At 60.8% G+C, this 55,801-nt stretch carries 55 protein-coding genes and 1 tRNA gene (1 of these 56 cut by a window edge); 36 read left to right on the top strand and 20 right to left on the bottom strand.

The features are described from left to right. From HMPREF3056_RS05095 to HMPREF3056_RS05070, 6 genes are all read left to right on the top strand, one after another. Positions 1–154 carry the end of a TadA family conjugal transfer-associated ATPase gene (locus tag HMPREF3056_RS05095; protein WP_070754282.1) on the top strand. The gene continues 983 nt to the left of window position 1, outside the view, so the window shows 154 of its 1,137 coding nt (coding positions 984–1,137); its start codon lies beyond the left edge, outside the window; the stop codon is at positions 152–154. Continuing rightward, the gene (locus tag HMPREF3056_RS05090; RefSeq protein WP_070754281.1) at positions 151–900 is read left to right on the top strand and encodes a type II secretion system F family protein; all 750 of its coding nucleotides are present in this window, start codon (positions 151–153) and stop codon (positions 898–900) included. Before HMPREF3056_RS05095 ends, HMPREF3056_RS05090 begins: the two co-directional genes overlap by 4 nt. Beyond that, the gene (locus HMPREF3056_RS05085; RefSeq protein WP_070754280.1) at positions 900–1,457 is read left to right on the top strand and encodes a type II secretion system F family protein; all 558 of its coding nucleotides are present in this window, start codon (positions 900–902) and stop codon (positions 1,455–1,457) included. Before HMPREF3056_RS05090 ends, HMPREF3056_RS05085 begins: the two co-directional genes overlap by 1 nt. A 90-nt stretch (positions 1,458–1,547) precedes the next feature. Beyond that, positions 1,548–1,736 carry a DUF4244 domain-containing protein gene (locus HMPREF3056_RS05080; protein ID WP_010189925.1) on the top strand — a complete coding sequence of 63 codons (189 nt, stop codon included), beginning with the start codon at positions 1,548–1,550 and terminating at the stop codon, positions 1,734–1,736. Further along, the gene (locus tag HMPREF3056_RS05075; protein ID WP_070547194.1) at positions 1,736–2,059 is read left to right on the top strand and encodes a hypothetical protein; all 324 of its coding nucleotides are present in this window, start codon (positions 1,736–1,738) and stop codon (positions 2,057–2,059) included. Before HMPREF3056_RS05080 ends, HMPREF3056_RS05075 begins: the two co-directional genes overlap by 1 nt. Next, positions 2,056–2,400, top strand: a complete 345-nt coding sequence (locus tag HMPREF3056_RS05070) for an Rv3654c family TadE-like protein (RefSeq protein ID WP_070547195.1) — start codon at positions 2,056–2,058, stop codon at positions 2,398–2,400. The genes HMPREF3056_RS05075 and HMPREF3056_RS05070 overlap by 4 nt, the downstream gene beginning before the upstream one ends. Here the strand turns inward: HMPREF3056_RS05070 and HMPREF3056_RS05065 are convergent. Then, a complete protein-coding gene (locus tag HMPREF3056_RS05065) occupies positions 2,397–4,769 on the bottom strand; it encodes a DEAD/DEAH box helicase (protein ID WP_070754279.1) in 2,373 nt (790 codons plus the stop codon). The two genes, HMPREF3056_RS05070 and HMPREF3056_RS05065, sit on opposite strands and share 4 nt — an antisense overlap. Positions 4,770–4,860: 91 nt before the next feature. On the opposite strand from HMPREF3056_RS05065, the gene HMPREF3056_RS05060 reads away from it, so the two are divergent. Continuing rightward, a complete protein-coding gene (locus HMPREF3056_RS05060; RefSeq protein ID WP_010189920.1) occupies positions 4,861–5,064 on the top strand; it encodes a cold-shock protein in 204 nt (67 codons plus the stop codon). Here the strand turns inward: HMPREF3056_RS05060 and HMPREF3056_RS05055 are convergent. After that, the gene (locus HMPREF3056_RS05055) at positions 5,061–5,654 is read right to left on the bottom strand and encodes a DedA family protein (RefSeq protein WP_371441524.1); all 594 of its coding nucleotides are present in this window, start codon (positions 5,652–5,654) and stop codon (positions 5,061–5,063) included. The genes HMPREF3056_RS05060 and HMPREF3056_RS05055 overlap by 4 nt on opposite strands. A gap of 201 nt (positions 5,655–5,855) precedes the next feature. On the opposite strand from HMPREF3056_RS05055, the gene topA reads away from it, so the two are divergent. Beyond that, positions 5,856–8,786 carry a type I DNA topoisomerase gene (gene topA, locus HMPREF3056_RS05050; RefSeq protein WP_070754277.1) on the top strand — a complete coding sequence of 977 codons (2,931 nt, stop codon included), beginning with the start codon at positions 5,856–5,858 and terminating at the stop codon, positions 8,784–8,786. 544 nt (positions 8,787–9,330) lie between these two features. Here topA and HMPREF3056_RS05045 read toward each other — a convergent pair. Continuing rightward, complete coding sequence (locus HMPREF3056_RS05045; protein WP_083317781.1) at positions 9,331–10,704, bottom strand: DUF418 domain-containing protein; 1,374 nt, start codon at positions 10,702–10,704, stop codon at positions 9,331–9,333. Positions 10,705–10,737: 33 nt separating this feature from the next. After that, complete coding sequence (locus tag HMPREF3056_RS05040; protein ID WP_070547199.1) at positions 10,738–12,270, bottom strand: adenylate/guanylate cyclase domain-containing protein; 1,533 nt, start codon at positions 12,268–12,270, stop codon at positions 10,738–10,740. Between HMPREF3056_RS05040 and HMPREF3056_RS05035 the strand changes: the two genes are divergently transcribed. Further along, complete coding sequence (locus HMPREF3056_RS05035) at positions 12,269–13,516, top strand: DNA polymerase III subunit delta' (RefSeq protein WP_083317780.1); 1,248 nt, start codon at positions 12,269–12,271, stop codon at positions 13,514–13,516. The genes HMPREF3056_RS05040 and HMPREF3056_RS05035 overlap by 2 nt on opposite strands. Positions 13,517–13,619: 103 nt before the next feature. After that, a tRNA-Thr gene (locus HMPREF3056_RS05030) sits at positions 13,620–13,692 on the top strand. Between the two features lie 102 nt (positions 13,693–13,794). Here the strand turns inward: HMPREF3056_RS05030 and HMPREF3056_RS05025 are convergent. Beyond that, positions 13,795–14,940 carry a site-specific integrase gene (locus HMPREF3056_RS05025; protein ID WP_070754274.1) on the bottom strand — a complete coding sequence of 382 codons (1,146 nt, stop codon included), beginning with the start codon at positions 14,938–14,940 and terminating at the stop codon, positions 13,795–13,797. Continuing rightward, a complete protein-coding gene (locus HMPREF3056_RS05020; RefSeq protein WP_070754273.1) occupies positions 14,918–15,640 on the bottom strand; it encodes a hypothetical protein in 723 nt (240 codons plus the stop codon). Before HMPREF3056_RS05020 ends, HMPREF3056_RS05025 begins: the two co-directional genes overlap by 23 nt. Before the next feature lie 111 nt (positions 15,641–15,751). Between HMPREF3056_RS05020 and HMPREF3056_RS05015 the strand changes: the two genes are divergently transcribed. From HMPREF3056_RS05015 to HMPREF3056_RS04945, 14 genes are all read left to right on the top strand, one after another. Next, on the top strand, positions 15,752–15,955 hold the full coding sequence (locus HMPREF3056_RS05015) for a helix-turn-helix transcriptional regulator (RefSeq protein WP_070754272.1): 204 nt from the start codon (positions 15,752–15,754) through the stop codon (positions 15,953–15,955). After that, entirely contained in the window at positions 15,952–16,287 is a 336-nt protein-coding gene (locus HMPREF3056_RS05010) for a hypothetical protein (RefSeq protein ID WP_070754271.1), read from the top strand. Before HMPREF3056_RS05015 ends, HMPREF3056_RS05010 begins: the two co-directional genes overlap by 4 nt. A gap of 12 nt (positions 16,288–16,299) precedes the next feature. Continuing rightward, on the top strand, positions 16,300–16,668 hold the full coding sequence (locus tag HMPREF3056_RS05005) for a hypothetical protein (protein ID WP_070754270.1): 369 nt from the start codon (positions 16,300–16,302) through the stop codon (positions 16,666–16,668). 14 nt (positions 16,669–16,682) lie between these two features. Then, a complete protein-coding gene (locus tag HMPREF3056_RS05000; RefSeq protein ID WP_070754269.1) occupies positions 16,683–17,231 on the top strand; it encodes a hypothetical protein in 549 nt (182 codons plus the stop codon). Then, positions 17,231–17,590, top strand: a complete 360-nt coding sequence (locus HMPREF3056_RS04995) for a hypothetical protein (protein WP_070754268.1) — start codon at positions 17,231–17,233, stop codon at positions 17,588–17,590. Before HMPREF3056_RS05000 ends, HMPREF3056_RS04995 begins: the two co-directional genes overlap by 1 nt. 151 nt (positions 17,591–17,741) lie before the next feature. Beyond that, positions 17,742–18,011: a hypothetical protein gene (locus HMPREF3056_RS04990; protein ID WP_168167369.1), complete on the top strand. Its 270-nt coding sequence runs from the start codon at positions 17,742–17,744 to the stop codon at positions 18,009–18,011. Between the two features lie 157 nt (positions 18,012–18,168). Next, positions 18,169–20,229: an AAA family ATPase gene (locus HMPREF3056_RS04980; RefSeq protein WP_141759842.1), complete on the top strand. Its 2,061-nt coding sequence runs from the start codon at positions 18,169–18,171 to the stop codon at positions 20,227–20,229. Between the two features lie 86 nt (positions 20,230–20,315). Continuing rightward, complete coding sequence (locus HMPREF3056_RS13870; protein ID WP_256381179.1) at positions 20,316–20,450, top strand: hypothetical protein; 135 nt, start codon at positions 20,316–20,318, stop codon at positions 20,448–20,450. Beyond that, the gene (locus tag HMPREF3056_RS04970) at positions 20,447–20,815 is read left to right on the top strand and encodes a helix-turn-helix domain-containing protein (protein WP_070754263.1); all 369 of its coding nucleotides are present in this window, start codon (positions 20,447–20,449) and stop codon (positions 20,813–20,815) included. The genes HMPREF3056_RS13870 and HMPREF3056_RS04970 overlap by 4 nt, the downstream gene beginning before the upstream one ends. Positions 20,816–20,852: 37 nt before the next feature. Beyond that, on the top strand, positions 20,853–21,086 hold the full coding sequence (locus tag HMPREF3056_RS04965) for a hypothetical protein (protein ID WP_070754262.1): 234 nt from the start codon (positions 20,853–20,855) through the stop codon (positions 21,084–21,086). After that, the gene (locus tag HMPREF3056_RS04960) at positions 21,087–21,980 is read left to right on the top strand and encodes a major capsid protein (RefSeq protein ID WP_070754261.1); all 894 of its coding nucleotides are present in this window, start codon (positions 21,087–21,089) and stop codon (positions 21,978–21,980) included. It abuts the gene before it with no gap. Between the two features lie 9 nt (positions 21,981–21,989). Beyond that, positions 21,990–22,370 (top strand): capsid cement protein, encoded by a 381-nt coding sequence (locus HMPREF3056_RS04955; protein WP_083317777.1) that lies wholly within the window; start codon positions 21,990–21,992, stop codon positions 22,368–22,370. Between the two features lie 21 nt (positions 22,371–22,391). Continuing rightward, positions 22,392–23,522 carry a head maturation protease, ClpP-related gene (locus HMPREF3056_RS04950; protein ID WP_070754260.1) on the top strand — a complete coding sequence of 377 codons (1,131 nt, stop codon included), beginning with the start codon at positions 22,392–22,394 and terminating at the stop codon, positions 23,520–23,522. A 515-nt stretch (positions 23,523–24,037) separates the two neighbouring features. Further along, complete coding sequence (locus HMPREF3056_RS04945; RefSeq protein ID WP_034969882.1) at positions 24,038–24,553, top strand: ClbS/DfsB family four-helix bundle protein; 516 nt, start codon at positions 24,038–24,040, stop codon at positions 24,551–24,553. Here the strand turns inward: HMPREF3056_RS04945 and HMPREF3056_RS13720 are convergent. The 4 genes from HMPREF3056_RS13720 to HMPREF3056_RS04925 all read right to left on the bottom strand — a co-directional run bounded on the left by HMPREF3056_RS13720 (position 24,522) and on the right by HMPREF3056_RS04925 (position 27,673). Beyond that, positions 24,522–24,929, bottom strand: coding sequence for a hypothetical protein (locus HMPREF3056_RS13720; RefSeq protein ID WP_049157908.1), 408 nt, complete (start codon positions 24,927–24,929; stop codon positions 24,522–24,524). The genes HMPREF3056_RS04945 and HMPREF3056_RS13720 overlap by 32 nt on opposite strands. Before the next feature lie 36 nt (positions 24,930–24,965). After that, positions 24,966–25,673, bottom strand: coding sequence for a recombinase family protein (locus tag HMPREF3056_RS13715; protein WP_246822468.1), 708 nt, complete (start codon positions 25,671–25,673; stop codon positions 24,966–24,968). A gap of 38 nt (positions 25,674–25,711) precedes the next feature. After that, a complete protein-coding gene (locus HMPREF3056_RS04930) occupies positions 25,712–26,269 on the bottom strand; it encodes a DUF4442 domain-containing protein (protein ID WP_232751635.1) in 558 nt (185 codons plus the stop codon). A 165-nt stretch (positions 26,270–26,434) separates the two neighbouring features. Continuing rightward, positions 26,435–27,673, bottom strand: a complete 1,239-nt coding sequence (locus tag HMPREF3056_RS04925) for an MFS transporter (RefSeq protein WP_070754256.1) — start codon at positions 27,671–27,673, stop codon at positions 26,435–26,437. A gap of 246 nt (positions 27,674–27,919) precedes the next feature. On the opposite strand from HMPREF3056_RS04925, the gene HMPREF3056_RS04920 reads away from it, so the two are divergent. The 4 genes from HMPREF3056_RS04920 to nagE all read left to right on the top strand — a co-directional run bounded on the left by HMPREF3056_RS04920 (position 27,920) and on the right by nagE (position 33,123). Beyond that, positions 27,920–28,798 carry an alpha/beta hydrolase family protein gene (locus tag HMPREF3056_RS04920; RefSeq protein WP_070754254.1) on the top strand — a complete coding sequence of 293 codons (879 nt, stop codon included), beginning with the start codon at positions 27,920–27,922 and terminating at the stop codon, positions 28,796–28,798. A gap of 176 nt (positions 28,799–28,974) precedes the next feature. After that, positions 28,975–30,135, top strand: a complete 1,161-nt coding sequence (locus HMPREF3056_RS04915) for an N-acetylglucosamine-6-phosphate deacetylase (protein WP_070754252.1) — start codon at positions 28,975–28,977, stop codon at positions 30,133–30,135. A 42-nt stretch (positions 30,136–30,177) separates the two neighbouring features. Beyond that, a complete protein-coding gene (nagB, locus tag HMPREF3056_RS04910) occupies positions 30,178–30,957 on the top strand; it encodes a glucosamine-6-phosphate deaminase (RefSeq protein WP_070546701.1) in 780 nt (259 codons plus the stop codon). A 42-nt stretch (positions 30,958–30,999) separates the two neighbouring features. Then, positions 31,000–33,123 (top strand): N-acetylglucosamine-specific PTS transporter subunit IIBC, encoded by a 2,124-nt coding sequence (gene nagE, locus HMPREF3056_RS04905; protein ID WP_070546703.1) that lies wholly within the window; start codon positions 31,000–31,002, stop codon positions 33,121–33,123. Positions 33,124–33,301: 178 nt separating this feature from the next. On the opposite strand, the gene HMPREF3056_RS04900 is transcribed toward nagE, so the two are convergent. Next, complete coding sequence (locus HMPREF3056_RS04900; RefSeq protein WP_070754249.1) at positions 33,302–34,975, bottom strand: acyl-CoA synthetase; 1,674 nt, start codon at positions 34,973–34,975, stop codon at positions 33,302–33,304. 174 nt (positions 34,976–35,149) lie between these two features. On the opposite strand from HMPREF3056_RS04900, the gene HMPREF3056_RS04895 reads away from it, so the two are divergent. The 3 genes from HMPREF3056_RS04895 to HMPREF3056_RS04885 all read left to right on the top strand — a co-directional run bounded on the left by HMPREF3056_RS04895 (position 35,150) and on the right by HMPREF3056_RS04885 (position 37,819). Beyond that, complete coding sequence (locus tag HMPREF3056_RS04895; protein ID WP_070754247.1) at positions 35,150–35,965, top strand: GDSL-type esterase/lipase family protein; 816 nt, start codon at positions 35,150–35,152, stop codon at positions 35,963–35,965. 66 nt (positions 35,966–36,031) lie between these two features. Beyond that, positions 36,032–37,183, top strand: a complete 1,152-nt coding sequence (locus HMPREF3056_RS04890; RefSeq protein ID WP_070754245.1) for an S-(hydroxymethyl)mycothiol dehydrogenase — start codon at positions 36,032–36,034, stop codon at positions 37,181–37,183. Beyond that, positions 37,184–37,819, top strand: a complete 636-nt coding sequence (locus HMPREF3056_RS04885; protein WP_070511279.1) for an MBL fold metallo-hydrolase — start codon at positions 37,184–37,186, stop codon at positions 37,817–37,819. Here the strand turns inward: HMPREF3056_RS04885 and HMPREF3056_RS04880 are convergent. The 8 genes from HMPREF3056_RS04880 to HMPREF3056_RS04845 all read right to left on the bottom strand — a co-directional run bounded on the left by HMPREF3056_RS04880 (position 37,816) and on the right by HMPREF3056_RS04845 (position 47,074). Then, complete coding sequence (locus tag HMPREF3056_RS04880; protein ID WP_070754243.1) at positions 37,816–38,610, bottom strand: cytochrome c biogenesis CcdA family protein; 795 nt, start codon at positions 38,608–38,610, stop codon at positions 37,816–37,818. The genes HMPREF3056_RS04885 and HMPREF3056_RS04880 overlap by 4 nt on opposite strands. A gap of 81 nt (positions 38,611–38,691) precedes the next feature. Continuing rightward, complete coding sequence (locus tag HMPREF3056_RS04875) at positions 38,692–39,561, bottom strand: DsbA family protein (protein WP_141759841.1); 870 nt, start codon at positions 39,559–39,561, stop codon at positions 38,692–38,694. 149 nt (positions 39,562–39,710) lie between these two features. Continuing rightward, positions 39,711–40,577, bottom strand: coding sequence for a glucose-1-phosphate thymidylyltransferase RfbA (gene rfbA / locus HMPREF3056_RS04870; protein ID WP_049157609.1), 867 nt, complete (start codon positions 40,575–40,577; stop codon positions 39,711–39,713). A 117-nt stretch (positions 40,578–40,694) separates the two neighbouring features. Next, complete coding sequence (locus tag HMPREF3056_RS04865) at positions 40,695–42,059, bottom strand: sugar nucleotide-binding protein (protein ID WP_070754241.1); 1,365 nt, start codon at positions 42,057–42,059, stop codon at positions 40,695–40,697. A gap of 6 nt (positions 42,060–42,065) precedes the next feature. Continuing rightward, on the bottom strand, positions 42,066–43,061 hold the full coding sequence (gene rfbB, locus HMPREF3056_RS04860) for a dTDP-glucose 4,6-dehydratase (protein WP_210384403.1): 996 nt from the start codon (positions 43,059–43,061) through the stop codon (positions 42,066–42,068). 20 nt (positions 43,062–43,081) lie between these two features. After that, a complete protein-coding gene (locus HMPREF3056_RS04855; RefSeq protein ID WP_049157605.1) occupies positions 43,082–44,440 on the bottom strand; it encodes a M1 family metallopeptidase in 1,359 nt (452 codons plus the stop codon). Positions 44,441–44,534: 94 nt separating this feature from the next. Beyond that, positions 44,535–45,614, bottom strand: a complete 1,080-nt coding sequence (locus HMPREF3056_RS04850; RefSeq protein ID WP_070754239.1) for an alpha/beta hydrolase — start codon at positions 45,612–45,614, stop codon at positions 44,535–44,537. 38 nt (positions 45,615–45,652) lie between these two features. After that, positions 45,653–47,074 (bottom strand): alpha/beta hydrolase, encoded by a 1,422-nt coding sequence (locus tag HMPREF3056_RS04845; protein WP_070754237.1) that lies wholly within the window; start codon positions 47,072–47,074, stop codon positions 45,653–45,655. Positions 47,075–47,749: 675 nt separating this feature from the next. Between HMPREF3056_RS04845 and lpdA the strand changes: the two genes are divergently transcribed. Beyond that, on the top strand, positions 47,750–49,162 hold the full coding sequence (gene lpdA / locus HMPREF3056_RS04840; RefSeq protein ID WP_070754235.1) for a dihydrolipoyl dehydrogenase: 1,413 nt from the start codon (positions 47,750–47,752) through the stop codon (positions 49,160–49,162). A 498-nt stretch (positions 49,163–49,660) separates the two neighbouring features. Here the strand turns inward: lpdA and ramB are convergent, their stop codons facing one another. Then, complete coding sequence (gene ramB, locus HMPREF3056_RS04835) at positions 49,661–51,067, bottom strand: acetate metabolism transcriptional regulator RamB (RefSeq protein ID WP_070754233.1); 1,407 nt, start codon at positions 51,065–51,067, stop codon at positions 49,661–49,663. 401 nt (positions 51,068–51,468) lie between these two features. Between ramB and HMPREF3056_RS04830 the strand changes: the two genes are divergently transcribed. Genes HMPREF3056_RS04830 through HMPREF3056_RS04815 form a run of 4 tightly spaced genes read left to right on the top strand, consistent with a single transcriptional unit; the run spans position 51,469 to position 55,429 of the window. Beyond that, positions 51,469–52,224: a succinate dehydrogenase cytochrome b subunit gene (locus HMPREF3056_RS04830; RefSeq protein ID WP_046647845.1), complete on the top strand. Its 756-nt coding sequence runs from the start codon at positions 51,469–51,471 to the stop codon at positions 52,222–52,224. A gap of 15 nt (positions 52,225–52,239) precedes the next feature. After that, entirely contained in the window at positions 52,240–54,261 is a 2,022-nt protein-coding gene (locus HMPREF3056_RS04825; protein WP_046647844.1) for a fumarate reductase/succinate dehydrogenase flavoprotein subunit, read from the top strand. Beyond that, positions 54,261–55,010: a succinate dehydrogenase/fumarate reductase iron-sulfur subunit gene (locus HMPREF3056_RS04820; protein ID WP_046647843.1), complete on the top strand. Its 750-nt coding sequence runs from the start codon at positions 54,261–54,263 to the stop codon at positions 55,008–55,010. The genes HMPREF3056_RS04825 and HMPREF3056_RS04820 overlap by 1 nt, the downstream gene beginning before the upstream one ends. Positions 55,011–55,057: 47 nt before the next feature. After that, on the top strand, positions 55,058–55,429 hold the full coding sequence (locus HMPREF3056_RS04815; RefSeq protein WP_070754231.1) for a hypothetical protein: 372 nt from the start codon (positions 55,058–55,060) through the stop codon (positions 55,427–55,429). The last annotated feature ends 372 nt before the right edge of the window (positions 55,430–55,801 follow it).

Raw genomic sequence — 55,801 nt, 5'->3', positions numbered from 1 at the left:
CCTCGGGATGGAACGCACGCCACAGGGGCGGCGTCTCGCGCACCTCGGCGTGTTGGAGGGAAACCCGGTTATACCTCAGCTGGTGTGGACGGCCGAAGAGGGTCCGCTTCCCGGGTTTGCGCAGCTGTGCTCGCGGCTGGGGGTGGAACCATGATGTGGCTGTTCCTTGCAGCGGCGTGTTTGTTCTCGCAGCCTGCTTCGGTGGCGCGGTTGGAATCGCCGAAGTCGCGTTCGCTGGCGCCTGCGGCGGTGTTTCTCGGGGTCGGGTGCTGTGTCTTCTTCGGCAGGCCCACTGTTGTGGTGGCGGTGGGCTGCATTGTGGCTTGTGCGCTGTGGTTTGCCAATGATCTGGCAGCAGCCCGGCGCGAGCGTCATGGCGCGGAGGCGCTCGCTTCCTACTTTGGTTCGGTTGCCGCTGAGCTAAGAGCAGGATCGACAACGGCGGGGGCGTTGCGTCGGGGTGCAGATGCCCTTCCTGACTCCACTCCGGAGAGTCTCCGCGACGCGTTGAGCACAGCTGCGGGTATCGCGGCGCAAGGAGGGGCGCCCGCGGTGGCCCTCACGGCACCGGAGGTTGCGCGCTATGCAGCGCTGCTCACATTGTCCGGACGTCATGGCGTGGCGCTGGCGAGTCTCATTGAGCAGGCTCAAAGCCAGCTGGATACCGCGCGCCGCCATGCCGGTGAGACCGCCGCCTCCTTGCAGGGGCCGCAGGCCACCGCGGTCATCCTGGCGTGCCTGCCACTGGCGGGCATCCTTATGGGCGGGGCGATGGGCGCGGATTCTCTAGGGTTCTTGTTGGGCGGTGGCTTAGGGGGCGTGCTTCTCGACGTCGGCGTGGCTCTCGTCTGCGCCGGATTCACCTGGTCGCGCCTCATTCTGCGGAAGGCGGCGCAGTGATGGTCTTGACCTATATCTCCGCTGCATTAATGGCCGCGGCACTCGCTGTTACTGCTGCCGCACCGTCCGGGCGGATCGCGCAGTCGGGCTCGCGCACACCGCGCCCGAAGACGCCGCGCGATGGTCCAGCGGCGGACTACAGTGCGCTTGATGCTGCCAGCGACCTGGAGCTCTTCGCCGAGTGCCTAGAGGCCGGTCTCTCCACGCGCAGTGCCGTGCTAGCTGTCGCTGAAGCCTCGCCGCGGTGGTCAGAGGCAGCGGCGCTTATCGGGGTGGGGGTTCCCATGGGTACCGCGTGGTCGGCGTTGGCCAGCCAGCCGTATTTGGAAGAGCTGGTGCGGCTTACGCAGCTGTCCGGCGAATCGGGCGCAGCCATGGCAACTGGGTGCCACCGGTTGGTGGCGCAGCTGCGTGCCGAAGCTTCGGCACAAGCTACCGCGCGGGCGGAGCGCGCTGGTGTGTTCATCGCAGCGCCGCTGGCAGTGTGCTTCCTTCCCGCTTTCCTGGTCCTTGGGTTGATACCTGTTCTCATCAGCTTGGGCCAGCAACTCTTCTAAGTCAGCACATACAACCAACCGTTCAACTAACCACTCACCAACTCAGCACACGCAACCTACACAAACACAGGAAAGAAAGATAGGTTAACCATGCAGAAAAAGGTAAACTACCAGTCACTATTAGCTAATGATGATGGGATGTCCACGATTGAATATGCTATGGGTTCGCTCGCGGCCGCAGCGCTTGCCGCGGTTCTCTATGCCGTGGTCAATGGCGGCGAAGTTACCAGCGCCATTACGTCCATCATCACCGACGCCCTGTCTAACACCCCAGGCTAATGCGCGCGCTTGATGACGCCGGCTCCGTCACCATCGAGGCGGCTCTGTCGCTGTCCGCGCTCGTCATCGTCGCCGCGGGAATCGTGGGTGGCATCGCCACGTTGTCGGCCCACCTCGCTGCCGTTGACGCCGCGGGCGCTGCAGCTCGCTCCGCCGCCATCGGCGTGGACTTTCAGCGCGATGGAGTGACGGTGACCGTGAGCGAAGGCTCTGGGCTTATAACCGCTGAGGCCGCCGTGCCGGCACCGCTGGGGACCATGCACGCGCAGGCGGTGTTTCCCGCGGAGATGGCAGCCGGTGGGGCCGCAGGGGCGCAGCCATGAGTCGTCATCAGCGCAGCTGGGGAAGGATCCCGGCGGGCGAGGAGGGCTATGCCACTGTCGTCACCGCCGGGATCATCGCCGCAGTGGCTTCTCTGTTGCTGGCGGTTGCGGCGGTTGCTTCGCTCGTTGTGGCACGGCACGAAGCGCAGGTGGCGGCGGATCTGGCCGCGGTGGCCGGCGCGTGGGAGGTGGCCAAGGGCAGGGACGCCTGCACGAAGGCTGAGGAGATTGCCGCGCTCAACGGCGCGGAACTCGGCTCCTGCGTCATCGATGGGAGCGACGTTGAGGTGACCGCCCAGATGCGCGGGCGCAGCGCCATCGCCCGCGCCGGTCCGGTCTAAGAGGTCATGGTTACCAGCGCGCCGAGCAGTGCCACAGCGCCTGCCTTGTCCAGAGGGTTGTTGCCGTTGCCGCACTTGGGGGACTGCACGCACGACGGGCAGCCGGACTCGCAGGGGCAGGAGCGCACGGCCTCGAAGGTGGCCTTGATCCACTCGGGGAAGCGGCGGAAGCCTTCCTCGGCGAAGCCGGCACCGCCGGGGTGGCCGTCGTAGACGAAGACCGTGGGCAAGCCCGTATCGGCGTGCTGCGCGGTGGACACGCCGCCAATATCCCAGCGGTCGCAGGTGGCAATGAGCGGCAGCAGCCCAATGGCGGCGTGTTCGGCCGCATGGAGGGTGCCCGGGGTGCGCCCGGCGGTGACTCCCATCGCTGCGAGTGCCAGCGGATCGATGGTGTAGGCCACCGCCCGGGTCACCAGGCGCTGCTCCGGCAGGTCAAGGGGGATATCCTCGCCCACGGAGCCATCTGGAAGCCGCACCTGGTAGCCGGTGACCTTATCGGTGACTTCGACCTCCAGGCTGGCCACCCACAGGCCGGGGGCGTAGTTCACCAGGTCATCGGCCTCGCGCAAAATGCGGATATCCGTCGTGGACTTCGGCTGCGTGGTGTAGTCCGGCGTCTTCGGTACGGCGAGGGCCACTCCCGGTTCAGCGGGAGTGGCACCACCAGCGCCGCCCAGGTGCAGTTCCTCGATGACGAAGCTTTCACCGCGGTGCAGGTACACCGCGCCGGGATGCACCTGGCTGACCGCGCGGGCTGCATCGATGGTGCCCAGCAGGCGGCCATCGGAGGAATCCACAATCATGACCTCCTCGCCCGAGCCACCGCGCAGCGAGACGGCCGTGTGCGCGGTCTCCGGGGTGAGCTCGCTGGATCCGGCAGGCAGGGGAGCGGCGAACCAGCCCTGCAGGCGCCGGCGGAGCAAGCCCTGCTGGGCTAGGTCATGGACCACGGCTTCGGCGTGGAAGGCGGACACGTCGGCGTCGCTGAGCGGCTTTTCTACCGCCGCGCAGTACACGTGCCCGCCCAGGATATAAGGGTTAGCGGGGTTGAACACGCTGGCCTCCACCGGCCGGCCTAAAAGCGCTTCCGGGTGGTGAACCAGGTAGGTGTCCATCGGTTCATCGCGGGCCACCAACACCACCAGCGAGCCCTGGCCACGGCGGCCCGCGCGCCCGGCCTGCTGCCAGAAGCTAGCAACCGTACCCGGGAACCCAGCAGTGACCACGGCATCCAACCCGCCGACGTCGATGCCCAGCTCCAAAGCCGAGGTGGTGGCCACGCCGAGCAGGGAGCCATCATCCAGCGCCTGCTCCAGCGCGCGGCGGTCCTCGGCCAGATACCCCGCGCGGTAGGCGGCAATCCGGCGCGCGAAATCCGGCCGGCCCAGCCTCCCGGAGAGCTCCTCCGCTGCCCGCAGCGCGGTGGTCTCTGCCGCACGCCGCGAGCGCACAAAGGTCAACGTCCGGGCGCCCTGCGCCACCAGCGCGGCCATCATCCAGGCCGCTTCCGTCGTGGCGGCGCGGCGCACAGGAGCGCCGTTTTGGCCTTCGATGCCTTCCATGAAGCCCGGCTCCCACAGCGCGACCGTCCGCGCACCCGTCGGCGCGCCATCCTCGGTTACAGGGAGAAACTCGCGCCCCGTCAGCCGTGCAGCATGCCGGGCGGGATCTCGCATGGTCGCCGAAGCCGCAATCACCACCGGCCGCGAGCCATAGTGCGCGCACAGCCGCAGCAAACGCCGCACCACGAGCGCCACGTTCGCCCCGAAAACCCCGCGGTAGGCGTGCGCCTCATCAATCACGATGAACTTCAAGTGCCGCAGCACCCGCGCCCACCGCTGGTGTGCGCCCAGCAGAGAAGAATGAATCATGTCCGGGTTGGAAAAGATGAACCGCGCCTGATCGCGGATGCCGGCGCGCGCTTCGGTGGGGGTATCACCGTCGTAGGGGGCGGGGTGGACGTCGTGAAGCGCGGCGATATTCTGCGTGAGCTCGAGCACCGTGCGCAGCTGGTCCGAACCCAGCGCCTTCGTTGGCGTGATGTAGAGCGCGCACGCGGTCGGGTCCTGCGCCAGGTGGGACAGGATGGGCAAACGGTAGCCCAGGGACTTTCCGGAACTCGTGCCGGTGGAGACCACCACATCGCGCCCCTCCCACGCGGCCTGTGCCACGGCGACCTGGTGGGCATAGAGCTTGGCGACGCCTTGCTCCTCCCACGCCGACCGCAACTCCGGCAGCACCCACTCTGGCCACTCGGCATAGCTCGCTGGCTGGGCGGGCAGGGTAGTGGAGTGTGTTAGCTCGGACTCGGGGAAACGCTCAACAAGGTGCTCGACGAGCTCCTCACCTAGAGGGTTCTCACTCACGCTTGCCTCCACTAATCTGCTGCAGGTGTCCAAACGTGGCACACTAGTGCACTAGTTTGCATTACTTTATTTCCGCAAAGGACAACTCATCATGGCATACGGTACCGTCAAGTTCTTCAACGCCGAAAAAGGCTACGGCTTCATTGAGCAGGAGGACGGCTCCGGCGACATCTTCGTGCACTACACCGAAATCCAAGGAACCGGCTTCCGTACCCTCGAAGACAATCAGCGCGTCTCCTTTGAGATTGGGGAAGACGCTAAAGGCCAGCAGGCCACCAACGTCGAGGTGGTCTAGGGGGATTCGGCGTAGCCGCGCCGGGTATCCCACCATTCCAGCAGCTTATTCTGGCCTTTCTGCAGGCCGAAGCCGATGATGACGGCGGCGATGATGGAAATGAGCATGGCTATCGCGGGTGAGCCGGAGAAGGCCACGCCGCCGAGATAACCAATGGCTAGAGCCTGTGCCACCCACAGCAGGACGCCGATGGTGTCGAAGAAGAAAAACAGTACCCACGGGTAGCGCATGGAGCCCAGCAGAATCGTCATGAAGAGCCGGGCTGAGGGGATGAAACGCGCAATGATGATGGCTGCGCCGCCACTGCGTCGAATGTTGCGCTTGACCCACGTCAAGGCGTCATAAGCCTTCGTGCCCTTTTGGGCTCTATTAATAAGGGCAATGAGCCGGGTTCCTAGGAGGAAGCACAAGTTATCCCCCAAAATGGCGGCAACCATGGCGACGAAAAACATGGTGGGAAGGTGGGGAAAACCTTGGGAACCAGACCAGGCGCCCACCATGTTGAGGGGAACCTCTGAAGGCAAAACGGGGAAGAAGCAGTCGAGGAGAATCAGCGAGCCCACCAGCGGATAAATCCACTGTGTGGCCATGATGACCTCGAACCATGCAGTAATAGACGCAATCACGCTGTCTCCCGGTTGTGTACTGTGAGGCGAATCCTCGGACGGCCAGTATAGACCCCCTGTTGTGTGGACGTGTACTGGCCTGAATAACTAGAGTGAACCTCTATCTGTGTACTCTAGGGGCAATTGCCCAGCAGAGGACTAGCCATCGGAAGGGATGAAGTCGAAGTGGCAGAAGCTACCGGCCCGGGGAAGACCCTGGTCATCGTCGAGTCAGCAACCAAGGCGAAGAAGATTCAGCCTTACCTCGGCGATAAGTACATTGTTGAGGCCTCCGTCGGCCACATCCGGGACCTTCCCCGCGGCGCTGCCGACGTCCCCGCCAAATATAAGAAGGAATCCTGGGCGCGCCTCGGTGTGAACCCGGAGGATAACTTCACCCCGCTCTACGTCATCAGCCAGGACAAGAAGAAGAAGGTCGCTGACCTCAAGGCCAAGCTGAAGCAGTGCGATCAGCTCTACCTCGCAACAGACCCCGACCGCGAGGGCGAGGCCATTGCCTGGCACCTGCTGGAAGTACTCAAGCCCAAGGTGCCGGTGCGCCGCATGGTCTTCAACGAGATCACCAAGTCCGCCATCCTGGAGGCCGCGGAAAACACCCGTGAGCTCGATGAAAACCTCATCGACGCCCAGGAAACCCGCCGCATTCTCGACCGCCTCTACGGCTACGAGGTCTCCCCGGTGCTGTGGAAGAAGGTTATGCCGCGCCTGTCGGCTGGCCGCGTGCAGTCCGTGGCCACCCGCGTCATCGTCGAGCGCGAGCGCGAGCGCATGGCGTTCATCCCCGCCGAGTACTGGGATCTCACGGCAACGCTGACGTCCACGCCGGATTTCGACGCACGCCTGAGCGCCCTCGACGGCAAACGCGTGGCCGCGGGCCGCGACTTCAACGATAGGGGTCAGCTGAAGAGCGACGAGGTGGTCGTCGTCAAGCAGGCCCAGGCGGAGCAGCTGGCCAGCGCGCTGGAAGGCTCCACCATGACGGTGGCTAGCGTCGAGCACAAGCCCTATTCGCGCAAGCCTTCCGCGCCGTTTATGACGTCGACTCTGCAGCAGGAGGCCGGCCGGCGCCTGCACTACACCTCGGAGCGCACGATGCGCATTGCGCAGCGCCTCTACGAGAACGGCCACATTACCTATATGCGTACCGACTCGACCTCCCTGTCCAAGCAGGGCCTGGACGCGGCACGTGAGGCGGCGACGTCCATTTTCGGCGCCGAGTTTGTGGCCGACGGGCCGCGCACTTACGACCGTAAGGTGAAGAACTCCCAGGAGGCCCACGAGGCCATCCGCCCCGCGGGTGAGCGTTTTGCCACCCCGGGCCAGCTGGCCGGGCAGCTCGACGCCGAGGAGTACAAGCTCTACGAGCTGATTTGGAAGCGCACCGTCGCCTCCCAGATGGCCGATGCCAAGGGAACGTCGATGAAGGTGACCGCGGCGGTCAACGCCGGCGGCCACGACGCCGACTTCTCCGCCACTGGCCGCACGATTACCTTCCCGGGCTTCCTCAAGGCCTACGAGGACGTGGCGGCGAAGGGTTCGAAGGAAGAGTCGCGCTTGCCGCACCTCAACGAGGGCGACACGCTGAAGACCGCTGCGGTGACTGCCGACGGCCACTCCACCAACCCGCCGGCGCGCTACACCGAGGCCAGCTTGGTCAAGAAGATGGAAGACCTGGGCATTGGGCGCCCGTCGACGTACGCCTCCATCATCAAGACCATCCAGGACCGAGGCTACGTGCTCTCCCGCGGCAACGCGCTGGTGCCCTCGTGGGTTGCCTTCGCGGTGGTGGGCCTGCTGGAGAATAACTTCACCGAGCTGGTGGACTATGACTTCACCTCCTCCATGGAGGATGAGCTCGATGCCATTGCGGCCGGCTCGGAGAATGGCACGGATTGGCTGAATAACTTCTACTTCGGCAACACCGAGGCTGGTGAGCGCAAAGCAGCGTCGATCGCCCGCCACGGCGGCCTGAAGTCCCTGGTGGACATCAACCTGGAGGCTATCGATGCCCGCCAGGTCAACTCGCTGCGTCTCTACACCGACGCGGAAGGCCGCGATGTCTTCGTGCGCGTGGGCCGCTACGGTCCGTATATCGAGCGCGCCGTGGGCACCAACGAGGACGGCACGGTGGAGTACCAGCGCGCTAACCTCTCGGAGACGGTCACCCCGGATGAGCTCAACGAGGCCCTCGCAGAGAAGCTCTTTGCCACCCCGCAGGGCGGGCGTGAGCTGGGCCAGAACCCGGAGAATGGCCGCACCATCGTGGCCAAGGAAGGCCGCTTCGGTCCGTACGTGACCGAGCAGGTGCGTGACGATGAGCGCGAGAAGGCCGAGGCCGAGGCCGAGGAGATCGTTAAGGAAGAGCGCGCTGCGGAGGACGCCCAGCGCGCGGCCGAGGGCAAGCGCGCCAAGAACTGGGAGACCAAGACCGCGGCGAAACAGAAGGAAAAGCGCATTGCTGAGTACGTTGAGGAGAAGCTGAAGCCGGGCACGGCCTCGCTCTTTGCCTCGATGGAGCCGGCCAGCGTCACCTTGGAGGAAGCACTTCAGCTGCTGAGCCTGCCGCGTGAGGTGGGTGTGGACCCCTCGGACGGCGAGGTCATCACCGCGCAGAACGGCCGCTATGGCCCGTACCTGAAGAAGGGCAAGGATTCGCGTTCCTTGGCCAAGGAGGAGCAGATCTTCTCCATCACCCTGGACGAGGCGCGCCGCATCTACGCGGAGCCGAAGCACCGTGGCCGTGCTGCCGCGCAGCCGCCGATTAAGCAGCTGGGCGATAACGATGTTTCCGGCAAGCCGATGACGGTTAAGGACGGCCGCTTTGGCCCGTACGTCACCGACGGCACGACGAATGCCTCGCTGCGCCGTGGTGACGATCCGGAGCAGCTTACCGACGCCCGCGCGAACGAGCTCCTCTCCGAGCGCCGCGCCAAGGATGCCGCGAACGGTGGTGCGAAGAAGTCGACGAAGAAGAGCACCAAGAAGTCGACTAAGAAATCGACCAAGAAGGCTACGAAAAAGTCGACCAAGAAGGCCACGAAGAAGCCTTCGCCCGGCACGAAGAACGTGGTCAAGGCCGGATCGCGCAGGAAGTAGCAGGACATGAAGACCAGCTTCGCGCGTGACATGGTGGCCCGCACTCAGGAGGGCACCGAGGCTCTCCTGCGCGCGGTGGGTCCGGCTTTTGCTGGCCGCGATCACTTCACCCTCGGCGCGCTCGCCGCGGGGGAGACTGCAGTCTGGTCACGCCTGTTTAACTGGCGCACGCTCGGCACGGTGACGACGGCCGCTGTACCAGTGCTGCTGGCCCTGCGCCCGGACTGCGCACCGGAGACCCGCGTGGGGCTCATCGCCGCGTCCCTAGGCCAAGCCGCCAAGCGCGGTGAGCCAACAACGTTCGGGGTAACCTGCGTGAGCGTGCAATACGCTTCCTTCGCATGGGCGCTGCGCGGCGCGCGCAATGATGCGGTGGGCTGGGGCCTGCGCGCCGGGGCGTGGGCCGCGGGTATTGCGCTCTCCCGCACCCGGGGCGAGCGCCTCGCTACGGCCGTCGCCGGAATCCCGGCGGCTGCACTCTCCGCGCTAGCCGGTGATGAGAAGCTCCGCGCCAACCAGGCCACGCAGGGCCTGAGCCACGGCGCTAACCTGCTTCTGGCCTCTGAGGCGCTGACGGTCCTGAACCCGGTTGAGCAGCGCCAGGATGCGGGCCTGCGTGGCCGAGCCCTGGATGCGGCGCAGTCGGCGGCGCAGACGGTAGGCCTGGTGCTGCTGGTGGATGGGCTGGCGCGGAAGGGCCGCGGTTAGACGCCGCACCTAATTCTGGGCGCATCGTCTTGCCATAGGACAAGCGGCGGTGCACCCACTCGAAGGGGCCGGGCTTGCCTGCGGCCTCCAGCGCGCAGACGATGAACAGCGTGGCCAGCCACACGCCGGCGGCCAGCGCTGCCTGGCCTGCGGCGCTGAGCTCCGGTCCAATGTTGAGGGTGAAGGGGTAGACCAGCGCCAGGAAGAACACGGACTGCAGCACGTAGCCGGTCATGGAACGCTTGCCCAGTGCGATGAGCGGCCACAGGAACCACGGGCGCGCGCCGCGGCGCTGCAGGGGTTCTAGGGCAAGTGTCGCCGCCGCCACGATGCCCGGCCCGGTGAGCATACCGATGCAGCTATTCGCTGCGTTGAGGGGATCCGCTAGTGCTGGATCCAGTACCCCAATCGTCGACAAGCCCCAGGGCAGCCCGAGGAAAAGGATGATGGCTAAGGCCACCAGGGTCCATGCCCACAGCTCGCGCCGATGACCCCCGGCTAAGGTTCCGCGGCGCGCCCACACGAAGCCCACGAGCATCACCGGCAGGACCATGGCGCCGGTTAGGGGAATGGACATCAGTTGGGCGCCGGCCATGATGGCCTGCTCACCCAGCAGCTCCCAGTAGGACTCGGCGGCAGTAAAGCCGCTGAAATCGAATTCTGAGGTATCGATGAACGCGGCCCCAATGCCCATTCCGATGCCCGACACAACCAGTAGCGCACAGAGCCCATAGGCCACGCGCATGAGGAGCTTGTCGGTGAAAGAAAGTAGCAGCGCGATGAGCATGCCCATCGCGCCATAGAGGATCATGATGTCGCCGGAAAAGAGAAAGAGGCAGTGCAAGACACCGAACAGGGCGAGAAAGCCATAGCGTTTTGCCAGCACGGCCTGCGCGCGACGAAGCGGGAAACCTCGCCGCCACAAGCTCATCGCAATAAGCCCCACGCCAAAACCGAGAAGCGTGGAGAACATCGGCAGGCCGCGCACGTGGATGAACATGGCGGAAAAGACCACGTAGATTTTGTCCGCGAGCGTTTCCACGCCGCCGAAATAAGCATCGGGGCCATCGCCGTCGTTCATAATCCACGCGGTGCAGACGTTTGCCAGCGCAATGCCCAGCAGGGCCATGCCGCGGGCGACGTCGGGGACGAGGAGGCGAGGACTCGAATTCTGACGTGGCGGATGGGGCTGATGTGGCTGTTGGAGCATGGCCCCGAAGCTACCAGAATCACAAAGACTTATTTATCCGAGGGCACGCTCCGCCAAGGTCGGGCGAATCGGGCGTGCCAGCTGCGTCATGCGGCGGCGCCCGCGCAGCTCAATAGACTTCATGAGCGTCCAGCGCGCTTGCTCGGCCTCGTTAGCGCCGCGCAGCGTGGCGGAGTTCGTGAGCACCTGGCCCGGGGTGTCCTTGGCCAGCTCAGTAAGACGTGCGGCCTCATTGACGGCGTCACCAATGACGGTGTACTCAAAGCGATCCGCACCACCAATGTGGCCGGCCACCACGTGGCCCGCGGCCACGCCGATGCCTGCCTGCAGCCGCAGCCCGCGCAGTTCCTGGCGCAGCTCGCGAGCGGCCTGCAGGGCCATGGAATTGGCGTCGTAGACCGTCAGCGGGGCACCGAAGACAGCCAGGGCGGCGTCACCCTGGAACTTGTTGATGATGCCCTTGTTGCGGTGCACCACCTCAACGACGTGCTCGAAGAACTTGTTGAGCTCCTCCACGACCTCCTCCGGGGTGTGGTTGACGGCGAAGGTGGTGGAGCCGATGACGTCGATAAACAGCACTGCCACCTTGCGGTCCTCACCGCCCAGCTCCGGGCGCTCCTCCAAGGCGCGCTGTGCCACCTCAGTGCCGACATAGCGGCCGAAGATATCGCGCACGCGCTGGCGCTCACGCAGGCCGCGCATCATCTCGTTGAAGCCGGCCTGGAGAACGCCGAGCTCGGAGCCGTCGTAGATGTCCACCTGGACGTCACTCTCGCCGCGGCGCACGCGGTTGATGGCGTCCTGCAGCTCCAGGATCGGATCCACCACGCTCATCATGGCGAACATGGTGCCGATAAGCCCCGTGCCCAGCGCCGTGATGCTCAGTGCGATGATGGCGGGGATGATATCGGCGGTATCGGCGGTGAACATCCCCATCTTCTGGCCCAGGTGCACCAAGATGATGCCGATGAGCGGGATGCCGGAGGTCATGAGCCACGTGGAAAGCAGCCGGTACTTAATCGGCGGCTCCAGGGTGGAATCCTCGAAGCGGCGTGCCACGGCCTCCGCCGCCACGGGGCGCACGAGGCGCTCCGCCTGCAGGTAGGTCAAGAGCACGATGAGGCCGCCGGCCAAAGTCGCAGAAACGCCCACGACGATGGCCAGCCGCGCCGAGTGCTGGCCCGCAAGTATCACCGCCAAAAGGATGCCCACCAGCCAGACACCCGCGGCCACCCCGGCTTGGTAGAGCGGGATGCGCAGGACCAAGTTGCGCACCATATTGGGATCGTGGTCATCGGGACTGCGCTGCCAGTCCAACACCGGCCGGAACAGCCGCAGGGTCACCGCGATGCCGATGATGACCGCGAAGGTCACGAATAACGTGCCATAGGTCCACAGGTGGGGTGTGTGGGCGATGAAGTCGGAGATCTCCGGCATGGGGAGAAAGAAGACCACGAAGGTCATGATCGCAATGGCACCGATGATGTTGGAGCCAAGGACGAGCGCGGCGTACATCGGCCATTGAGTACCCCATAACCAGCGGGCGCCACGCATCAGTCTATTCATGGTTACTCACTTTAGTTATCCCAGTAGGCTAGGGCGAGTGAATACATCAAGCGTTGCAGAAAGGCTTGCCGACGCCCCCTCCGTCGCCCACACCATCCTCAGTGCTGCCCGCGCGGCGCGGGGTGAGGGCGACCCGCGGGCGATGAGCCACTCCTGGCTGTTTACCGGGCCTCCCGGTGCTGGCCGTTCGCTGGCCGCGCAATGCTTCGCCGCAGCACTCATGTGCACGTCCGCCGACGAGAACGGCAACCCCGGCTGCGGGCGCTGCCCTTCCTGTCAGAGCGTCTTGGCCAAGCAGGAGCATACCGACTTGGTCTACGTGGATCCGCAGGAGCAATTCATCACCGTGGGCGAGGCTCGCGAGGTCATCGGGCGCGCGGCCAGCCTGCCGAGCGTGGCGCCGTGGCGCGTGGTCATCTTCAACAAGGCCGACCGCCTGCGCAACGAGGCCGCCAACGCGTTGCTCAAAACCGTGGAGGAGCCCCCGGAGCGCACCGTCATCATCATGGTGGCGCCCTCGGAGGACCCGGAGGACTTCTCGGTCACGCTGCGCTCGCGCTGCCGGCACCTGTATATCCCGGCGCCGAGTGTGGAGGGCGTCGTCAAGCAGCTCGTCGCCGAAGGTGCTACCGAGGATGACGCGCGCCTGGCCGCCGTGACCACCCTGCGCCACGTGGGCCGTGCGCGGCACCTGGTCAACGACCCCGCCGCGCAGAAGCGCCGCGCCATGGCCATCAACCTGGCCGAGGATGTCTTCCACGGCTCCCAGGCCTTTCAGTCCGTCACAGCGCTGCTGAAGTTTATTGAGAAGGAAGCCAAGGATTCCCACGCGGCGGCGGAGGAGGCGGAGCGCTCCAAGATTGAGCAATCCTTCGGCGTCGGCGCCAAGGGCAAGGGCGTGACGAAGGCGCAGCGCGACGCCCGCAGTGCCCTGAAGGATATGGAAGAGCTCCACAAGAAGCGCGCTAAACGACGCATCTCCGACGGCCTCGACATCGCCCTCGTGGATCTCGCCGGCATCTACCGCGATGCGCTCATGCTGAAAGTCGGCGCTGAGGTGGAGATGACCCACCCGGACTTCGCGGGCCTGGCGGGCGAACTTGCCCAGCGCGTCAGTGAAGACGGTCTGCTGGCCGCCCAGTCCGCCATCCGCACCTGCCGCGAGCAGCTGCCGCAGAACGTCACCCCGCAGGTGGCTTTCGATGGCATGGTGGGCCGCCTGCGCCTGGCCTGCGGCGCGCGCTAACCTGCAGCAAGTGCTGCACGTGCCCCACATCAAGCAGCCCGATTTCTTTCTCAGCCCCGGCCTAGGCTAAACTCTCACGCGGTGCATATACACACTGCATCGTGCCGCCTTAGCTCAGTCGGTAGAGCATCTCACTCGTAATGAGAAGGTCGCGAGTTCGATTCTCGCAGGCGGCTCAAAGAAAAATCCCCCGTGACCTGCGAATCAAGGTTGCGGGGGGATTGTTTCATTAAGTGAAATACCGGCCTCCGTGGCTACATTTTGGCTACATCCCCCAGTTAACTGACGTCATCATGAAGAGCATTAAGCGCTTCTCCAACTTGGTTCAGGTCGTCTGGGAACAAGTCCGCATAGACGTTCAGAGTGACCGCCGCAGACTCATGCCCAAGGAGACCCTGGACGGCTTTCACGTTGGCCCCAACACTGATTGCGAAGCTTGCACAAGTGTGGCGAAGCCCATGGGGGAGGACTGCCGGAAATTCCCCCGGCCTCCCCTCGTCCTCCCACATCTTCGCTGCAGCCTCAACACTTGGCTTAAACATCCGCGCACGATAGTTCCCCACATCGAGACGTTGGCCCTCCGCTGACAGAAACAGCGGACTGTCTGACGGCCTCGACCCAACAAGGTCAATCAACTTTCGGCAAAGGAACTCAGGAACCGGCACGCGCCGATTCTCGTAGGTCTTCGTAGGGCCAACGACCCCGTAGTCTTTGACTGACTTGTCAACATGTAGCCGCCGTGAAACTGGATCGAAATCTCCAACGTCTAAAGCTGCTATCTCGCTTATGCGCGGCCCGCAATACGCCATCGTGTAGATGATGGCTTTCTCGTTGTCGGTGTTCTGTACCTGGACAAGAACCTCGACTTGTTCAGGCGTGAGGTAGGCGCGGCGTGGGTTGCTTTCTCGCTTAACGGAGATCTTTTGAACCGGGTTCGCTGGAATCATCTTCGCCTCAACAGCGGTCTCGCAGAGCGCCCGAAGGACATAGACCGCGCGAAGGATTGTGTCTCGCTTCTTGCCTTCGGCTTGCATGTCAGAGACCCACTGCCGCACGTCTGGAGCTGTAATGCGGTTGACCGGCCATTCACCCCAACGTGAGGCTATGTGAACGTTGTAGGCCGAAAGATTGGTTCGTTTGGTGCGTGGGGCTAGTGCGTCCTGGGAGGGGAGCCATAGTGAGCGAATTTCGGAGATTGTGGCGCGCCCGGCCTGGGGGTGAATGAAGGTTCCGGTGCTCTTGGTTCGTTCGACTTCATCAGCGAACTTTTGGGCATCCTGCTTTCTTTTGAAACCTCGCTTTTTCGTCAGTTTCCGGTCTGGGGTGCGGTATTGCACCATGTACCGCATTGCGCGTTTCTTAGCCTTTTCGTCGCCTTCCTTGTGCTTGAGGTAGTACGGCTCAACGGTCGCCATCTTGGTCATACTCCACTATGTGCTCTTCCTGAATTACGCCATCTAGCTTTATAATCCGGTCTTCGAGTTTTTCGAGTTCTGCCCTCTTCTCTTGCAGTTGATTCACATAGAGGTTGATTGCTTGCCGCTTCGCCGCATCGTCCCCAAGGTGTTCAAACACTTCAAATGGTGTTCGAATGCTCTGAATCTCCACCAGCACGGCACGGAGTTCACGTACTACGTCTAGCAATAGTTTTTCGCGGCTGGGTTCTTCTTCGCTCCGAATATCGAATGATCCTTGAGTCCAACCCAACGAGGATCTGTATTCGCGGCGTCCCTTGACCTCCGCCATCTCGCTACCTGTTTCCATCGAAAAAACGGGGTTGAAGCCATCGGGAATTGTTTGGCGTTCTCCGACAATCCACATGAAAGCATCCAGTTGATTCACGTCTCCTACGGCAGGCAGAAGATTGATGCGCCCGTCAGGAAGCTCAGGAAGAAGCAACGAAACAGGAGGTACGCCCAGCGCGGCCGCAAGTGTTAACCAATCAGCAATCGAAATAGTTTTGCGCACGCCGCGCCGGTATTCGGACACTGCTGTTCGAGAAAGTGGGTTACCGAGCTTCTCGGTTCTTTCGGAGATCCAGCGGTCTGATTTTCCATCACGCGCATTCTCTACCGCACGGCCAATGTTCGCGATTATCTCTTCATGCCACTTTTTTGACTGCATGCCAGTCACTTTAGTGGGTTGTTGACAATTTTTCCAACACCCTGTAAGACTAAATGCATAGCAGTCAATACTGCTAGATTTTGATTTGATTCCAGTCAGTAAGGAGTAAACATGACTGACTACACCCCAGAAGATATGGTGCTTCTCTTCCCGAACACCACACGACAGACGTGGGCACAGATGCGGTACCGAGGAAACGGCCCGAAGTACTACAAGGTCGGGCGCAAAGTGTTCTATCGCCCCCAAGACGTTGAAGCGTGGAAAGAGTCGCAACTTCGTTCCCGCACCGACGAGCTGCCAAAGGAGGCGGCATGAGTGAGCGAATCGAAGTGAAGGTCACTCAGAGCATTCGCCCAGGCGTCACTGACGAGCTTCTCGTTGCTGGTACTCGTACGGAAGTCAGCGCCGAAGTGCTCAGCAACTTTCCCGAAGCCTTCGCCGTAGCTGAGTCTCCCGAGCGCCGCCGGGAGCATGAGGAACCAGCACCACCGGCCAAGCCCCTCGACGAGCACGTTGAAGAACCAGAGGTTCAACGACCGGCCAAGAGCGCCAGCATCACCGAGTGGCGCAAGTTCGCTGAAAGCCTGGGCATCGTCACGACGGGCCTTGTCAAGAAAGACATTATCGCCGCTACTCAATCTGTTTAAGGAGTAATCATCATGAAGAACTACCGCGCCGAAGACTCGCTCGCGTATCTGGCTGACAGTGTTCTCGCTTCGCTCGACGCCGCTAACGCAGAGATTCAGGACTTCAACGGTCGTTGCCCTGAGTTTGACGAGTTGCCGGAGAACCTGCAGAACGCGATCTACATCCTCGACAACATTCGCGACGCCGTCCGCCGTGAGGCGATGCATCACAACGTGCACCGCGCCACTCACTACAGCAATGGGCTTCCGGTTCGCCTGCACTACAAGGGCGAAGTCGTTACCGACCCCGAAGGCATGAGCTACCGCCCGGACAACATCACCACGATGCACCCCGGTGGAACACCTGACGTTGCTATCCCGAACCAGAACACCGCCGCATAAGGAGGCTAACCAAAGTGACCAGCAAAAATGAGAAGACCCCCGCCGGTGCTGCGAACACCAACGAGGGAAAGAACGAGGTTGATATGAACTCGAATACGCATAAGTCTAGCAGCATTGAGCTTCGCCGGGCTATCCACAAGATTGAGGCCGCAATCGCCGACAACAACCGGCGACTTCGCAACATCGACGAGAAGGCAATCAAAGCAACCCCAACGGAGTACCGCGAACTCGACGAGCTGTTCATGGTGGTGCAAAAGCAGAACACCGCTCTGATTAAGCAGCTCCGCAACCTCGTTGAGGAACTCTACGAAGCCTCCCAACGCGAGTGGCGCGCCTCAAGGAAGCGCCGGGAAGAAGCGGAGCAGTACGAAGCCCGCGAGCGTGAGGAAATCACTCGCGTCACAGAGCGCGACGACTTGTCGCCTACTGACCTGCAGTACGAACTTGTAGACCGCTACCGCGCCGGTGGTGACTACATGACCATCCTCGACGCGATGAAAGCTATCGACGACCTCGCCCTGGAGCGCGCCGGTCTCAACTCTTGGGGAGAAGGTGACGACTAATGCAAGAACGCTACGCAGTTGTTGAGTACAAGCCCTATTTCAACATTGTTCGCCATCGTGACGAGTACATGAGCGCAGGACTCCAGAACTACGCCCACGTTCATGTGGTGAAAGAAACCCGTCCAGACGGTCGCCACCGCTGGAAAGCAGACGGAAACAGTTCGAAAAACTACTACTCCGTTATGTTCAGCCGCGACGAGTGGAAGGTCGTTTGTGTCCACACCGACCACCGAACTGGAAGGTCTACAAGGGCACTCTCCCCGGACACCCAGGAGTTCCAAGACATTGCTGCCGAAGTGACCGAGTTCTTCGTCCGCATGAGCACCACCACCATCAACGGATCGGAGGCCCGCAAATGACCGTTAACGCTGACGCTCTTCTCTCAGTAGCGGATCTCCTTCTCGTTGCTGACGCCGAAGACCTACTCCAACACCTCGACCTCCCCAACACCCTCGCAGCATAAGGAGCACCAGCATGGCACGCCGGAACAGGCCCGCATACATCCCAGACATGACCATCACTAAGGAGACCTACAACGGCAAAGAAACCCTCGACCAATACTGCGCAATGCGCGTCGACCACGGACATTCCGACATGGAGTTGAATCCGCTCTACCTCGAATCGAGCATTCAAAACCACCTCTTCGACATCCTGGCAGAGCACATCGACCAACACGACTTCAACCTCTGCCAAATCGCCGAAGTCATGTCGAACGCGGCGATCGAAGCACTCCGAAATACGGACTTAAACAAGTTCCCGTATGGCCCTCACGACTACTAAATCAACCCGTTAGCCCTACTGGCAGGCGCCAGCGTTCGAGCCGCTGGAGGGCACCAGGCCCACGCACAGAAAGGTGCATCAACAGCGTGGGCATCCCGATAAGTACAACTCCATTTCGCCTCTCCGACTGTCATCCCATGAAAGAAAAATTCTCGAAGTGTATAGCGCTGACAACTCTTATCAACGATTCATCGAAGCCGTAGAACGAAGCGGTCTCCACTACCGCGAACTCGAATCCGGTAAACGTGCCCAGGTGCAAACACCCGGCCATAGTGACCAAGACCGAGGAACGAGCATCACCTATAACGGGACTCAGCTTCTCGTCTACTGCCACAACGGAGACACTGACGAAGTACTCGACCACCTCGGAATGACCAAGAAGGATCTCTTCGATAGTCCGAGTGGTGTTCGTTATGAGTATAGTGACGGTCGTTTCGTGCACCGCTCACCAGAGAAGTTGTTCAAACAGTCTGGCAACACGAAGGGTACTAACCTTTACGGCCTGGCCTCGTTGGCCACACCTGGCCCGGTCTACGTAGTCGAGGGCGAGAAGGACGCCACCACCGCCGCTAACGTTTGGCAGGCCGCTGCAGTCTCTCAAGCCCAGGGGGCGAACACTAGCCCCGCCAAGGCCGACTGGACGCCGCTTAAGGGCCGTGACGTCATCATCGTTGCCGACAAGGACAGCCAAGGCGAGAAACGCGCCTACAGTGTCCTGACACACCTCACCGGCCTCACCGCCCGCCCCGAATCGGTTCGCATTGTTCATGCCGCCGAAGGTAAAGACCTCTCCGACCATATCGCCGCCGGGCACACTGCCGACGACCTCGTTGCTGTTGGTGAGAAGGTAGGTCGCCGCCGCGTGAAGCTCGTCAAAGCTGGCAGCGTGAAAACCGAGAAAGTTGATTGGCTCATTCCCGAATGGATTCCCGCGAACATGCTCACCCTTCTCGCCGGGCGTGAAGGTATCGGTAAGTCAACAATCGCCTGCAGTTGGGTAGCTGAGTTCAGCAACCGGGGCATGAAGTGCGCCTACCTCAACTCCGAAGATTCCCGCTCATTCACCGTCAAACCTCGCCTGCAGGCTGCAGGAGCCAACCTCGACAACGTCTTCTTCATCGACGTTGAGACAGAGACCGGAACCGAAGGACAGCTTCGCCTACCACAGGACACTGACCTTCTCTTTCGTGAGCTTTCCGACCAGGGCGTGAAGTTCGTCATCCTCGACGCCGCGAAGTCATCAATGGATCCGAAGCTCGACGGCTACAAGGACGACCACGTCCGTCAATTCCTTGAACCGCTCGCAGCTGGCGCGGACAAGTACGGTGTCACCATCGTTGGCCTGGCGCACTTCGGAAAGAAAGAAGGCAGCGACACAGGCCGTCTTCTTCTTGGTTCCATCGCCTGGAGTCAGATTGCTCGTAGTGTGCTCGCCGCCGCGATAGACAACGACGGCAGGCTTATCGTGACCAACACGAAGGCGAACCTAGCGCGTGGCATTGTATCCCGCGAAGCCTCCATTGTGTCTCGACCGCTGCAGCTCGACGATGGATCGCTTACCGAGCTAGGTGTCGTTGAATGGGGCGAGTTCACTGATACTCCCGCCACTGAGCTTCTTGAGCAGAACGACAGTGACGAGACCCCTGACGACCGTACTGACGCCGAAGTGTGGTTGGAGGATTACCTCACCGAGCGTGGCCCAACCCCGCGTGCCGAAGTTCTTAAAGCCGCGAAGAAGGCCGCAGTGGCATCCGAGCGCACCATCAAACGAGCTTTCAAGAATCTTGGTGGCGAGTCTCATTCTGCAGGGTTCCCGCGAGTGGCGACGTGGTCGTTGCCCAGTCGGGACAGTCGGGCCAACGTCCCCCTAGGGGTAAATAATCGTGGCCCAACTGGCCCAACTGGCGATATGCAGGCAAAACACGATGGCCCAACTGGACAAAAATCACAGTCGGGCCACGGGCCACACACTGGCCCAACTGGAGAGCTTTTCACCCTCAATACGCCTAATTCTCCCCATGGAGATGACATTGAGGCCGCAATCCTCGACGCCCTCGACACCACCCGAGGGCAGTCCGCCGACCAGATTCAGAAACACCTCACCAAGCAACAGCTCGACCAAGCCGGAGACTTCTACACCATCATCGAACACCTCCAGATGAAGGGACTTATCCGCATCAACGAGCGCGGCCTGTACGTGCGTAAGGAGACAGCATGAGAGCACGATTCAGGGCACCAGGCCTTAAGTGGCGAACTGGAGACCTCAGCATCGACGACGTCAGAGATAGCAAACGGCATCGCTGCATGAGTTTCATCATCACCTCGCACGATGGGAAATCAGTTGCGTTCGAAATCAAGGACAAAGACATCTATCGCCTCGCTGACAGCATCGTCGACCATGTTGAGGCGTTCGAACTGGGAAAGAAGGCCCAGCAATGAGTAAGCCGTTCTTCATCTCAGGAGACTTCATGATTCTTGGCTACAACGACGCTCGCAGCCTATCCACTACGGTTCTCGCCGCCGCTGACCTAGCTCAACGGCATGGGGCGAACCTCAACCCGAAGATTCTTCACTTAGCGGCCCAGATTCATTCCGCAACAGGACATTCGGAACCAGTACGTCCCACCTTCGAAGACACTGCAGAGTATGAGCAAATCACCACAGCTAGCGCCGCCGAAATCCTCGGGTGCTCAGAGCGCAACGTTCGCCGCCTGGCGCAACGAGGCAGACTCCCCGGAGTTCGAAACGGCAAACCTTGGTACTTCAACCGCGAAGACGTTGAGGCGTACCGCGATTACAGGTGATGTGCTCGCAATCCACAACAACTATGAAGGGAGACTTATGTCTTACTCAATCCCGCTGGACTTTCGGCAAATCATGAATTGCTGCCCGATTGACCGAAACCTCAAGCCCGCTGACGGCGTCAACAGCGAAGTCGCTTTCACTTTCGCCCCGTACATCGTCGATTCTCCGTCGGTTCCCGCCTACTCGAATCCGTCCTACCTGGCGACCTGGCTTCTCGGGTACTGGGCAGGCCAAGACGAGGCAACCAACAACACCGAAGGAGATAAGTAAATGAGTTTCTACCCTGCACGCGCAGACTACAAGGACGGCGTTATCAGCATCGATGAAGCGCTCTCCAACCCAACGGTAATCGCGTCCCGAGTTGCTGAAATTGCCTCCGCCAACCTTCTCGTTGACACCATCTTCTCCAACGATTCTGGCCCGGTTGAAGGTGGCACCGTCATCTACTCGAAGACCACCGAGAAGAACTTCTACACCGACAACGACGTCACCGCCCGCCAACCCGGCGACGAGTACGCCGTCGTCTACCGTGAGCGCCCCGAAGCGGAACTCGCCCGCGTAGAAGACTACGGTGGCAAGTTCGCAATCTCCGACGAGGCCCGCAAACGAAACCTCACCGTCGACTTCGACAACGACGTCACCGCACTGTCCAACACGATTCGCCGCAAACTCAATCAGCGCGCAATGGAAACCATCGCCGCCGCCGACGAATCTGGCGAAACCAACTCCATCGCCCACACCGGCACCAAGTGGAGTGACCTTGTTCTCGAAGGCGACCCGGCCACCATCACCGCCCCGAACGAGCGCCCCACCTCGTCTATCGCTGACGCCTTCGCCATCGCAGAGACCAAGGAGCTGGGCATCACCTACAGCAAGATGTTGGTCAACCCGCTCACCAAGTCCCGAATCCTCGCAGCATACGGCCCCAACATGAAGGCCATGCTCGACACCTTCGGACTGGAACTTATCTCTTCGAACTACGTCCCGAAGGAGAAGACCTACCTCGTCGACCCCGGTAAGGCTGGCTTCGTGCGTTACGAAGAATCACTCACCGTGACCACCTGGCGCGACGAGCACCACCGCCAAACCTGGGTACAGGGCTACGCCATGCCAGTCATGGGCATCACCCTTCCCGCCGCCATCGCAACCATCAACAACGTCTAGGAGGCCACGATGTACCACAACCAAATGAAAGAACGCTTCAACCCCGGAACCGACCTCACCGCCAACGCCAACGAGGCCGTTACCGGTAAGACCTTCCTCGGATACGCCGCCGCCATGAAGCGCGGCCTTATCACCGTCGCCCCGGCCAAACCAGGCGAAGCCATCGCCGGTGTATGCAAGTACGACGCCAAGCCCGGCGACCTCGTAGGAGTCGCACGCGGATCCGGCCGCATCGTCACCGTCACCGCCGCCGCAGCGCTCACCGCCGGTGCCGCCGTATCAGTAGGAGCCAACGGGAAAGCCGCCCCGGCTGGCGACGGCGTCACTGTTGGTTGGGCTGTCGACGACGCTGACGAAGGCGACGACGCCCTCATTAGCCTGGCGCACTAGCCCCAAGGAGTGGACACCAAGATGAACGAGATACTTATCTACGACGTCATCGGAGAAGGCGACAGCACCGCACACAGTGTCCGCAAGCAACTGTCCACCATGACTGGCAAGGTCACTGTCCGAATCTCAAGCCCAGGAGGCGACGCCTACCAAGGAGTCGCCATCATGAACGCACTGAGAAACTACCCCGGCCACGTGACCACCATCGTCGACGGAGTCGCCGCCAGCGCCGCCAGCTACATCGCAATCGGTGGAGGCAACACCGTACTCATGGCACCCAACAGCGAACTCATGATTCATGAAGCTTTCCGCACTGCTAACGGCAACGCCACACAGTTAGAGAAGCTCGCCGCCGACCTCGACCGCGTATCGGCAAACATCGCCTCAATCTACGCAGAGAAAGCCGGTGGCACCCTCGACCAGTGGCGAACACTCATGAAGGAAGAAACATGGTTCAGTGCTCGCGAAGCTGTTGAAGCTGGACTCGCTAACGGCATCAACCAACACGCAACGCCCGTCGCTCACAACGACGCGAAGGTCTACGCCCTGGCGCAGAACTACCGATACACGGGACGCGACAACGCGCCCACACCAAACCTGACACAACTCCGAAGGAGCCGAACAATGGGAATCTTCGATAACTTTTCCCGCAACGAAACCACGCCCGAAGCTGCAGCACCATCGTTCAGTGAAGGACAGTGGGAAGAACTCACCAGCCTACTCAACCTAGACGTTGAGTCCGCCACCATCGACGACGTCATCACCACCATCAAGGACATCATCGCCGCCGGTAAGAAGCTCTCCGAAAGCAACCAAGAAGAAGCGGCCCTCAACATCCTCAACCACGCCGCCGAAGCACCCGTCACCGTCGACCGACGAGTCTGGCGCGAAATGCAAGAAGCGATCCATCGTGGTGTGACAGCACGCGACCAAGACGACCGCCTGGCCGCTGAACAAGTCGTTAACCAAGCAATCCGAATCGGTAAGGTCTCATCCACCCAACGAGAAGACTGGATTAAAAGCTACCTCAACGACCCCGAGAACACGGTTCGCGCCATAAACCAGCGTGAGGAAATCCCCCGCGTTGAAATTGGTCATGGCCGCTCACCTGACTGGGAGAACAACGACACTCCGCAAGGCTGGGTTCGCTAACGACAATCACCTTCCCTGAGCTCTCGCGCCTCACCGGCACGGGAGCTCTTTTTAATCCCCCGCGCTGGAATCTTAGGCGGGTTAGCCGTCTGACTCCGCCCCGTCTGCCCACGAGTCAGCCCGTCTCTCTCCGCACTCAGTTCCAGATTTTTCGGGCCTGCGTGGCTACGAAATGGCTACACTCGCTAGAAATTGGGGGAAATTAAGCGATAGTCAGCGAAACCAAAAGGCCTGTTAAAGTAGGGTTTCTGACTATCTTGGTTCCTCATATTCTTTCTCGTAATGAGAAGGTCGCGAGTTCGATTCTCGCAGGCGGCTCCACTTAGACGTCGGATTTGATAAGTACCCTTTTGCGTTAGCGAGTATCGCTTAGGGGGGGTGTGAAAAATCGCTTGCGTTAGCGGGTTTGGGTTTTGCGTTAGCGGGTATCTTGTTTGCCCTAGTAAAATGCGTATTCAGGGTTTAACGCGCTAACGAAGCGTTAAACCTAAGGCCGTTTCACGAGGAGGTGTGTGGTGAGATCGTATGCGTCCGGCGATGAACTAGCCGCAGAGATTACTAAGCGTGGCGAACTTTTTATCGGCGAGTTCGTAGGCGTTCCTGGCGATGGTTGGGACCGGCTGGTTGACGGTGTTGACCGCACGCCCCGGCAGATGATCGCCTACCAGCTTGGCTGGATGGAATTACTGCTCGGCTGGGAACGTGACGAACAAGCCGGTCTTGACGTGGTGACTCCGGCACCTGGTTTTAAGTGGAATCAACTGGGCGGATTGTATGAATCGTTCTACCAACGCTGGGAGCAGGTATCTACTGAGGATTTGATCGACAGGTTCAAGATCCTGCTTGGTGAGATAGTCAAAATGGTGGGCGGTCTAACCGAATCAGAATTGTTTAGTTCGGGTCAGCGTGCGTGGGCTTCTTCCACCCCGTCGGCGTGGCCGGTGTGGAAATGGGTGCATATCAACACCGTCGCGCCATTTACGACGTTTCGCACCAAAATCAGGAAGTGGAAGAAACTGGCAGCCTGCTAGCAATAGGCACGGTGATTTCAGTGCCGATTCTGAAGACGAACTGGATCTCGTTGGCTCCGATAACGGCATGGTCGATAAGCGCTGTCCACTGGGATGGTTGAAAATGCTGGATGGGCTTGTCGGCCAACTGGGTGTAGGCGGTTTTGATCGCAGTGGCCTTGGCACTCTTGGCAGCAATCTCGGCCTCGATGGCTTGTTTGCGGCCCAGGGTTTTCTGGTATCGCGCTTCTAGCTGGGTGTAGCGGGCGAGGTATTGGTCCTGGTCTTGCGCTACCCGCTGATTTTCTGCAACCAATGATTCAATCTCGCTGGCAAGAGCGCGGATTTTCTCGTCTAGGCGCTTGGACTCCGCTTCGAGCTGGTCTGTATTAAACATGGCGTCGATGACCTGTGGTAGGTGGCTTTGTCCGCGTTATTGTTCAGCCAGCTGGTTTAGCGCGGCGAGGAACGCGGTCTGGATTTGCTCATCACGCAAGGTAGCGGTCTGGCAGGGACGGGGATGGTCGTATTTTTGGTTGCACTGCCAGATCGTGTGCTTGTATTTAGTGTTGGATGCCCAGGTTTTGCGTCCGTACCAGGATCCGCAATCTGCGCATTTGAGTCGGCTGGCAAATAGGCCGATTTTGGAGCTGTTGGTTGCGTGGCGGGTGGCCAACTCGTATTGAACCTGATCCCAGACGGGCGCATCAATAATCGGCTCGTGGTTTCCGGTGACGTAGTATTGCGGGACTTCGCCCTCGTTTACTTCGATTCGTTTGGTTAGGAAGTCAGCGGTGAACGTTTTCTGGAGCAGGGCGTCGCCTTTATATTTCTCATTGGTCAAGATGGAGCGCACGGTTGAGGTGGACCAGTTGGTTTTACCTCGCGGAGTCAAAATACCGCGACGCTGTAGCTCGGCACGGATTTCGGTGATCGATGAGCCGTCTAGAAACAGCTGGTAGATCAAGCGCACGGTCGGGGCTTGAGTCTCATCAATAGCGAGGTTACCGTCAGCGCCTTTCTTATATCCCAGTAGCGAGGAGTAGGGCACCATGACTTTCCCATCAGCGAAGCGTCTGCGATGTCCCCAGGTGACGTTCTCAGATATGGAGCGAGATTCTTCCTGGGCAAGACTACTCATGATGGTGATGAGTAGTTCGCCTTTAGAATCAAGGGTGCTCAAAATGGCTTCAAAGCACTAGATAAACACAGCACAAGAATTTCGGGAAGCACCCTCAGTAGTCCAAGCGTCACTAGCCAGCGTCTGTGGCCAAGTGCAGCTTGTTTCTGCTTGCGCCGGTAATAGACTTGGCGGCGCACATGAGCGACGACATCGCCTTCCTCATCGATGATGTCCACGTCGAACCAATGCAAATACTTCTCACCGTTGGCCGTCTTTTCTTCGATGAGCGCGTAAGTCTCCTCGGGGATACGCATATCGGCGGTGACCGTGCCGCGGCCGGGTTTCAGGTACTTAATCTCACCAGCGGCATCCCAGATGCGGTACTCCTTGCCCAGTCGATGCATGGACGCAAGCATGAAGAACGGGTCCGTCATGGCGGAGAGCGTGCCACCGAAGGCAACACCCATGGCGTTCTTGGTCAGCATGTTTGGCCTGTGGCTGACAACGACGCGAGTGCCGTCATCAGCAAATTCTTGGATCTTGATGCCAGCGCCCAAGAAGGGCGGCCAGAATCCCATGAAGCGCTTGAGCTGGCGTGCAGAAAAGCGGGCCATGAGGAAAGCTCCGTATGAGTTGTGGGGGACAGGTGGGCTAAATGGCGCCAACTCTACCGTTACGGGATAGGGGATAGTTTCGGTCCGTAGCGTGCCGTTTGCCATGGTGACATTTGGCTATATCTCCAGATAACTGGCGAAGTAGATTTACTACAAAATTAATTGCTATTTGCCGTCGTTGCCTTGGTTACCGGAGTCACCGTACATGGTGGTCTTCAGAATTGGCCCCAGAGTGAGGATAGAGGTGCCAAACCCTGATACGACAAGGGTCGCAGCTGGGCCGATGGCACTTACAACAGGTGCCCCGATGATGTATCCAATAAGCATTGCGGAGCTGTTAATTGAACCCATCGTAGAAAGGGCTTTGGGTTTCACTTCATCAGGTACGGATCCGACAACGATTATGCGTAGTGCGGCCACCTGAGCAGCATTGCAGACTCCGCCCAGGAGGAAACATGGGATGCAGAGCCACAATGAGGGAAATAGTCCAGGTAAAGCTATGAAACACCCCATAGCGAATCCTGCCCCGGCCAGGACTTTCCCAGCGTTCTGTGAGTGAAGGCGAGCTGAAAGCCGTGCGCCAAAGATGCGGCCCACGATAAATGCTTGGGCAATGATGGCATATAACGTACCGCTGACGTGGAGGGTCTGTGTCGCATAGAAGACAAGCGAAACGTTGAAAATCGAGGTGCAGATAATTGCTCCCCAAATGCTGGTTAACGCGGACCGAGCGCTTCTATTCTTCAGCAAAAGGGAAGGTGCTTCGAGGACCTTCTGGAGAAAACTCGGTGAAGAATCTTTGGTTTCTGAATGAAGCAGTGTTTTCGGGGGCGAGGATTTATAAAGGAAATAAAAAGCAAGTAGCGAGACTCCAACGGCGCAAGCTTCAACGAAGAGCGCTGTCTGCAGGTTTCTTTGGTCCAGTAGTAATCCACCTAGAGGTGGTCCAAGGAATCCACTGCCAAGTCGGGCTGTGTCCAAGAGGGAGAAGGCTTTCGCCTGCTGTCCTTCGCCGACCTGAGAGTCAGCGATGGTGAAAATGGATGGAATTGACAGTCCGCTTAAGCATGCGGTGACGAGATTTCCGACAATGAGGATCAATGGCTCTGGATAGGCTGCCATTGATAACAGGCCCAGAAGATCTAAGAAGAGTGCAGCAAGCGCAATGTGATAGCTGTTGAATTTGTTGAAGAGTGGGGCCAGAAAGGGGACTGCAAAAACTTGAGCGCAAGTACCCGAGATGAAGATGCTTGCCACCAACAGTTCGCCTTTGTTGAGTTCGGCGAAGTGGAGTGAAATCGAGAGGCTGGTCATTGACCCGCACACTGACAATAAAAAATATGTGGCGGTCAAGGTGTAGATAGATGAAAGTCCTTCGTCACCACTGTTTCTAGGGGGATGCATTTAGGCTGCAACTGTTTCGTTGCCCTGGCCGCTGAACGGACCTGAACCTCCTACTGTGACTACTTCGGAAAGCGTTTCGGAGGTAAGCATTATTTCTCCCATATGTGATGACGATTACATACAACAAGGTAATGATGTGAGTCTCTCATTTCAAGGGCGTAGCGGAGGCAGCTCTTGCACTGTGTACAGGAAAAAGTAGTGCTAGCGCTAGTGACCTTCGCTCTCGTGCGAAACACAATACAGAGCATGAAAAAGCTTGTGGTTGGCATGATTGCCGTGGTGGCCGTGATTGTGGTGGCGTTTGTAGGGTTTGTGGGATTCATGCAGTGGGTGGACGCAGACAGCGTGACCGGTGATGACGGCGTGGCTGCCGGATATAGCGCTGAGACAGGTGGCCCGCTGGAAGCGTCGTTTGCGGGCGAGGGGCCGCACGAGGTCGACGTGCGGCGTGATGGCGACGTGACCATCGCGGCACCGACAGGCGCGGGACCGTTTCCGGCGGCGGTCATGGCTAATGGCACGAACACGCCGCTGAGCAGCTACCTGCCCGTGGCGGAGCACCTGGCTAGTTGGGGCTTCGTGGTTGTCGGCGATGAGACTCCCCACACAGGTACAGGAGAGAATGTCGTGCACTTGATTGAGCGCTTGCCGGAACTGGATTCTCGTGCGGACCGATCACGAGTCGGCATTTTTGGCCACTCACAGGGTGGTGCGGGTGCCATCAACGCTGCGGCCCACACGGAGGTAGCAGCTGTGTATGCGGCGAGCCCGGCCTCCCACAAAGTGGCACAGTCCAATGACTGGGACTACAACACGGCTGACGTAGAGGAACCGCTATTCCTGATGACGAGCGATGGCCGTTCGGACCGCTGGCTTGTTAGTCCGTGGTCAGACTTGCAGGAGAACTTTGAATCAGCTGGTGGTCCGGCAATCATTGCCCGCCGCCTGGGCGCGGACCACAAGGACGTTCTAGAGTTCGGGGACAGTTACGCCACCGCGTGGTTCCGCTACATTCTTGCTGATGATCCTGATGCGAGAGATGTGTTCGTTGGCACCTCACCAGCGGGCGCCGGTGAGCTAGCGAGCAACGCGCTTTGGGACCGAGTGGCCACCCGCGGCTGGTAGTTCGCGGGGTCTTTCGCCATCCCATGCGGTGTACCGAACACGCAAAAAGCTACCTGTGCTCACACGCCTCTTTGCAGGAGGCGTGGTTCACAAAAATCGGCAGCCCTGATAAATTTCAAATGAAGTGTCAACCGGGCGGTGCCACGCCAGCCTGTACAAACAGAATCGAATGAGTTATGCAGACAGAGGCGAAAGGCCACGTCGAGGGCCTCTACATTGATGAGAACTTCGAGCTGCGCGCCGGAGCCGTCACGTTCGGGGAGAACATTGAGGGCATAGTGCTTGGCGACGTCCCCGCAGCCGAGGCCGCCTGGCACGCCGGGGACCCGGATGCGTTGCTGTGGGTGCCCGGTTTCGTGGACCTGCACAACCATGGAGGCAATGGCGGGGGCTTCCCCAACGGCGACTATGAGCAGTGCCTGGCCGCCGCCCGCTTCCACCGCGCGCACGGCACCACGACGTTGCTGGCCAGCTTGGTCTCCGGCACGCAGGAAGAGCTGTGTGCCCGGGCTGAGCTTTTGGCCCAGCTGGCTGAAGAAGGCGAGATCGCCGGCATCCACATGGAGGGCCCCTTCATCGCGGCGGCCAAATGCGGCGCGCAGGACCCTTCGCGCATCGTGCCGGGCGACCCGGACTTCTTCCGCGCAGTCATCGCCGCGGCCCGCGGCCACCTGCGTTCGATTACTTTCGCACCGGAAACGGAGAACGTCGACAAGCTGCTCGACGTCTGCGCGGAGCATGGCATCATCGCCAGCCTGGGCCACACCGAGGCCGATTACGACACCACGCTGAGCGTTATCGCCAAGGCTAAGGAGCTCGGCCTGACCGTGACTGGAACGCACCTCTTTAATGGCATGCCTTCTATTCACCACCGCGCGCCGGGCCCGGTAGCGGCCTTGCTTACCGCAGCGAAGGCGGGCGATGTGTCCGTCGAGCTCATCGCAGATGGCGTGCATCTTGTCGACGGCGCCGTGGACATGGCTCACAGTCACCGCGCCTTCGCCATCACTGATGCCATGGCGGCGGCCGGCATGGCCGACGGTGACTATGAATTGGGCTCCCTGCCCGTCACGGTGAGCGGGGGAGTGGCGCGCGTGCCCAGCGGCGCTATCGCGGGCGGTACCTCCACCTTGGCTCAGCAATTCATCAGTTTCGCCGCGCGCCATGGTCTGGGCGAGGCGGTGCGTTTTACCTCCACCACGGCAGCCGACGTGTTGGGGGAGACGAATCTAGGCCGCATCGCGGTTGGCGCGCGCGCCAACCTGGTGGGCCTCAATGCCCAGTTGGAACCAGTGCGCGTCATTGTTGGCGGTGCTGATATCCCGCTCGACCGTTAAAAATCTAGACGTTAAATAAAGAAGCAACGAGGAAGGCAGCTCATGGACATACTTATTCGATCTACCCCCGCCGAGGTGGCCGTGGAAGCCGCGAACATTTTCGCGCATTACGCCAACGCCGGGTCCACCCTGGGCCTCGCCACGGGATCGACCCCGGTGGCGATGTACAAGGAACTCATCGCCCGCTATGAGCGCGGCGAGGTGAGCTTTGCCCGCAGCCGCGCATTCCTGCTCGATGAATACATCGGGCTGGAGCGCACCCACGAGCAGTCCTACTATTCCACCATTCGCCGCGAATTCACCAGCCACGTGGATTTCAACGACGACCTGGTGAAAAGCCCCGCTGGTGACGCGGACGACCCGGCAGCCGCCGCGGCCACCTATGACAAGGCCATCCGTGATGCTGGCGGCGTGGATATCCAACTGCTGGGCATCGGCGCCAACGGACACGTCGGCTTTAACGAGCCTTCCAGCTCCCTGACGTCGCGCACCCACGTCACTACTCTGCACCCGCAGACCGTGAACGATAACTCCCGTTTCTTTGACACCGTGGACGAGGTGCCGCGCTTTGCCGTCACTCAAGGACTGGGAACGATTAACGAGGCGCGTCGCCTGCTCTTGCTGGCTACCGGTAGCAACAAGGCCAATGCTGTGCGCGACATGGTGGAAGGCCCACTGTCTGCACACTGCCCGGCCTCAATCCTGCAGTTGCACCAGCACGCCACGGTGATTGTGGATGAATCCGCTGCTTCCCAGTTAGAGGACCGCGAGTACTACATTTTCGCCGACCAACATCGTCCTCACCGCCCACTCTTTTCCTAAAAACTCCATCTAATTCCTTACTAGTGTGAAAGGACTCCTCGCATGAAAGTCGATGTCATGGGGCCGCTGCAGCGGCTCGGAAAAGCCCTCATGGGCGCCGTGGCGGTGCTGCCCGTCGCGGCGATCCTCTGCGGTGTTGGTTACTGGATCTCCAGCGCCGCCGGCCCGGATAACCTCGCCGCGCAGCTGCTCATCAGCTCCGGTGATGCGGTGCTGGCTAACCTGGGCTGGATCTTCGCCATCGCCATTTCCTTCGGCCTGGCCAAGGATTCCAACGGTGCCGCGGCACTTTCTGGTTTCCTGGCCTTCGCCACGTTTATGAAACTGCTCGGCCCGGAGGCTGTGGCCGGCTACCGTGGTATCGAAGACCCCACCGCGCTGACCGGCGATGAGGCGCTGGAATGGGCCGCGGAAGGCTGGAATGCTGTGGGCGGCGGCAACGTCCTCTTCGGCATCCTCGCCGGCATCATGGCGGCCTGGGTATATAACCGTTTCCACGGCACCAAGCTGCCGGACTTCCTCGCCTTCTTCTCTGGCCGCCGATTGGTGCCGATCCTTACCGCGATCTTCGCCATGGTTGTTTCCGGGATCCTCTACTTTGTGTGGCCGTTCATCTACAACGCGCTGTTCAACTTCGGTACCTCCATCCAGGGCCTGGGCGCGGCGGGTGCCGGCATCTACGGCGTGGCCAACCGCCTGCTCATCCCGACTGGCCTGCACCACGCACTGAACTCCGTCTTCTGGTTCGACGTCATCGGTATCAACGACATCGGTAACTTCCAGGCCGGCCAGGCCACCATCGACGCCGCCGCGGCCGCGACCTCTGCCGCTGATTGCCCGGGTATTTGGGCCAACGGCCAGTGCACGGTCGAGGGCGTCGTGGGCCGCTACCAGGCGGGCTTCTTCCCGGTCATGATGTTCGGTCTGCCGGGTGCGGCACTCGCCATGTACCTGCGCGCGGATAAGAGCAAGCGCAAGGTCGTCGGCTCCCTCATGGCCGCCGGCGCTTTGGCTTCCTTCTTCACCGGAGTGACCGAGCCGCTGGAGTTCTCCTTCATGTTCGTCGCCCCGCTGCTCTACGTGGTGCACGCGCTACTGATGGGCCTGTCCGTCTTCATCGCCTCCGCCATGGAGTGGACCGCCGGCTTCGGTTTCTCCGCCGGTTTCGTGGATATGCTGCTCTCCTCCCAGAACCCGCTGGCCAACAAGTGGTACATGCTGCTGGTCATGGGCGTGGGCTTCTTCTTCCTCTACTTCGTCATCTTCTACTTCCTCATCGGCTGGCTGAACCTGAAGACGCCGGGCCGCGGCGAGGATGAGGCCGACGACGCGGCGGATTCCGTCAGCGGCGATGACAAGACCGCAGCCGATGCCGCGCGCATCATCGAAGGCCTCGGCGGCAAGGACAACATTGACTCCCTGGACTACTGCACCACGCGCCTGCGCGTGGGCGTCAAGGATCGCGCGCTTGTCGACGACTCCGTAATCAAGCGCGCCGCCGTCTCCGGCGTCATCCACCCCTCGGAGAAGAGCGTCCAGGTCATCGTGGGCCCGGCCGTGCAGTTCATGTATGACGAGGTCAGCCACCAGCTGCGCCACGGTTCTCCGGTCCTGGCCACGGCGGGTGCTGCGACCGCGGCTGGAGCCAGCGCGCCGGCCAGCGCCGCTTCCGCTCAGAGCGTCAGCGGTGACGCAGCGGATGTCGAGGTGTGTGCCCCGTTCGCCGGAGACGTCGTCGAGCTCTCCCAGGTCCCGGATGCCTCCTTTGCGCAGGGCATGGTGGGCGAAGGCTTCGCCGTTATGCCTGAAACCGTCGATGCCTTCGACGTCTGCGCGCCCGTTGACGGCACCATCACCATGGTCTTCAAGACGGGCCATGCCTTCGGTATGCAGACCGCGGATGGGCTGGACCTGCTCATCCACATCGGCATCGACACCGTGGAGCTCAAGGGCGAAGGTTTCACGGCCCTGGCCAAGAAGGGCGATACCGTCACCGCCGGCACGCCGATCATCGCGGTGGAGGCGCAGAAGCTGCGCGAGCGCGGCGTCAACCTCATCACCCCGGTGGTGTGCCCCACGGCCAAGCAAGTCGCTGGTGTCGACATTGCCCGCGAGGGTCATGTCCAACCAGGCGAGGTTGCGGCCACCGTCAAGCGCAGCAACTAACCTGATTCGGCCCATCTCAAGGGATGGGCCGGCGGGGCCAAATCCCAGATATAAAAACTGCCCGAGTTGCCAAAAACAACGTTGCTCCCTGCGGTGAGGAGCGAAGGTTTTGGCAACTCGGGCAGTTGTGGCTCGGAGGGCCCTATTTCAGCCGGGAAATCTGGAGTGAAGACGCCGGCTAGTCGGTATTGCTCAGCAGGCGCGGCACCACCTTGCCCGTGGCGTTGCGCGGCAGCTTGTCCAGGAAGTGGACGTCGCGCGGCACGGAGTGGTCGGCGAGGTTCTCGCGGACCCAGGTGCGGATGGCGTCGGCAGTCACGGTGTTGCCCAAGGCATCGCGCGTGGTCACGGCCCACACGGCGATGCGCTGGAAGGTGGTTTCATCCTCCACGCCGCCGGCATGCACTTCCGCGATGCCCGGCATGGTTTCAAGCACCTCCGTCACCGACTGCGGGTGCACGTTCTCGCCGCCGACGATGATCATGTCATCGGCGCGGCCCACCACGTGCAGGTAGCCCTCGGGGTCGATATAGCCCAAGTCACCGATGGAGATGAGGCCATCAACCTTGTTGAGCGGAATCTTCGGGTTGGTATAGCCAATGAGCGCGGTGGAGTTGGTCAGATAGATTTCGCCGACCTCGCCGCGCGGGACTTCTTTGCCATCCTCATCGAGGATGCGCAGCTTCGTGCCAGAGGCAATCTTGCCGCCGATGGTTGGGTCCTTAGCCACCTCTTCCATGGTGGCCGTCGATGCCAGCGCCAGCTCCGTGGAACCATAGACGTTGCAGAGAATCGGGCCGAAGCGCTCGTGGGTTTCTTTGACAATCTCCGGGGTCAGCGCATGTCCTGCAGAAGCAATGAACTTCAGGCTTGAGGTGTCATAGGCCGAATCTGGGTCGGCCTGCACCATCTGGCGGAAGAAAACGGGGGAGGAGAGCAGGCCATCAAGTTGGTAGCGCTGGATGTCATCGAGCGCGGCCGCCGGGTCAAAGACGCGGCGGGTGACAATGGTGTTGCGCAGGCCCAGCGCGATGTTGAGGCAGGCCCAGCCCCACGTGTGGAAGATGGAGGCGGTCATTTGCACCTTCTGGTCCCCACGCCACGGCACCGCATCCACGATGGAGGCAACCACCACGGGCAGAGTGGGCTCTGGGCGCATAATGCCCTTGGGGATGCCGGTGGTTCCGGAGGACATGAGCACGATATGTCCGTGCTTGGGCCAGGTGGGAAGCTTCTGCTTCTCGACGTCCCGCGGGTTCACCACGATTTGGTGCAGCGTCGGGGCCTCGGCCAGCTCAGCCGGGATCTCCTCGCCGGAATCATGACCAATCACGACCTGCAGTCCAGCAACGGGGCTGGGGCTAGCGCTGTCTGCGGGGGCAAGGCGGTCAACGAATTCATCGTCGATAACGAGCACGTTGATGCGGTTTTCCTCAATGCATCCGGCGAGCTGCTCAGGGGAGGAGCCAACGTTGAGTAGGAAGATGTGCGCTCCGGCATAACCTTTGGCGGCCAGCGGGGTGATAATGCCCCGCCCATTGCGAGCCATGACGCCGAGACGGATCTCGTCGAGGCCCAGGGAGAGCAACCAGCGCGCGAAGGTCTGGGATTGTTCGCGCAGCTGGCGGTAGGTGAGTGCCCCGTCATCGTCGATAAGCGCTAGGCGTTCTGGGCAGGTCAGGTAGGCCTGCTCCACCTCGCGGGCGGTGGTGAAGCGGTAGCGGGCGAGAATCGGCGCGGTGGAGACCACTGCCCGTGGGCCGCCAGCGGGGCTAATAAGGCCGGCGCGAAAGAGGGCGGGGACAAAACGCGCGAGAGCGGCGGCATGGAAGGTGAGATCAGAAAGCTTCATAGGGTTCTCATCGTAGGGAAGGGGTAGAAGGTTACGGGGAGGCGCCTAACGCGCCTGTTTTAAAAACGACAAATTGTTACAGTTGTTGCTATTGTTGCACGAGATTAACTGCTAGCTTAGTTTAATATGGTTTCGGTTAAGAACATACCCTTTTCTCGAAAGGACATCAGTCACGTGAAGTTTACCCAGCGCATCACTGCCCTCTGCGCCTCCCTCCTCGTGGCAGTAAGCTTGTCCCAGGCTCCGCAGGCCGCCGCCGGCGAGCGAAACCTCGTCGCCTTTGGCGACTCCGTATTGGCGGATCCGCAGCTAGATGTTTACCTCTCCTCGCGCCTCGGCTCCTCCAACCGCAACCCGAGCCTCGACTGCCCCTCCGGCAATAACTACGCCAAGCGCGTCGCGTCCAAGCTGGGCATGCCGGTGGCGGATTTCTCCTGCTCCGGTGCGGTCTCGATGTCCCAGGGTCCGCAGATGAACGCGCAGGTCGATGATGCCATCCGTCGTGGCGCGCTCAGCCCGGACACCCAGCGCGTACTCTATGCGGGCGGCTTTAACGATACGTATAACAATGCCCAGCTTTCTGACGCCAACATGCGCGCCCGCTTTGTTGGCGCAAATGCGCCGATTATCAACAAGATTCGTGCAGCAGCCCCCAATGCCCGCATTCAGATCGTGGGTTATCCGACCATCGGCTCGGGCGACCGCTACTGCCTCCTCCACTTTGGTCCGAAGCCGGCCGATGCCACGGCTCTGCCGATGGTGCAGCGCTATGAAAACGTCACGCAGTGGATGCAGGTGGACCTAGCGCACGCGACGGGTACCGAGTTCGTGGACATGAAGCCGATGACCTGGGATCGTGGAATGTGCGCCGATGCCAATAAGCGACTGTGGGCGGGTCTGGTGGACTTCTCTGCCGGTCCCGGAAACCTGCCGCTGCACATTAATGCGCGCGGTCACGAGTTTGTGGCCAATCACCTCGCTAGCTTCTAGAAGCGTGTTCTTCTGGCTTTTAGGCCCGGGCTACGTTGCCCGGGCCTTTCGCGTACCCTCGCGGACATGACTGTTAATGAAAACCTTAATGAAAATAAATCTCAGCAAGGCTCGGAGGTTGTCCGTGGCGTGATTGCGCGCGCCAAGGGCGAGCCCGTCGAGACCGTCAACATCGTCGTGCCCGCTCCGGGCGAGCACGACGTCGTGGTCAAGATTCAGGCCTGCGGCGTCTGCCACACCGACCTGGCTTACCGCGATGGCGATATCGAGGATGCCTTCCCGTTCTTGCTTGGGCACGAGGCGGCGGGCGTCGTGGAGCGCGTGGGCGATGCTGTTACCCACGTCGAGGTCGGTGACTTCGTGGTCCTGAACTGGCGTGCAGTGTGCGGCGAGTGCCGCGCTTGTAAGAAAGGTGAGCCGAAGTACTGCTTCAACACCCACAATGCCTCCGCGAAGATGACGCTCGCGGACGGGGATAAGGATGCCGGCACTGAGCTCACCCCGGCGCTCGGCATCGGCTCCTTCGCGGAGAAGACCCTGGTTCATGAAGGCCAGTGCACCAAGGTCAATCCGGAGGCAGACCCGGCCGCCGCGGGCCTGTTGGGCTGTGGCGTGATGGCAGGCTTGGGTGCTGCGGTCAACACCGGTGACGTCAAGCGCGGCGAGTCCGTCGCGGTCTTTGGCTGCGGTGGTGTCGGCATGGCAGCCATCGCCGGCGCGGTGCTGGCGGGTGCCTCCAAGGTCATCGCCGTGGACCTGGATCCAGACAAGCTGGAGCTGGCCAAGAAGTTCGGTGCGACCCACACCATCGCGGCGAAGGACAAGTCCGAGGACGAGGTCATCGAGGCAGTCCGTGAGCTCACCGATGGTTTCGGTACCGACGTGGCTATCGATGCCGTGGGCATCCCAGCCACCACCCGCCAGGCCTTCTACTCCCGCGACCTGGCCGGCCGCATGGTCATGGTGGGCGTCCCGAACCTCACCAGCCGCTTCGACGTCCCAGCCATCGACTTCTTCGGCCGCGGCGGTTCCCTCAAGTCCTCCTGGTATGGCGACTGCCTGCCGGAGCGCGACTTCCCCATGTACGTTGACCTCTCCCTGCAGGGCCGCTTCCCGCTGCAGGACTTCGTGTCCGAGCGCATTGGCCTCGACGACGTGGAGGAGGCCTTCGCTACCATGAAGGCTGGCAAGGTACTTCGATCCGTAGTGGAGCTGTAAATGATTATCGAACAGTTTGTAACCTCAGGAAAGTTCCGCCTGGATGGCGGTGAGTGGGACGTGGACAATAACGTCTACATCCTGGCCGCAGGCGGCGCGTCAAGCGACGCCGAGTGCTACATCGTCGATCCTTCCCACGACGCCGAGCGCGTCATCGACGAGGTAGGAAAGCGCACCGTTAAGGGCGTTATCCTCACCCACGCGCACAACGACCACTGCGAGCTCGCGCCCCAGGTGGCTGAGCACTTCGGCGTGTCCGTGTACCTCCACCCGGATGACCGCCCGCTGTGGGAGGAAACGCACGAGGGTGCGACCTTCGTTCCGCTGGAGGATAACCAGCTATTCACCGTGGGCGATAGTGACTTCGTGGTCTTCCACACGCCTGGTCACTCGCCAGGGTGCGTGGTGCTCTACATCGCGGACGAAGCCACGCTTCTGTCGGGAGATACCCTTTTCAATGGCGGGCCCGGTGCCACCGGCCGCAAGTACTCCGACTTCGACGTCATCATCGAGTCCCTGCGCAACCGAGTGCTGAACCTTCCGCCGGAGACCCGCGTCCTGCCGGGGCACGGCGACGAGACCACCATTGGTGCTGAGGCTGCGCGTATCGACGAATACATCGCACGCGGCTACTAGGCCGGGGTGCGGGCAGCCTTGATGCCTGCCACCACCGTGGCGGCAAGTGAGAGCCCGAACCATACCCACGCGTCCGCTACGCCCGCGCTGAAAGCGCGGGCTTTTTCTTGCACCGCGAACTGCGCATCCGTGCTCAAGACTGCGGGCAAGGTTGCGGTGCCATAGCTGGCAATGAATAGCGCGCCGATGAGCACGAAAAACGCGCCCGACACAATGGACAAGGTGTTCGTGCGCACGGGGCCGAGGACCACCTCGCGTCCGCGCAGCCAGGACCACGAGCCCACATTGAGGCGCTCCCACAGCGCCGCCAGAACAAAGAGCGGTGCGGCCATGCCAGCGGCATACGCCACCATGATGATCCCGCCGTAGAGCGCGCTGCCGGACGCAGCAGCCGTGGTGAGCACAGCGCCTAAGAGTGGGCCCGCGCAAAAGCCCGCAAAGCCATAGACCGCGCCGAGCAGAAACACCTTTCCCCTCGCCTTACCGGACAGGGTATCCATGCCGGGGATGCGGAAACCACCGCCCAAGGCAGTAAAGATCCCCAGCGCGATGATGATCCAGCCCGCCACCGTGATGACCTGGCCGCGGTATTGCGCGAGGATTGCAGCCAGACCCATGCCGATGGGAACGAGCGTGGTACACAGGCCTAAGAAAAAGACCAGGGTTTTCAGCAGCAGCTGGCGCTGCGATTCAAAAGCATAGGCAAAGAAGGCTGGCACCAACAGCGCTGAGCAGGGGCTGATCAAAGCCAGCACACCGGCGATGACGGCGCCAAAAACTCCGATACTCATACGCTCACCCCCACTGCATAGCCTCCTAAGAACGCGGTCAGAACCACGAGCGCGATGAAGATCCACACGATGAGTGGCGGCTTATCCATTGGCCGCCTTGCCTAGCTGTTCCCGGATGGTCTGCTCAAAGACTTCCGGTGGCTGCGCGCCACCAATGAACTGATCCCCCACCACGAAGGCCGGGGTGCCCGTAATACCAATCTGGGAGGCATAGCTGGTGGCCTTCTCGATGACCTCGGTGTAGGTATCATCCGTGGCCTGCTGGCGGAACTTATCCAAGTCCGCAACGCCGGCCTTCTCGGCGAACTTCATGAAGTCCTCGATGCCGAATTCTGGGTGGCCATTGATGTCCTTGCTAGCGGTGTAGAGCTCGTGCTTGAACTCCTGGAACTTGCCCTGTGCCGCCGCCGCGCGCCCGGCCTTGGCAGCATCGACGGCGGCAGGACCGTTAACGGGGAAGTCATTCCACTCGATGCGCACCAGGCCCTTCTCCACGTACTTCTTGAGGAGGTCTGGCTCAGTGACGTTGGCGTGGCGGGAGCAGAACGGGCACTCGAAATCAGAGAACTCCGAAATCACCACGGGGGCATCCACTGCGCCCACGGCGAAAGGATCATCCTCCTTCTTGCGGTGAACCACCGTGATATCGCCGCTCTTGGTGTCACCGCCGGGGCCGAATACCATCGGGTCCCCCTTCCCGTCGGAGAATTTCGTGCCGGGCGTGGCCTTGTCAGCATCCTTCGCCAGGTCTTGGGTTGGCGCCGCGCTCGTCGAAGTCTCCTGCGCCGCTTGAGTCCCGGCATCGCCGGAAGAATTGCGCTCTGCCAGCAGGAAGCCGATGATGATAGCCAGAACTACAACGAGCACCAACAGGCCCCACGCCACGGGGCTGATGGTGGATAGCGCTGATTTCTTGGGATTGCTGGTGGGGCGGGAGGATGAAGTAGGCATGCGATTACCTTAACGCGTCTAGGCCCGTTTGGGTGATGGTGGCCTCTGATGCTGCGTGGGGACGCTTTGGCAAGTACGGATCGATCAAATTAGGTCCCAGATCCCGTGGGCGATTTTCGGTCCTTATTTGATCGAAATGCACCTCGGTCTCAGCTCTCTTGGGCAGCGGCCAGGAGATAGCGGCCATAGCCGGACTTCAGGAGGGGCTCGGCCAGCTCGGTGAGTGCGGCGGCATCGATGAAGCCCTCCTCGAAGGCGGCAACCTCCGGTGAGCCGATGACGGTGCCGGTGCGTTTTTGCATCACCTCCACGTAGGCCGAGGCCTCACTCATGGAGTCCACCGTGCCGGTGTCCAGCCAGACATCACCGCGCTGCAAGCGTTTGACGCGCAGCTGCCCGCGGCGCAGGTATTCCTCGTTGACGGTGGTGATTTCTAACTCCCCGCGTGCGCTGGGCGTAATGGACTTGGCAATCTCCACCACGGAATTGTCATAGAAATACAAGCCCACCACGGCGTGGTTGGATTTGGGCGCGGCGGGCTTTTCCTCGATGGACAGGGCTTGGCCAGACTCATCAAACTCGACAACACCATAGCGCTGCGGATCGGAGACCTCGTAGGCAAAGATGATGCCGCCGCCCGGGTGGCTGCACTCATTCAGCGCCGTGGAGAAGCCGTGGCCGTCAAAGATGTTGTCACCCAAAACGAGGGCCACGTCATCCTCGGCGATGAAGTCCTCCGCAATGAGGAAGGCCTGGGCCAAACCTTCGGGCCGGGGTTGGACCGCGTAGTGCAGCATGAGGCCTAGTTGGGAGCCGTCGCCAAGCAGGCGTTGGAAGGCGGCCTGGTCTTCTGGGGTGGTGATGATGAGGATCTCGCGTATGCCGGCCTGGATCAGGGTGGTCAGAGGGTAGTAGACCATCGGCTTGTCATAGATGGGCATGAGCTGCTTCGAGATGCCCTTGGTGATGGGGTAGAGGCGGGTCCCTGAACCGCCAGCGAGGATGATGCCCTTCATGGGCTTCAAGCTTAACGGAGGGGTCCCGCGCCGGGGTGCGGCGGCGCGGGCTGGCGAACATAACACTTAACTTCCCACTCAACATAACACCTGGGAAGCTAAGTGTTATGTTAAGTGTTATGCCGGGTAAAGGCCCAGGTAAAGCGCTAAAGCGGCCCGCCAATTCATCGGCTTAAAGCCGGTGGCTTCAATCTTGGACAGGTCGAAGGTGGACTCCTTCGGGCGGGGAGCTTCAGGCCCGGCGATCTCGCGGTACTGCTCGGTGCTGACCGGCGTGACACCAGCGGGGTCTTGGCCCACGCCGGTGAAGACGGCCATGGCGATTTCATCGCGACCCACCGCATCACCGGAGTTGGAGATGTTGTACACGCCGTACTCGGCTTTGGTCTTGAGCAGGTGGATGATGCCCTTGGCCAGGTCCTCGGCGAAGGTGGGGCGCCCGCGCTGATCATGGATGACGGAGGGCTTGACCCCCTTAGCCGCCAGCGAGCGCATCGTGGCCATGAAGTTGGCTCCATCGCCGAAGACCCAGGAGGTACGGATGACATAGTGGCGCGGCGCGGTTTGCGCGGCGGTATCGCCCGCGGCTTTCGATGCCCCATAGGCCGACAGCGGGGAAGGCATTTCATCCTCGGAGTGGACCTCGTTAGAGCCATCGAAGATGTAATCACTGGAGACGTGCACCAAGGTCAGGTTATTCTCCGCCGCAATGCGCGCGAGCTTCGCCGGGGCGGAAGCGTTGACCGTCCAGGCCGCGGCGCGATCGTCCTCCGCACCGTTGACATCGTTATAAGCCGCGCAGTTGATGATGGCGGAATACTGCTTCCACGGGCGGGCAGGCGGGTTGGTGATATCGAAATCCTCGTGCCCACAGAACTCCACCGCGCCCAGACCAGCGGTGGGCAGGAATTTCTTTAAAGCGCGGCCCAGCTGCCCGTTGGCGCCGGTGACCAGGATGCGGCGCGGGGGCATGGGGGAGACGTCGGCAAGCGCGGGGTGTGCCTTGTCTTTGTCGGAGATCTCCGTCGGCTCCAGCGGCCACTCCACCATGTTGAGGTTGACGCAGGTGTAGTCCGCATCCGGGGACCAGTGGTCATTGACCAGGTAGGAGTAGGCGCAGGCCTCCAGCGCCTGGAAACCGTTGGCCACGCCGCGCGGCACGAAGACCGCCACGTCTTCGCGCAGCTCGTGGGTCACCAGCTGCCCGAAGGTGGCAGAGCCCTCGCGCAGATCGCACCACGCACCGAAGGCCCGGCCGGAAGCCACGGAGACGAGCTTGTCCCAGGGCTCCGCGTGCAGCCCGCGCGTAACCCCCTTCTCCGCATTGAAGGAGACATTATTCTGCACCGGTTGGAAGTCCGGCAAACCTGCCGCCACCATCTTCTCACGCTGCCAGTTCTCCTTGAACCAGCCGCGGTTATCCCCGTGGACGTCGAGCTCCACAATGAGCAGGCCCTCAATGGCCGTTGACTGCACCTTCATGGAAATTTACTGTCCTTGCTTCGCGTAGTTGGCTTCGACTTCTTCCTTGCCTGGGCGCCACCAGTCCTCGTGGGCGCGGTACCACTCAATGGTGGCAGCCAAGCCCTCGCGCAGATCCGTGTAGCGCGGGCTCCAGCCCAGCTCGCGGCGCAGTTTGCTGGCATCCATGGCGTAGCGCTGATCATGGCCCGGGCGGTCCGCCACGTGGATGTAGTTCGCGCGGCCGTCGTCAGTAGCACCCAACAGCTCACAGATCATCTCGATGACCTGGCGGTTATTCGTATCCTCCTGGTCGGCACCGATGTTATAGGTCTCACCGATGCGCCCGCGGTCCAGGATGGCAAGCACCGCCTCGTTGTGATCATCCACGTGAATCCAATCCCGCACCTGCTCGCCCGTGCCATAAAGCTTGGCGGGCTGGCCCAGAAGCAGGTTGGTGATTTGCCGCGGAATGAACTTCTCAATGTGCTGGTAAGGTCCGTAATTATTGGAGCAATTCGAAATGGTTGCCCGCAACCCAAAACTGCGCACCCACGCGCGCACCAGGTGATCCGAACCGGCCTTCGTGGCCGAATAGGGCGAAGAGGGGTTATAGGGAGTCTCCTCCGTGAAGTAGGTATCGGCGCCAATCTCCAAGTCACCAAAAACCTCATCGGTGGAAACGTGATGGAAGCGCACATCGTGGCGGCGGCAGGCCTCCAACAGCACGAAGGTTCCCATGACGTTGGTGTGGAGGAAGGGCGAAGGATCCCGCAGCGAATTATCATTGTGGGATTCCGCGGCGAAGTGCACCACGGCATCCGTCTGGGCCACGAGCTTGTCGACGACCCCCTCATCCGCCACGTCCCCCACCACCAGGGTGGCGTCCACGCCGTCAAGGTTGGCGCGGTTGCCCGCGTAGGTGAGCTTGTCCAAGACGGTGATGTCTACGTCGGGCCGTTGCTGGGCTACGAGCCTCACGAAGTTTGCACCAATAAAGCCGGCACCGCCGGTAACAAGCATCCTGCGCATGGTGAACAAGTCTAGACCGGGAACTTGGGCAGCGCGGTGTGGTTGAGCCACTCGTCCAACAAAGCATCGACCGCAGCAGGATCTGCCGCTTCCTTCTTCACACGGCTGATGAGATCCTCCGGGGTGACCACGGAGTGCTGGGATGCGGTGAGGTAATCCCGGACCGTGCGGAAGAAGACCTCATCGCCCACGAGGCGGCGAAGTGCGTGAACAGTCAGCGCGCCGCGCTTGTAGACGCGGTCATCGAACATGTCGCGCGTGCCCGGATCACCGAGCACGATGTCCTGCTTCTTGCGTGCGAGCACTTGATAGTGCGAACGCGCCGATTCATGCACCGGACGGCCATGCGCGTGCTCGAACCACAGCCACTCGCAGTAGCAGGCAAAACCTTCGTTGAGCCAGATATCCTTCCACTCACTAAGGCCCACGGAGTTGCCGAACCACTGGTGGGACAGCTCGTGGGCGATGAGTCGCTCAAAGAGGTGGTCGCCCTTGACGTGGTTGGATCCGAAAATGGACAGGCCTTGGGCCTCCAGCGGGATCTCCAGCTCATCATCGGTGATGACCACTTGGTAGTCGGGGAAAGGGTAGTGGCCGAAGAGCGAGGAATAGAAGTCCAGCATTTCCTGCTGTTGGGCGAACTCTTCGAGGACTACCTGCTTCAGGCGAGCCGGCGCCCAAGCGCGGACGTCTCGGCCCAGGTCAATCTCTGAGTATTCGCCGATCTGCACCGTGGCGAGGTACGTGGCCATAGGGTGCTTGACGCGGTAGTGCCAGCGCGTCATGGAACCGCCTGCGCTGCGGCGGGAGACCAGCTTGCCGTTGGAAATCACCACGAAAGGATCGTCAGCGGTGATGCGAATATCGTAGGTGGCCTTTTCCGACGGGGTGTCATCGCAGGGGAACCAGCTGGGTGCACCGTTGGGTTGGCTGGCCACCAGGGAGCCGGAATCTGTTTCCTCCCAGCCGATTTCACCCCACGGCGTGCGCAGCGGTCGCGGCGAGCCGCCATAGCGAATGTGCAGCTCAAACTCTTGGTTCTCCACGATGGTGTCGGCAAAGGTCAGCCGCAGTTTGCCGGCGGACAGGCGAAACTTGGCCACGCGGGGTGCGTGTTTCGCCGTGATGCGGCGAGCCACCATGGCGCCGCCGAGGTCAAGCGTGAGTTTGTCAAAGTCCTCCAGCGCGCGAATGTGGAGGATGGCTTCGCCCTGCAGCATGTTGGGTTCCACGCGGTAGGTCAGGTCCAAGTCATAGTGGGTGACCTCGAAGCCGAGGTTGAAATCCACCCTCGTGTAGCTATCCCGAGTAAGTGCAGCGCGGTCGCGAGCGGCGGAGATATGCGAAAGGGCGGTAGAAAGCAGCTTCATAATGCCGCTATCCTACCGCCCTGTCTGGGTTATCCGAAGCCAGGGGAGCGAGCACGCCGCGCCAGACCGTGGGGCGACACGCTCCGCTCACTTTTTAGGAGTTGAAAGCTTCCTCAAAGGTGGGCCAGGACTTCACCAGGTCCTCGCGCCAGCCCGGCCAGGAGTGCGTGCCCACGTTGCGGAAGTTGTAGGTGGCTGGAATGTTCTGCTTATCCAGCTTGGCCTTGAGCATGTGGGTGCAGTGGTTGACCGCGGCCTCGATGATGCCGCCCTCAACCTGCAGCTGTGCCGAACCCGCGTAGGCGGCCAGCGGGCTGTAGCCCTTGTTCATGTAGTAGGACGGGGTATCCTGCTCACCCGCGAAGCCCGATGCGGAGGAAATGTACAGCTTGGTGCCGCGCAGTTTCTCGGAGTTCATCAGGGCATCGTTGTAGCGGTTGTAGTCACCGCCCATCGGGCCCCACATCTGTTCCGGTTCTCCGCCGCCGCGGTTCACGGTGAGGCGCAGGAACTGGTACTCCGTGGGGTAGGCGGTTGCGGCGCAGCCGGCGAAGGAACCAACTGCGTCATAGAAACCCTGGTTGTGCTGCGCCAGCAGCAGGGAAGACGTTGCGGACATGGACATGCCGGCAACGGCGCGCTTGTTGCTTGCGTTCAGGCGAGACTCCAGCGGGTCAGGCAGCTCCTTGGTCAGGAAGGTCTCCCACTTCTGTGGGCCCTTGAGGTACTTGCCGTTGGGCTCCTCCAGCCAGTCGGTGTAGTAGGAGAAAGCACCTGCCTGCGGAACGACAACGTTGACGTCCTTGTCCGCGTAGAAGTCCACGGCATCGGACATGTACAGCCAATCGGAGTCCTGCTCCGCGGAACCGGCGCCGTTGAGCAGGTACACGGTCGGGCGGTCCGGGTTCTTAGCAGGGATAACAGCCAGCGGAATCGCGCGGCCGTTCATGGCCGGTGACGTAGCCTCCAGCTTGAGAACGCGGGCGTCATCTTTGAAGTGCTCGTACCACTTCTGGCTCTGCACCTCCGGGGTGACGTTCAAGTCCGAGATGGTGGACAGCGGCGTGTCACCCGCAACCTGCTGCGGGGTGATGGTGGCCGCACCCGCAACGGGGCTGATAAGCGCGGCAGCGCAGAGCGCGCCGGCGGCGAGGAGAGAGCTAAGACGCTTCATTACGTTCCTTATTTAACAATCAATATGGCGAGTTGAGCTTACTGTTCGATGGCCTCAGGGGCTACTGGCCGGGAGTCGGCCGGGGTCTTGGGATCGTTCTCGGCCTCTTCCATATTCTGCTTATCGGCATCCTCAGCTTTGGCGTTAGCGTCCGCGTTCACCGCGCTTTCCGACGCCCGCGTGGAGACCGGCTCCACCGGCAGGCCAAAGGCACGAGCGAAGGTGGGCCAGGAGGAGTTGATGTCATCGAACCAGCCCGGCCAGGAGTGGGTACCGGTATTGCGCAGGTTGAAATCCGCTTTGACACCTTCGCGCTGCAGTTTTGCCTGCAGGTCGTGGGTACACGCGTTCATCGCTGCCTCGATGACGCCGCCTTCCACCACCAGGGTGGAGGAGGACTTCAAGGCTCCGGCCAGGCCTTGCTTTTCAATCCTGGACGAACCCAGATCGTTCATTCCGGCAAACCCCGAGTTAGCGGAGACGTAGACCTGGGAATTACCCATGTTGTTCTTAGTGGCGTTGATGAGTCCATCGTTGTAGCGGTTGTAGTCACCGCCCATCGGTCCCCACATCTGCTCGGTGCTTCCACCGCCGCGATTCACGGTCAGCTGCGTGTAGAAGTTCGGCAGTGGAGTCGAGGTGGCCGCACAGCCAGAGAAGGACCCGATAGCGTCATAGAAGTTGGGGTTGTGCTGGGCCAGGACGAGCGAAGAGGTAGCAGACATGGACATGCCTGCGATGCCGCGCTTGCCGTTGGCGTTGATGTGCTTCTCCAGCGGTCCCGGTAGCTCCTTGGTGAGGAAGGTCTCCCACTTCTGCGGGCCCTTGAGGTAGCTGCGGTCCGGGCTGGTAACCCAGTCGGTGTAGTAGGAGAATGCGCCTGCCTGCGGGATGACGACGTTGACGTTTCGGTCACCGTAGTAGTCATCGAGTTCTTGGGTGCCCTCCTTGTTGGGATCCAAGTCTTCGCGCGTGGTGGCTATCAGCCAGTCCATGCCCTGCTCGGCACCGCCAGCACCGTTGAGTAGATAAAGGGTGGGGCGGGAAGAATCAAAGGTGCCGTCTGGGGTAATTACTGCAAGAGGGACGGTGCGGTCCATCGCTGGTGCGGTGGCATTGAGGGCCTTGACGCTCTGACGGTAGTCCGGGTATTTCAGGACGTAGCCCATCCACTGCTTGCTGTCCGGGATCTCATTGACGTCAACGTCCTTAAAAGTGACGTTCTTACCAATGGCGTCTTCATATTCTTGGCGGGAGGGCGACGGGTTTCCGGCGGAGTCCTTGGGCAGGTACTTTTCAATCTCCCCGTAGATGTCGAGCTCGGAAATGGTGGACGGTGTGGCATCACCGCGGATTTGTTCCGGGGTGACCTCGGATGCGCCCGCGGTAGGGGATGCTACGGCGCCAAGTGCTAGGGCAGTGGCTGCCGCAAGCGTCGTGAGAGAGCGCGCAATCTTCATAGAATCTCGCTTTCTAAGTGATGAGCGGAAATGTAGGGGCAAGTGTAAAAGATGCTCCGGACACGCCACCCATGAGATGGGCAATAGTGCTGGTAGATGGGAATTTCAGCACCCCAAGATAAGGGTAACGTGTTTAAACATACCAAGATATTAAAGTTAATGGTGGTATTGAAGTGGAAACCGTGTCATAATCTTTCCGTGCGTTAACGTGGGCTATGTAACGCAATGCCCGGCCTATTCGTTAGTCGAACCAGATGCGGAGACCGTTACTGCGGCGGCCGTCCTGCAAGGCAGAAGGTGGCAGTGCCGCATAGTGACATCGCACGAGGCCGTGAAGGCTGCTAGAAGACCAACAGAAAGAAGAAGAATGAACCTCTTTGACACCATCCTCGTTTCCATCAACCAGGTACTGGGCCAGTTCGCTCACTCCGGCTCCTCTACTTCCTCCAAGATTGCCCTGGATTGGGGTCTTTACTAAACAGCTGCGGGGCGTGCGGCCCCACGTTTCTCTCCCCCTAATCGCCCCCTCGGGTGGTTGGGGGTTATTTTGTGCGTTGTGTGCCCTCTACGCATCAGTGCACTGTGGCTTGCGTATCAGGAATGTTATGGACTGATATGAGAGCACAGCGTGGGGGTGGTGGGACAGCGGGCACAAAGTTACGTATCCTATAGGGCGTGACTAATGAACATTTTGACGTTGTAGTACTCGGCGCGGGCCCCGGCGGCTACGTGTCCGCCATCCGCGCTGCCCAGCTGGGCAAGAAGGTTGCCGTTATTGAGAAGCAGTACTGGGGCGGTGTCTGCCTCAACGTGGGCTGCATCCCGTCCAAGGCTCTTCTTAAGAACGCTGAGGTTGCGCACACCTTCAACCATGAGGCAAAGGCCTTTGGTATTTCCGGCAATGTTTCCTTTGACTTCGGTGTTGCGCACAAGCGCTCCCGCAAGGTCTCGGAGGGCATCGTCAAGGGCGTGCACTACCTGATGAAGAAGAACAAGATTACGGAGATCAATGGCCTCGGCTCCTTCAAGGACGCCAAGACCATCGAGATTACCGAGGGCGATGACAAGGGTAAGACCGTTACCTTTGACAACTGCATTATCGCCACCGGCTCCGTCGTCCGTTCCCTTCCGGGCGTGGAAATCGGCGGCAATATCGTGTCCTTCGAGGAGCAGATCCTCAGCGATGAGGCCCCGGATTCCATGGTGATCGTCGGCGCAGGCGCCATCGGTATGGAGTTTGCTTACGTTCTGGCCAACTATGGCGTAGACGTGACCATCGTGGAGTTCATGGACCGCGTCCTTCCGAACGAGGACAAGGATGTATCCAAGGCCATCGCCAAGGAATACAAGAAGCTTGGTGTGAAGCTCCTGACTGGTTACAAGACCACCGCCATCACGGATAACGGTGACAATGTCACCGTTGAGGTCGAGTCCAAGGACGGCTCCAAGACCGATACGCTGACCGTGGACCGCTGCATGGTCTCCATCGGCTTCGCCCCGCGCACCGAGGGCTACGGTCTGGAGAACACCGGTGTCGAGCTCACCGAGCGCGGCGCCATCGCTATTGATGACTACATGCGCACCAACGTTGAGGGCATCTACGCTATCGGTGACGTCACCGCGAAGCTGCAGCTCGCTCACGTGGCCGAGGCGCAGGGTGTCGTGGCTGCTGAGGTCATCGCCGGCGCTGAGACCCAGCTGCTGGGTGACTACATGAACATGCCGCGCGCCACCTTCTGTAACCCGCAGGTGGCCTCCTTCGGCTACACCGAGGAGCAGGCTCGTGAGAAGTTCGCTGACCGCGACATCAAGGTTGCTACCTTCCCGTTCTCCGCTAACGGTAAGGCAGCTGGTCTGAATGAGACCGCGGGCTTCGTCAAGCTCATCGCCGACGGCGAGTTTGGTGAGCTCATTGGTGGTCACATGGTGGGCTCGAACGTGTCCGAGCTGCTGCCGGAGCTGACCCTGGCGCAGCGCTTCGATCTCACCGCAGAGGAGATCGGACGCAACGTTCACACTCACCCGACGCTGTCTGAGGCTATGAAGGAAGCAGCCGAGGGCATCGGCGGCCACATGATTAACCTCTAAGAGCTAAAACAAGAACACTCCCCCTCATCCCATCGACGTGAATCGGTGGCGGTGAGGGGGAGTGTTGGTTTTAGCGCCGAAGCGCGACTGGCCTTAGCCGAAGAGCTTGGAAGACAGTGCGAACGGTGCGTTGACGATCGTCAGCACGAGCTTCTGGATCTGGCCAAGGAAGTTCTCGCCAAAGCTGGACATAATAATAATCCTTTCTGTTGGTGATTATCGGTCGCTGACCATGATAGAACAACCGAGTCGGGAAAATCCATCAGATTTGGCAATGAAAACCATGGGGTGGGGCTTGTAGGACAATGTATAGCGCCGAGGGTTTGGGTCATAATTCCAGCTCATCGCACTAAGTAGGCCCCTTTCTTGCCTCAGCATCTTTTTTCGGAGGCTTTCGCTCGATGGAGAGTGCTCCCCAGCTTTTAAGATTCATCTGCGTTAACGGCGTAAAGATGGATGATTTAAAACCTGCGCGATTACGCCGTTAACTAGCTTTAGTTAATAGGGGGCCACTGCAGAGCGGTGGGCGTCGACGACAAGCTGTTCGTTAATGGCGGGAAATGCCCGCTGGGAGCAATTCTGGCGCGGGCAGGTGCGGCAGCCGGCGCCAATGGGAGTGGCGGCGGAAAGGGCATTGAGGTCTAGCCCCTGGGCGTACACGGTGCGATTAGCATGACGTGCCTCGCAGCCCAGACCGATGGAAAAGAGCTTGTTCGTATCCCCAAAACGGCCTTGTGGGTAGCTCACCGTTCGTGAGATCCATAGGTAATTGCGCCCATCTGGCATCTGCGCCAGCTGACGGGAAATGGTGTTGGGGCGTGAGAAGGACTCGTACACATTCCATAGGGGGCAGGTGCCGCCGGAGTTGGAGAAGTGCACGCCGGTGGCGGATTGGCGTTTGGACATGTTGCCGGCGCGGTCAACGCGCACGAAGGTAAAGGGGATGCCGCGCTTGTTGGGGCGCTGCAGCGTGGAGAGGCGGGAGGCAATCGTCTCGTAGCCCACTCCGAAGACATTGCAGAGGTATTCCACGTCGTACCCCGACTGTTCGGCTTCGCTATGGATGAGGCCATACGGGAGGAGCGTGGCCGCAGCGTAATAATTGGCGATACCCCGCTTGGCCAAGTTGATGGAGGCCTCTGAAGTAAACGGTTCTTCCTCCACGAGCTCGTCGAAAAGCGCGCCCGCTTCGAGGAAGCCAAGCTCAGCTGCCATGCGGAAGGCGCGCTGGCCGACGCTCAGCCGGCTGGCAAGGCGAAGGGTCCCGCTGTCCTTGTCGAAGCGGTGCAGCGTGCCATCCATGCGATCGGTGGTGAGGATCTCCACGCCGTGCTGGGTGGTGAGTCTGTCGTCCAGAGCCTGTTCGATGTCGCGGATGTGGAAGGGGACGACGTCGAGCTCCGCGGAGATCGCCTCTGCATGCTGATCTAACTCATCGAGATAATTCTGGCGGGCATAGAAGAAATCCCGAACCTCATCGTGCGGCATGGACAGCGCCTGGTTGCCGTCGGAGCGGCGGGTATCGGTGGCGAGGGAAAGCTTGTCGCGGATATTGCGGTAGCGGCGGTGAATGTCGACGAGCGTGCGCGCAACGGTGGGGTGGTTGTAAACCAGTTCGGACAATTCCTGTAATTCCACGGGGGAGGGGCAGATTTCTTGGTCCTGGACGACATCTTGAATCTCGGCGAGTAGCCGCGAGTCATCGTCACGGGAAAAGAAAGTGGCATCCACACCAAATGCTTCAGTAATCCTAAGCAAGACCGGAACGGTGAGGGGGCGTACGTCATGTTCAATCTGATTAACGTAACTAGCGGAAAGCCCCAGCGTAGCGGCGAGGGAGGCTTGGCTGAGATCACGTTCGCGGCGCAGCTGGCGCAGGCGCGAACCTACGTATGTCTTGCTCATGTGAGCTAGGTTACCTAGTGCCTTTCGGTCATAACAATAGTTTTGCAAGGAATGTGTGAAGCATTTTAACTTCGCTGCGAAGTGGGGGTGTTAGCGGGGCGTGAAGGGGCGGTGAGGGGTGTGTACCAAGCGAAAGTTTGACACCTAAAGGGGTAGGGTCGTCACTCGAGTCACACCCTGTGACAAAAGTCTCAACCGCGAAATGTTTTCGCAAGGTTAATATTGCGTAAAGCGAAGTGATCAAGGTAGACCGGCATAAGTCGGGGGACACTTAAGGCAACCCTTGCCTTAACTCATTTCTGTCAGGGGCCTGTAGGTGGGGGAGGGGGCGTTAAAAGCAAAGGGATAAGTAGTGGTCAGCGCGCAGTCCTGCGTAAGGTAAGGGCGACAATGGAGGTGTCATGTCTGTAAAAAATCCTGACCGTGAAGCCCTTGCTCACGGCCGCATTACTAATGAAACGATTCGTCCTAAGCCAGGAATTCCGTCCTGGGCTTTGAAACTGACGATGGCAATTACCGGTCTGTTCTTCGCGCTGTTCGTTGTAGGACACATGGCCGGCAACTTGAAGCTCTACCTGCCGGCCCACAACGGCGAGGAAGCCATCGATGCCTACGGCGCATTCCTGCGCAGCATGGGTGATCCGCTGATTCCGAGCGGGCACCTTCTGTGGATCATCCGCATCGTCTTGCTGGCGTGCGTGATCGCCCACATTTACGGCGCCTTTGCGCTGACCGCTCGCTCCAAGGCATCCCGCGGTAAGTTCAAGCGCACCAACCTGATGGGCGGCATGGATTCCTTCGCAACGAAGACCATGCTGGTGACCGGCGTCGTGCTGCTCCTGTTCATCGTCTTCCACATCTTGGACCTGACGATGGGTGTTCAGCCGATCGCTCCGGAGGCTTTCGCTCATGGCGAAGTGAAGGCCAACATGATCGCTACCTTCTCCCGCTGGCCGGTGACCATCATTTACATCGTTGCCATGCTCTGCCTCTTCCTGCACCTGACCCACGGCATCCGCCTTGCGGCTTCCGACCTGGGCATTACCGGTGCTAAGTGGCGCGAGGTCTTTGTCATCCTGGCGTACATCGTCCCGGCCGTCGTGTGCCTGGCAAACATCGTTATGCCGTTGTCCGTCGCCCTGGGCTGGGTCAGCTAAAGGAGTTTTGAACCCATGACTAACGCGAATACTGAACTCAAGCGCGAGCACCCGAACTTCTCGCACCCGCAGTCCATCGTCCCGGGTGTCAAGCCGGGCCGCATCCTGGAGTCCCACGAGCCGCACGGCGTCCCGATGAAGGACATGTGGAGCTACCAGAAGGACCACATGGAGCTGGTCTCCCCGCTGAACCGCCGCAAGTTCGAAATCATCGTCGTCGGTACCGGCCTGGCTGCTGGTTCCGCTGCGGCTGCCCTCGGCGAGTTGGGATACAAGGTGAAGGTCTTCACCTACCACGATTCCCCGCGTCGCGCGCACTCCATTGCTGCGCAGGGTGGTGTGAACTCTTCCCGCCACAAGAAGGTGGATAACGACTCCGCCTACCGCCACACCAAGGACACCGTCAAGGGCGGCGACTACCGCTGCCGCGAGTCCGACTGCTGGCGCCTGGCTTATGAGTCCATCCGCGTCATCGACCACATGAACGCCATCGGCGCTCCGTTCGCTCGCGAGTACGGCGGCACCCTGGCTACCCGTTCCTTCGGTGGCGTGCAGGTCTCCCGCACCTACTACACCCGTGGTCAAACAGGCCAGCAGCTGCAGCTGTCCACCACTTCTGCGCTGTACCGCCAGATTGGCCTGGGCAACGTGGAGCTCTTCGCTCACCACGATATGCAGGACGTCATCACCTACAACGACAACGGCACCAAGCGTGCCGGCGGCATTGTGACCCGTAACCTCATCACCGGCGAGCTCAAGGCCTTCACCGGCCACGCAGTCATCCTCGGTACCGGCGGTTACGGCAACGTCTACCACATGTCCACGCTGGCTAAGAACTCCAACGCTGGCGCCATGATGCGTGCGTACGAGGCTGGTGCTTACCTGGCTTCCCCGGCATTCATCCAGTTCCACCCGACCGGCCTGCCGGTCAATTCCGAGTGGCAGTCCAAGACCATCCTCATGTCTGAGTCGCTGCGTAACGACGGCCGCATCTGGTCTCCGATCAAGGAGGGCGATGACCGTCCTGCTAACGAGATTCCGGAAGAGGAGCGCGACTACTTCCTAGAGCGCCGCTACCCGGCCTTCGGTAACCTCGTCCCGCGTGACGTGGCTTCCCGTGCCATTTCCCAGCAGATCAACAAGGGTCTGGGCGTTGGTCCGCTGCACAACTCCGTGTACCTGGACTTCCGCGACGCCATCGAGCGTCTGGGCAAGGACAAGATCCGCGAGCGTTACTCCAACCTCATCGAGATGTACGAAGAGGCCATCGGTGAGTCCGCCTACGAGACCCCGATGCGTATCGCTCCGACCTGCCACTTCACCATGGGTGGCCTGTGGACGGACTTCAACGAGATGACCGCCATCGACGGCCTCTTCGCCGCCGGTGAGTGCTCCTGGACCTACCACGGTGCGAACCGCCTGGGTGCTAACTCCCTGCTGTCCGCTTCCGTTGATGGCTGGTTCACCCTGCCGTTCACTATCCCGAACTACCTGGCTCACCACCTGGGTGAGGCCAAGCTGGCCGAGGATTCCGCCGAGGCTAACGACGCCGTTGCTCGCGCACAGGCTCGCATCGACCGCCTCATGTCCATCCAGGGCGAGGATCCGCACGGCCCGGCGTACTACCACCGCCAGCTGGGTGACATCCTCTACTGGGGCTGTGGTGTGTCCCGTAATGTCGAGGACCTCAAGGTTGCCATCGAGAAGGTCCGCGCACTGCGCAAGGACTTCTGGGCTAACGTCCGCATCACTGGTGACGCTAACGACATGAACCAGGTCCTCGAGTATGGTCTGCGCGTTGCTGACTACATCGACCTGGGTGAGCTCATGTGTATTGACGCCCTTGACCGCGACGAGTCCTGTGGTGCTCACTTCCGCGAGGACCACCTCTCCGAGGACGGCGAGGCCGAGCGCGATGACGAGAACTGGTGCTTCGTTTCCGCATGGGAGCCGGGCGCTGCTGAGGGCGAGTTCATCCGCCACGCTGAGCCGCTGTACTTTGATTCGATCCCGCTGATGACAAGGAACTACAAGTAATGAAACTGACACTTGAGATCTGGCGTCAAGCCGGACCGACGCAAGAAGGCAAGTTCGAAACCGTGCAGGTTGACGACGCCGCCGAGCAGATGTCCATTCTGGAGCTGCTCGACCACGTCAACGACGGCCTCATTGAGGCCGGCACCGAGCCGTTCGCATTCGCTTCCGACTGCCGTGAGGGCATCTGTGGTACCTGTGGCCTCCTGGTCAACGGTCGCCCGCATGGCCCGGGTCAGAACACCCCGGCCTGCCAGCAGCGCCTGTTCCAGTTCAAGGATGGCGACACCATCAAGCTGGAGCCTTTCCGCTCCGCTGCCTACCCGGTCATCAAGGACATGATCGTGGACCGCGCCAAGCTGGACCACGTCATGGAGCAGGGCGGCTACGTGTCCATGGATGCGGGTACCGCTCCGGACGCTGACACCCTGCACGTCAACCATGAGACCTCCGAGTACGCCCTGGATCACGCCGCCTGCATAGGCTGCGGTGCCTGCGTGGCATCCTGCCCGAACGGTGCTGCTCACCTGTTCACCGGCGCCAAGCTGGTTCACCTCTCCCTCATGCCGCTGGGCAAGGAAGAGCGTGGCCGCCGCGCACGCAACATGGTGGACGATCTGGAGCAGAACTTCGGCCACTGCTCGCTCTACGGTGAGTGTGCCGACGTCTGCCCGGCTGGTGTGCCGCTGACCGCGGTTTCCGCGGTTACCCGCGAACGTGCACGTGCTGCTTTCCGCGGCAAGGACGACTAAGCTATAGTCATTCACAGGATTAACAGGAACGAGAGAAAGTTTCAGCCATGAGCGACCTCAACCCGGCAGTTGCTGATCACCACAGCGAGACCTACCCGGAGTTCTCCGGTAAGATTCAGGACTCCTACATCGAGGGATATGACCCCGTTTCTTACGGTGCACCGCACTCTTCTTTGCTGCGCACCTCCACCTGGGTGGGCATGGGCTTGGTTCTCTCGATCCTGCCGCCGCTGGGCATCCTGATCTGGGGCCTCGGCACCTGGCTTTACCCGGACGGTACCGCCGGTGCTGACTACCAGATCAACCTGATTGTGGGCGCCATCGCCAGCGTCGTCGTAGCCATCCTGGCTATCGTCTCCGTCAAGTATGGCCGCCGCTACTACCGCCAGTACCGCAAGGAAACCGGCCGCATCAACTAGGCACCTCCTAGGCCGTTGAACGCCTAAGTTTCTGTACTGACACCACCACAACCCCCACCTCCAAACACACATGGGAGACCATGTGAGGAGGTGGGGTTGTTGGTGTTTGTGGGGCGCGTGCCGGGCGGGAGAAAAGGGGGAGCGGGCGCTTGACGACGCCCCTACGGTGCCATACGCGTGAATGGCGCCGCAGGGAGCGACGCGAACACTAACCTGACTTGGCTCAAATTAGTGCCGAAGGGTTGGGGCGGTGATGTTGTCGACGAGGGTTTGGATTTCCGGGGGTAGTGGTACGGCGGCATGGATGGTTTCGCCACCAATGTTGAGATGTGCGGTGACCGCGTCTTGTTTCCTGGCGTAGATTGGGCGTGC

Origin of the sequence: Corynebacterium sp. HMSC056F09, assembly GCF_001815785.1 — a bacterium.
GTDB classification, from domain to species: domain Bacteria; phylum Actinomycetota; class Actinomycetes; order Mycobacteriales; family Mycobacteriaceae; genus Corynebacterium; species Corynebacterium hiratae.
Note: the sequence above shows the minus strand (reverse complement) of the source record. Positions and strands in the feature narration are given on the sequence as shown.

What these genes read in the sequence shown, in the direction of transcription:
- HMPREF3056_RS05090 (WP_070754281.1), top strand. Translation starts at nt 151, where the DNA reads ATGATGTGGCTGTTCCTTGCAGCGGCGTGTTTGTTCTCGCAGCCTGCT.
- HMPREF3056_RS05085 (WP_070754280.1), top strand. Translation starts at nt 900, where the DNA reads ATGGTCTTGACCTATATCTCCGCTGCATTAATGGCCGCGGCACTCGCT.
- HMPREF3056_RS05080 (WP_010189925.1), top strand. Translation starts at nt 1,548, where the DNA reads ATGCAGAAAAAGGTAAACTACCAGTCACTATTAGCTAATGATGATGGG.
- HMPREF3056_RS05075 (WP_070547194.1), top strand. Translation starts at nt 1,736, where the DNA reads ATGCGCGCGCTTGATGACGCCGGCTCCGTCACCATCGAGGCGGCTCTG.
- HMPREF3056_RS05070 (WP_070547195.1), top strand. Translation starts at nt 2,056, where the DNA reads ATGAGTCGTCATCAGCGCAGCTGGGGAAGGATCCCGGCGGGCGAGGAG.
- HMPREF3056_RS05060 (WP_010189920.1), top strand. Translation starts at nt 4,861, where the DNA reads ATGGCATACGGTACCGTCAAGTTCTTCAACGCCGAAAAAGGCTACGGC.
- HMPREF3056_RS05055 (WP_371441524.1), bottom strand. Translation starts at nt 5,654, where the DNA reads ATGGCCACACAGTGGATTTATCCGCTGGTGGGCTCGCTGATTCTCCTC.
- HMPREF3056_RS05045 (WP_083317781.1), bottom strand. Translation starts at nt 10,704, where the DNA reads ATGCTCCAACAGCCACATCAGCCCCATCCGCCACGTCAGAATTCGAGT.
- HMPREF3056_RS05035 (WP_083317780.1), top strand. Translation starts at nt 12,269, where the DNA reads ATGGTTACTCACTTTAGTTATCCCAGTAGGCTAGGGCGAGTGAATACA.
- HMPREF3056_RS05040 (WP_070547199.1), bottom strand. Translation starts at nt 12,270, where the DNA reads ATGAATAGACTGATGCGTGGCGCCCGCTGGTTATGGGGTACTCAATGG.
- HMPREF3056_RS05025 (WP_070754274.1), bottom strand. Translation starts at nt 14,940, where the DNA reads ATGACCAAGATGGCGACCGTTGAGCCGTACTACCTCAAGCACAAGGAA.
- HMPREF3056_RS05020 (WP_070754273.1), bottom strand. Translation starts at nt 15,640, where the DNA reads ATGCAGTCAAAAAAGTGGCATGAAGAGATAATCGCGAACATTGGCCGT.
- HMPREF3056_RS05015 (WP_070754272.1), top strand. Translation starts at nt 15,752, where the DNA reads ATGACTGACTACACCCCAGAAGATATGGTGCTTCTCTTCCCGAACACC.
- HMPREF3056_RS05010 (WP_070754271.1), top strand. Translation starts at nt 15,952, where the DNA reads ATGAGTGAGCGAATCGAAGTGAAGGTCACTCAGAGCATTCGCCCAGGC.
- HMPREF3056_RS05005 (WP_070754270.1), top strand. Translation starts at nt 16,300, where the DNA reads ATGAAGAACTACCGCGCCGAAGACTCGCTCGCGTATCTGGCTGACAGT.
- HMPREF3056_RS04995 (WP_070754268.1), top strand. Translation starts at nt 17,231, where the DNA reads ATGCAAGAACGCTACGCAGTTGTTGAGTACAAGCCCTATTTCAACATT.
- HMPREF3056_RS04990 (WP_168167369.1), top strand. Translation starts at nt 17,742, where the DNA reads ATGACCATCACTAAGGAGACCTACAACGGCAAAGAAACCCTCGACCAA.
- HMPREF3056_RS13870 (WP_256381179.1), top strand. Translation starts at nt 20,316, where the DNA reads ATGAGTTTCATCATCACCTCGCACGATGGGAAATCAGTTGCGTTCGAA.
- HMPREF3056_RS04970 (WP_070754263.1), top strand. Translation starts at nt 20,447, where the DNA reads ATGAGTAAGCCGTTCTTCATCTCAGGAGACTTCATGATTCTTGGCTAC.
- HMPREF3056_RS04965 (WP_070754262.1), top strand. Translation starts at nt 20,853, where the DNA reads ATGTCTTACTCAATCCCGCTGGACTTTCGGCAAATCATGAATTGCTGC.
- HMPREF3056_RS04960 (WP_070754261.1), top strand. Translation starts at nt 21,087, where the DNA reads ATGAGTTTCTACCCTGCACGCGCAGACTACAAGGACGGCGTTATCAGC.
- HMPREF3056_RS04955 (WP_083317777.1), top strand. Translation starts at nt 21,990, where the DNA reads ATGTACCACAACCAAATGAAAGAACGCTTCAACCCCGGAACCGACCTC.
- HMPREF3056_RS04950 (WP_070754260.1), top strand. Translation starts at nt 22,392, where the DNA reads ATGAACGAGATACTTATCTACGACGTCATCGGAGAAGGCGACAGCACC.
- HMPREF3056_RS13720 (WP_049157908.1), bottom strand. Translation starts at nt 24,929, where the DNA reads ATGTTTAATACAGACCAGCTCGAAGCGGAGTCCAAGCGCCTAGACGAG.
- HMPREF3056_RS13715 (WP_246822468.1), bottom strand. Translation starts at nt 25,673, where the DNA reads ATGAGTAGTCTTGCCCAGGAAGAATCTCGCTCCATATCTGAGAACGTC.
- HMPREF3056_RS04930 (WP_232751635.1), bottom strand. Translation starts at nt 26,269, where the DNA reads ATGGCCCGCTTTTCTGCACGCCAGCTCAAGCGCTTCATGGGATTCTGG.
- HMPREF3056_RS04925 (WP_070754256.1), bottom strand. Translation starts at nt 27,673, where the DNA reads ATGCATCCCCCTAGAAACAGTGGTGACGAAGGACTTTCATCTATCTAC.
- HMPREF3056_RS04920 (WP_070754254.1), top strand. Translation starts at nt 27,920, where the DNA reads ATGAAAAAGCTTGTGGTTGGCATGATTGCCGTGGTGGCCGTGATTGTG.
- HMPREF3056_RS04915 (WP_070754252.1), top strand. Translation starts at nt 28,975, where the DNA reads ATGCAGACAGAGGCGAAAGGCCACGTCGAGGGCCTCTACATTGATGAG.
- nagB (WP_070546701.1), top strand. Translation starts at nt 30,178, where the DNA reads ATGGACATACTTATTCGATCTACCCCCGCCGAGGTGGCCGTGGAAGCC.
- nagE (WP_070546703.1), top strand. Translation starts at nt 31,000, where the DNA reads ATGAAAGTCGATGTCATGGGGCCGCTGCAGCGGCTCGGAAAAGCCCTC.
- HMPREF3056_RS04900 (WP_070754249.1), bottom strand. Translation starts at nt 34,975, where the DNA reads ATGAAGCTTTCTGATCTCACCTTCCATGCCGCCGCTCTCGCGCGTTTT.
- HMPREF3056_RS04890 (WP_070754245.1), top strand. Translation starts at nt 36,032, where the DNA reads ATGACTGTTAATGAAAACCTTAATGAAAATAAATCTCAGCAAGGCTCG.
- HMPREF3056_RS04885 (WP_070511279.1), top strand. Translation starts at nt 37,184, where the DNA reads ATGATTATCGAACAGTTTGTAACCTCAGGAAAGTTCCGCCTGGATGGC.
- HMPREF3056_RS04880 (WP_070754243.1), bottom strand. Translation starts at nt 38,610, where the DNA reads ATGAGTATCGGAGTTTTTGGCGCCGTCATCGCCGGTGTGCTGGCTTTG.
- HMPREF3056_RS04875 (WP_141759841.1), bottom strand. Translation starts at nt 39,561, where the DNA reads ATGCCTACTTCATCCTCCCGCCCCACCAGCAATCCCAAGAAATCAGCG.
- rfbA (WP_049157609.1), bottom strand. Translation starts at nt 40,577, where the DNA reads ATGAAGGGCATCATCCTCGCTGGCGGTTCAGGGACCCGCCTCTACCCC.
- HMPREF3056_RS04865 (WP_070754241.1), bottom strand. Translation starts at nt 42,059, where the DNA reads ATGAAGGTGCAGTCAACGGCCATTGAGGGCCTGCTCATTGTGGAGCTC.
- rfbB (WP_210384403.1), bottom strand. Translation starts at nt 43,061, where the DNA reads ATGCTTGTTACCGGCGGTGCCGGCTTTATTGGTGCAAACTTCGTGAGG.
- HMPREF3056_RS04855 (WP_049157605.1), bottom strand. Translation starts at nt 44,440, where the DNA reads ATGAAGCTGCTTTCTACCGCCCTTTCGCATATCTCCGCCGCTCGCGAC.
- HMPREF3056_RS04850 (WP_070754239.1), bottom strand. Translation starts at nt 45,614, where the DNA reads ATGAAGCGTCTTAGCTCTCTCCTCGCCGCCGGCGCGCTCTGCGCTGCC.
- HMPREF3056_RS04845 (WP_070754237.1), bottom strand. Translation starts at nt 47,074, where the DNA reads ATGAAGATTGCGCGCTCTCTCACGACGCTTGCGGCAGCCACTGCCCTA.
- ramB (WP_070754233.1), bottom strand. Translation starts at nt 51,067, where the DNA reads ATGAGCAAGACATACGTAGGTTCGCGCCTGCGCCAGCTGCGCCGCGAA.
- HMPREF3056_RS04830 (WP_046647845.1), top strand. Translation starts at nt 51,469, where the DNA reads ATGTCTGTAAAAAATCCTGACCGTGAAGCCCTTGCTCACGGCCGCATT.
- HMPREF3056_RS04825 (WP_046647844.1), top strand. Translation starts at nt 52,240, where the DNA reads ATGACTAACGCGAATACTGAACTCAAGCGCGAGCACCCGAACTTCTCG.
- HMPREF3056_RS04820 (WP_046647843.1), top strand. Translation starts at nt 54,261, where the DNA reads ATGAAACTGACACTTGAGATCTGGCGTCAAGCCGGACCGACGCAAGAA.
- HMPREF3056_RS04815 (WP_070754231.1), top strand. Translation starts at nt 55,058, where the DNA reads ATGAGCGACCTCAACCCGGCAGTTGCTGATCACCACAGCGAGACCTAC.